44 protein-coding genes and 1 pseudogene (2 of these 45 running past the window's edge) are annotated in these 57,671 nt (G+C 69.7%); 22 read left to right on the top strand and 23 right to left on the bottom strand.

Going from position 1 to position 57,671, the window contains the following annotated elements; genetic code table 11:
* Window positions 1-816, bottom strand: the 5' portion of a protein-coding gene (locus ABIA35_RS32005; protein ID WP_370360373.1) for a branched-chain amino acid ABC transporter substrate-binding protein. Its footprint begins 405 nt before the window's first position; the window shows 816 of its 1,221 coding nt (coding positions 1-816); it begins with the start codon at window positions 814-816; the stop codon falls past the left edge of the window.
* Between the two features lie 290 nt (window positions 817-1,106).
* Between ABIA35_RS32005 and ABIA35_RS32000 the strand changes: the two genes are divergently transcribed.
* Entirely contained in the window at window positions 1,107-1,607 is a 501-nt protein-coding gene (locus ABIA35_RS32000; RefSeq protein ID WP_370347507.1) for a hypothetical protein, read from the top strand.
* A gap of 72 nt (window positions 1,608-1,679) precedes the next feature.
* Here ABIA35_RS32000 and ABIA35_RS31995 read toward each other — a convergent pair whose 3' ends face one another.
* Window positions 1,680-2,636, bottom strand: coding sequence for an alpha/beta hydrolase (locus tag ABIA35_RS31995; RefSeq protein WP_370360372.1), 957 nt, complete (start codon window positions 2,634-2,636; stop codon window positions 1,680-1,682).
* Window positions 2,637-2,707: 71 nt separating this feature from the next.
* Between ABIA35_RS31995 and ABIA35_RS31990 the strand changes: the two genes are divergently transcribed.
* The 6 genes and pseudogenes from ABIA35_RS31990 to ABIA35_RS31965 all read left to right on the top strand — a co-directional run bounded on the left by ABIA35_RS31990 (window position 2,708) and on the right by ABIA35_RS31965 (window position 9,250).
* Complete coding sequence (locus ABIA35_RS31990; RefSeq protein WP_370360371.1) at window positions 2,708-3,694, top strand: Lrp/AsnC family transcriptional regulator; 987 nt, start codon at window positions 2,708-2,710, stop codon at window positions 3,692-3,694.
* An 83-nt stretch (window positions 3,695-3,777) separates the two neighbouring features.
* The gene (locus tag ABIA35_RS31985; RefSeq protein ID WP_370360370.1) at window positions 3,778-4,473 is read left to right on the top strand and encodes an FhaA domain-containing protein; all 696 of its coding nucleotides are present in this window, start codon (window positions 3,778-3,780) and stop codon (window positions 4,471-4,473) included.
* A gap of 1,095 nt (window positions 4,474-5,568) precedes the next feature.
* Window positions 5,569-6,843, top strand: a complete 1,275-nt coding sequence (locus ABIA35_RS31980) for an ATP-binding protein (RefSeq protein ID WP_370360369.1) — start codon at window positions 5,569-5,571, stop codon at window positions 6,841-6,843.
* 113 nt (window positions 6,844-6,956) lie between these two features.
* On the top strand, window positions 6,957-7,409 hold the full coding sequence (locus ABIA35_RS31975) for a hypothetical protein (protein ID WP_370347496.1): 453 nt from the start codon (window positions 6,957-6,959) through the stop codon (window positions 7,407-7,409).
* A gap of 159 nt (window positions 7,410-7,568) precedes the next feature.
* Window positions 7,569-8,300, top strand: a pseudogene (locus ABIA35_RS31970) (glycoside hydrolase family 64 protein); the annotation flags it as partial.
* Between the two features lie 23 nt (window positions 8,301-8,323).
* Window positions 8,324-9,250 (top strand): glycoside hydrolase family 16 protein, encoded by a 927-nt coding sequence (locus tag ABIA35_RS31965; protein ID WP_370360368.1) that lies wholly within the window; start codon window positions 8,324-8,326, stop codon window positions 9,248-9,250.
* 88 nt (window positions 9,251-9,338) lie between these two features.
* Here ABIA35_RS31965 and ABIA35_RS31960 read toward each other — a convergent pair whose 3' ends face one another.
* The 4 genes from ABIA35_RS31960 to lhgO all read right to left on the bottom strand — a co-directional run bounded on the left by ABIA35_RS31960 (window position 9,339) and on the right by lhgO (window position 15,437).
* On the bottom strand, window positions 9,339-10,097 hold the full coding sequence (locus ABIA35_RS31960; protein WP_370360390.1) for a hypothetical protein: 759 nt from the start codon (window positions 10,095-10,097) through the stop codon (window positions 9,339-9,341).
* A 28-nt stretch (window positions 10,098-10,125) separates the two neighbouring features.
* A complete protein-coding gene (locus ABIA35_RS31955; protein ID WP_370360367.1) occupies window positions 10,126-11,304 on the bottom strand; it encodes a hypothetical protein in 1,179 nt (392 codons plus the stop codon).
* Between the two features lie 95 nt (window positions 11,305-11,399).
* Window positions 11,400-14,171 (bottom strand): SpoIIE family protein phosphatase, encoded by a 2,772-nt coding sequence (locus tag ABIA35_RS31950; protein WP_370360366.1) that lies wholly within the window; start codon window positions 14,169-14,171, stop codon window positions 11,400-11,402.
* Window positions 14,172-14,246: 75 nt separating this feature from the next.
* Complete coding sequence (gene lhgO, locus ABIA35_RS31945) at window positions 14,247-15,437, bottom strand: L-2-hydroxyglutarate oxidase (RefSeq protein ID WP_370360365.1); 1,191 nt, start codon at window positions 15,435-15,437, stop codon at window positions 14,247-14,249.
* 212 nt (window positions 15,438-15,649) lie between these two features.
* Between lhgO and ABIA35_RS31940 the strand changes: the two genes are divergently transcribed.
* The 7 genes from ABIA35_RS31940 (at window position 15,650) to ABIA35_RS31910 (ending at window position 26,414) form a co-directional block, all read left to right on the top strand.
* Window positions 15,650-17,641, top strand: a complete 1,992-nt coding sequence (locus ABIA35_RS31940) for a hypothetical protein (protein ID WP_370360364.1) — start codon at window positions 15,650-15,652, stop codon at window positions 17,639-17,641.
* A gap of 14 nt (window positions 17,642-17,655) precedes the next feature.
* Window positions 17,656-18,939: a S8 family serine peptidase gene (locus tag ABIA35_RS31935; protein ID WP_370360363.1), complete on the top strand. Its 1,284-nt coding sequence runs from the start codon at window positions 17,656-17,658 to the stop codon at window positions 18,937-18,939.
* Window positions 18,940-19,308: 369 nt separating this feature from the next.
* The gene (locus tag ABIA35_RS31930) at window positions 19,309-20,082 is read left to right on the top strand and encodes a BTAD domain-containing putative transcriptional regulator (RefSeq protein ID WP_370347481.1); all 774 of its coding nucleotides are present in this window, start codon (window positions 19,309-19,311) and stop codon (window positions 20,080-20,082) included.
* 368 nt (window positions 20,083-20,450) lie between these two features.
* The gene (locus ABIA35_RS31925; RefSeq protein WP_370347479.1) at window positions 20,451-21,638 is read left to right on the top strand and encodes a hypothetical protein; all 1,188 of its coding nucleotides are present in this window, start codon (window positions 20,451-20,453) and stop codon (window positions 21,636-21,638) included.
* Window positions 21,635-23,761, top strand: coding sequence for a tetratricopeptide repeat protein (locus ABIA35_RS31920; RefSeq protein ID WP_370347477.1), 2,127 nt, complete (start codon window positions 21,635-21,637; stop codon window positions 23,759-23,761). Before ABIA35_RS31925 ends, ABIA35_RS31920 begins: the two co-directional genes overlap by 4 nt.
* Before the next feature lie 53 nt (window positions 23,762-23,814).
* A complete protein-coding gene (locus tag ABIA35_RS31915) occupies window positions 23,815-25,740 on the top strand; it encodes a RiPP maturation radical SAM C-methyltransferase (protein ID WP_370360389.1) in 1,926 nt (641 codons plus the stop codon).
* Entirely contained in the window at window positions 25,737-26,414 is a 678-nt protein-coding gene (locus ABIA35_RS31910; protein ID WP_370360362.1) for a DUF5825 family protein, read from the top strand. The genes ABIA35_RS31915 and ABIA35_RS31910 overlap by 4 nt, the downstream gene beginning before the upstream one ends.
* Here ABIA35_RS31910 and ABIA35_RS31905 read toward each other — a convergent pair.
* A complete protein-coding gene (locus ABIA35_RS31905; RefSeq protein WP_370347474.1) occupies window positions 26,411-26,656 on the bottom strand; it encodes a DUF6289 family protein in 246 nt (81 codons plus the stop codon). The genes ABIA35_RS31910 and ABIA35_RS31905 overlap by 4 nt on opposite strands.
* Before the next feature lie 149 nt (window positions 26,657-26,805).
* Between ABIA35_RS31905 and ABIA35_RS31900 the strand changes: the two genes are divergently transcribed.
* Window positions 26,806-27,168 carry a YncE family protein gene (locus ABIA35_RS31900; RefSeq protein ID WP_370360361.1) on the top strand — a complete coding sequence of 121 codons (363 nt, stop codon included), beginning with the start codon at window positions 26,806-26,808 and terminating at the stop codon, window positions 27,166-27,168.
* 30 nt (window positions 27,169-27,198) lie between these two features.
* Here ABIA35_RS31900 and ABIA35_RS31895 read toward each other — a convergent pair whose 3' ends face one another.
* Window positions 27,199-28,659, bottom strand: a complete 1,461-nt coding sequence (locus ABIA35_RS31895) for a PLP-dependent aminotransferase family protein (protein WP_370360360.1) — start codon at window positions 28,657-28,659, stop codon at window positions 27,199-27,201.
* A gap of 46 nt (window positions 28,660-28,705) precedes the next feature.
* Between ABIA35_RS31895 and ABIA35_RS31890 the strand changes: the two genes are divergently transcribed.
* The 3 genes from ABIA35_RS31890 to ABIA35_RS31880 all read left to right on the top strand — a co-directional run bounded on the left by ABIA35_RS31890 (window position 28,706) and on the right by ABIA35_RS31880 (window position 31,231).
* Entirely contained in the window at window positions 28,706-29,527 is an 822-nt protein-coding gene (locus ABIA35_RS31890; protein WP_370360388.1) for a metallophosphoesterase, read from the top strand.
* Between the two features lie 90 nt (window positions 29,528-29,617).
* Window positions 29,618-30,037, top strand: a complete 420-nt coding sequence (locus tag ABIA35_RS31885; protein ID WP_370347468.1) for a carboxymuconolactone decarboxylase family protein — start codon at window positions 29,618-29,620, stop codon at window positions 30,035-30,037.
* A 102-nt stretch (window positions 30,038-30,139) separates the two neighbouring features.
* Window positions 30,140-31,231 carry a hypothetical protein gene (locus tag ABIA35_RS31880; RefSeq protein ID WP_370360359.1) on the top strand — a complete coding sequence of 364 codons (1,092 nt, stop codon included), beginning with the start codon at window positions 30,140-30,142 and terminating at the stop codon, window positions 31,229-31,231.
* 12 nt (window positions 31,232-31,243) lie between these two features.
* On the opposite strand, the gene ABIA35_RS31875 is transcribed toward ABIA35_RS31880, so the two are convergent.
* The 4 genes from ABIA35_RS31875 to ABIA35_RS31860 all read right to left on the bottom strand — a co-directional run bounded on the left by ABIA35_RS31875 (window position 31,244) and on the right by ABIA35_RS31860 (window position 34,080).
* A complete protein-coding gene (locus tag ABIA35_RS31875; RefSeq protein ID WP_370347464.1) occupies window positions 31,244-31,447 on the bottom strand; it encodes a hypothetical protein in 204 nt (67 codons plus the stop codon).
* A gap of 93 nt (window positions 31,448-31,540) precedes the next feature.
* Window positions 31,541-31,804: a hypothetical protein gene (locus ABIA35_RS31870; protein ID WP_370360358.1), complete on the bottom strand. Its 264-nt coding sequence runs from the start codon at window positions 31,802-31,804 to the stop codon at window positions 31,541-31,543.
* Window positions 31,805-32,071: 267 nt separating this feature from the next.
* Entirely contained in the window at window positions 32,072-33,325 is a 1,254-nt protein-coding gene (locus ABIA35_RS31865; protein ID WP_370360357.1) for a serpin family protein, read from the bottom strand.
* A gap of 86 nt (window positions 33,326-33,411) precedes the next feature.
* Window positions 33,412-34,080, bottom strand: a complete 669-nt coding sequence (locus ABIA35_RS31860; RefSeq protein WP_370360356.1) for an alpha/beta hydrolase — start codon at window positions 34,078-34,080, stop codon at window positions 33,412-33,414.
* Between the two features lie 115 nt (window positions 34,081-34,195).
* On the opposite strand from ABIA35_RS31860, the gene ABIA35_RS31855 reads away from it, so the two are divergent.
* Window positions 34,196-34,879: a TetR/AcrR family transcriptional regulator gene (locus ABIA35_RS31855; protein WP_370360355.1), complete on the top strand. Its 684-nt coding sequence runs from the start codon at window positions 34,196-34,198 to the stop codon at window positions 34,877-34,879.
* Here the strand turns inward: ABIA35_RS31855 and ABIA35_RS31850 are convergent.
* From ABIA35_RS31850 to ABIA35_RS31835, 4 genes are all read right to left on the bottom strand, one after another.
* Window positions 34,857-35,945 (bottom strand): GNAT family N-acetyltransferase, encoded by a 1,089-nt coding sequence (locus ABIA35_RS31850; protein ID WP_370360354.1) that lies wholly within the window; start codon window positions 35,943-35,945, stop codon window positions 34,857-34,859. The two genes, ABIA35_RS31855 and ABIA35_RS31850, sit on opposite strands and share 23 nt — an antisense overlap.
* 194 nt (window positions 35,946-36,139) lie before the next feature.
* Window positions 36,140-38,278 carry a glycoside hydrolase family 2 TIM barrel-domain containing protein gene (locus tag ABIA35_RS31845; RefSeq protein ID WP_370360353.1) on the bottom strand — a complete coding sequence of 713 codons (2,139 nt, stop codon included), beginning with the start codon at window positions 38,276-38,278 and terminating at the stop codon, window positions 36,140-36,142.
* A gap of 667 nt (window positions 38,279-38,945) precedes the next feature.
* Complete coding sequence (gene pntB / locus ABIA35_RS31840) at window positions 38,946-40,337, bottom strand: Re/Si-specific NAD(P)(+) transhydrogenase subunit beta (RefSeq protein WP_370360352.1); 1,392 nt, start codon at window positions 40,335-40,337, stop codon at window positions 38,946-38,948.
* Between the two features lies 1 nt (window position 40,338).
* Window positions 40,339-41,874 carry a Re/Si-specific NAD(P)(+) transhydrogenase subunit alpha gene (locus ABIA35_RS31835; protein WP_370360351.1) on the bottom strand — a complete coding sequence of 512 codons (1,536 nt, stop codon included), beginning with the start codon at window positions 41,872-41,874 and terminating at the stop codon, window positions 40,339-40,341.
* A gap of 707 nt (window positions 41,875-42,581) precedes the next feature.
* Between ABIA35_RS31835 and ABIA35_RS31830 the strand changes: the two genes are divergently transcribed.
* From ABIA35_RS31830 to ABIA35_RS31820, 3 genes are all read left to right on the top strand, one after another.
* Window positions 42,582-43,523 carry a caspase domain-containing protein gene (locus ABIA35_RS31830; protein ID WP_370360350.1) on the top strand — a complete coding sequence of 314 codons (942 nt, stop codon included), beginning with the start codon at window positions 42,582-42,584 and terminating at the stop codon, window positions 43,521-43,523.
* Window positions 43,520-44,077, top strand: a complete 558-nt coding sequence (locus tag ABIA35_RS31825) for a hypothetical protein (protein WP_370360349.1) — start codon at window positions 43,520-43,522, stop codon at window positions 44,075-44,077. The genes ABIA35_RS31830 and ABIA35_RS31825 overlap by 4 nt, the downstream gene beginning before the upstream one ends.
* A 291-nt stretch (window positions 44,078-44,368) precedes the next feature.
* Window positions 44,369-46,348 carry a hypothetical protein gene (locus ABIA35_RS31820; RefSeq protein WP_370360348.1) on the top strand — a complete coding sequence of 660 codons (1,980 nt, stop codon included), beginning with the start codon at window positions 44,369-44,371 and terminating at the stop codon, window positions 46,346-46,348.
* Window positions 46,349-46,376: 28 nt separating this feature from the next.
* Here the strand turns inward: ABIA35_RS31820 and ABIA35_RS31815 are convergent, their stop codons facing one another.
* From ABIA35_RS31815 to ABIA35_RS31785, 7 genes are all read right to left on the bottom strand, one after another.
* Complete coding sequence (locus ABIA35_RS31815) at window positions 46,377-46,589, bottom strand: hypothetical protein (protein ID WP_370360347.1); 213 nt, start codon at window positions 46,587-46,589, stop codon at window positions 46,377-46,379.
* Window positions 46,590-46,772: 183 nt separating this feature from the next.
* Window positions 46,773-47,021, bottom strand: a complete 249-nt coding sequence (locus ABIA35_RS31810) for a hypothetical protein (protein ID WP_370344345.1) — start codon at window positions 47,019-47,021, stop codon at window positions 46,773-46,775.
* Between the two features lie 66 nt (window positions 47,022-47,087).
* Window positions 47,088-49,688, bottom strand: a complete 2,601-nt coding sequence (locus ABIA35_RS31805; protein WP_370360346.1) for a caspase domain-containing protein — start codon at window positions 49,686-49,688, stop codon at window positions 47,088-47,090.
* Window positions 49,689-49,723: 35 nt separating this feature from the next.
* A complete protein-coding gene (locus ABIA35_RS31800; RefSeq protein WP_370360345.1) occupies window positions 49,724-52,735 on the bottom strand; it encodes an AAA family ATPase in 3,012 nt (1,003 codons plus the stop codon).
* Window positions 52,736-52,916: 181 nt separating this feature from the next.
* Window positions 52,917-53,960 carry a hypothetical protein gene (locus ABIA35_RS31795; protein WP_370360344.1) on the bottom strand — a complete coding sequence of 348 codons (1,044 nt, stop codon included), beginning with the start codon at window positions 53,958-53,960 and terminating at the stop codon, window positions 52,917-52,919.
* 406 nt (window positions 53,961-54,366) lie between these two features.
* Window positions 54,367-57,336: an AAA family ATPase gene (locus ABIA35_RS31790; protein WP_370360343.1), complete on the bottom strand. Its 2,970-nt coding sequence runs from the start codon at window positions 57,334-57,336 to the stop codon at window positions 54,367-54,369.
* Window positions 57,321-57,671, bottom strand: partial view of a 4Fe-4S single cluster domain-containing protein gene (locus ABIA35_RS31785; RefSeq protein ID WP_370360342.1) — the 3' portion only. The gene runs 384 nt beyond the window's last position; 351 of the gene's 735 nt are visible here — the last part of the coding sequence; its start codon lies beyond the right edge, outside the window; its stop codon occupies window positions 57,321-57,323. The genes ABIA35_RS31790 and ABIA35_RS31785 overlap by 16 nt, the downstream gene beginning before the upstream one ends.

Below are 57,671 nucleotides of genomic sequence, written 5' to 3'. Positions count from 1 at the left end.
GAGCATCTTGCCGTTGTAGCTCACAGCCTTCAGCGCTTTGGCGAACACTCCGGCGTCGGCGTAATAGCCCGCGTAGTACATCGCCTGGGCTCCGGAGCCGGCGATCTTGGAGGCCAACGGCGAGTAGTCCTGGGTGCCGGCCGCCGCGCTGTCGGTCTCGACCGTGACATCGTCCTTCTTCAGCTCGGCGACGGTCGCCTGCGACAGGCCCTGGCCGTACTGGGACTTGTCGTCGACCACGTAGACGTTGGTCACTTTGAGCACCTTGGCCATGTAGTCGGCGGCCGCCGGGCCCTGCACATTGTCGTTGGCCACGACGCGGTAGAAGGTCTTGAAGCCGGAACTGGTCAGCGACGGACGCGTCGCCACGCTCACGGCCGCCAGGTCCGCACTGGAGTACAGCGCGCCGGCGGCGGCGGTCGGGCCGGAGAAGGCCGGGCCCACCACGCCGACCACCTTCGGGTCCTGAATCAGCAGCTGCGCCGCCGAGGCGCCCTTGGACTGGTCGCCCTGGTCGTCGGCTTCCTTGATGGCCAGGTTGAACGGCAGGTCGCCCTTGGTGTTCTCCTGCTGGACGGCCAGCTTGGCGCCCCAGTCGATGTTCAGGCCCAGAGCCTGGTTGGCCCCGGACAGCGGGCCCTGCACGCCGATCTCCACCGTGGGCTTGGTGTGATTGGAACCGGTCGAGCCGGCGTTCCCGGTGGAAGCCGAGGAACCGCCGCCCCCGGACTTCGACGAGCTGCCGGCACAAGCCGAAAGCGCGAGCATGACGGCGACGACGACTGCGCCGGCCCGCACTCGGTTGATGGTCCGCACGTCCCAGATCCTCCCTGTCGTCGGACGAGCCCCGGCGCCGATAACACACGGTGCTCATCCGCGTTCACGCGATCACCTCTTGGGTGAGGGGAAGGCTAATGCTCAGGACCGGACATGGGGAGCCCCCCGGACCCAGCGGGGAGACTCAGCGCCAACAATCCGGCGATGCTACGCCAATGACGTGCCCCCACACCCCCTGAAACCCTGACCAGCAGGAACAGCGACAACGTCCTCGGCAGCCGCACACCGGCCCGGGGACGTCCTCGCATCAGAACGTGAAGGGGAAAACCATGCGCACTCGACGAATGCTCGCCACCGCCACGGCCGGGCTCGCCGCGGCCACGCTCCTCGCCGTCGGCATTCCGACGACCGCATCCGCAGCAGCGCCGGCCGTCACGCCGGCGAGCGGATATGGCGCACTCATCACGTGGCAGAGCGGTCTCGGCGGCTACCTCTGGGCGCAGTCCGGCGGCGGCTCGCTCAACGTGAACGGCCAGCCCTTCCAGTGGTACGACAACGAGAACAGCGACGGCACCTGGAACGAGGTGGACGTCTACGGACACTGCCTGGCGGCCTACGGCCGCAGTGTCGTCACCGAGAACTGCAACCCGACGCCGAACCACACCAGCACGGCCGAGCGCTGGCACGAGGAGTCCCAGGGATCGGGCAACGGCTGGAAGCTCGTGAGCGTCGCGAACGGCTACTACCTGGACTGGACCGGCAACGGCACCTGGGGATCCGTGTACGCGCACGCCGGGGACGCGAACAACGCGAACGAGCGCTGGTACTAAGCGAGAACCCGCATAGCGTCGCAACTGTCTGAGTCGGTTCGGACTGGACCGGTGTCCGTATTCTCGGCGCGGTCATCGCGACCCTGTAACGGCTTCCGGAACCAGGTGTTTCTGTAGGAAGGAGATCTGCGCCTCGGCAGCTCTGTCGTGCCCGTCCAGGAAGGGCTGGTAGTGGCCGCCGGGGAGGCGGATCAGCTCACCACGTGGTGCCCGGACAGCGGCGGCGATGGCCGGGCCGGGCAGGGCCGACTGATCCTGGTCGCAGGCCACGACCAGCAGCGGCACCTGGATCCGGGACGCGTCCCGGCCGGGCCGGTAGAAGCCGAGACGCAGCGCGAAGTCAGCGGCGGCGTCCTGGCGCCAGTCCGGGTATCGGTTGCCGTGGTTCAGCGCGCGCTCGGTCTGCTGAGCATCCGGCGTGGTGAGGAACGCGACCGTGCCAGGTCTGCCGTTGAGCGGCGCGAGGCGGGGCGGAAGGCCCACCCGCCTGCCCACGACGTCCAGGAGCGCACGGCCGGTGAGGCGCAGCATCGCGAGCGGCTTCTGGTGGCGTGAGGCGTTGCGGACGATCGCCAGGCAGTCGGCGTTGGGGGTCTGCGCGATCGCCGCGCCCAGCTGCGGGTTGCGGGCCGCGATGCGGAGTACGTGGCCGCCGGACAGCGAGAATCCCCAGACCGCCAGGCGGGCGGGGTCGACGCGGGGCAGGGTCGCGGCGTAGGCGATCGCGGCCTGGTAGTCGTCGAGTTCCTGCCGGATGCGCACGACCTGCCGCGGCCGGCCCCCGCTTTCGCCGAGGCGCCGGAAGTCGAAGGCCAGGACGTGGAATCCGGCGGCCTGGAACCTCGCGGCGAACAGGTCGGTGCCGGGTTCCTTGGTCACCCCGAAGCCGCCGGCCATGATGACGCAGGCGCTGTTGGTGCCCGGGTAGTACCAGGCGGCCAGGTCGATGCCGTCGCTGTCGAACGTGGCCTTCTCTCGGTTCGCTGTGAAGTCGGTGCTGCTGTTCGTGCTCGTTGTAAGGCCAGGCATGGGATACATCCTCACCGCGGAGGTCCGGGCCACCGGGCCTTGCGCAGCCGCGATGGGCGAAACTCATCTCCATGGCACGCGCGACGGCGAATTCTGTTCTGTCCCCGCAGGATCAGCGGCTGATCGCCGTCCTGCAGTACGACGCCCGCCTCAGCGCCGAGAAAGCCGCCGCGGTCCTGAGCCTGAGCCCGAACACCGTGCGCCGCCGCTGGCAGGCGATGACGGCGGACGGCACGTTGCGTGTGGTGATCTCACCGATCGCACGCCCGCGCGAGGGCGGCCTCACCGGTGCGCAGCTGCTGCACATCCGGGTGCGCCGGGACAAGCTCGACGCCGTGGCCCGCTCGCTGATGGCCCGCGAGGACGTCCCCTTCGTCGACATCACGACGTCCGGTGACGAGATCGAGGCCATCGCCGCGACCGAGCCCGGCTCGCGCGACCCCCTGGTCTTCCAGCTTCTCCCGGCCACGCCGGCGGTCATATCGGTGGAGGCGGCCACCGTCCTGCGCGTCCTGCGCGTCACGTCGGAATGGCGCCACAAGGTCCTCGACGCCGAGGAAATCAGCACGCTGACCCAGGGCATCGGAAGCGGAACGGGCACCGCCGCCACGAATGGTTCCTACGGAGTCGAGACCGACGCCCACGAACGAGCGATCATCGATGCGCTCATCTCCGACGCCCGGCTCCCCGCGGCGACGGTCGCCGCACGCACCGGACTCCCGGAGTCGACAGTCCGCCGCCGCATCAGCCGATTGGTCCAGGAGGGCCGCCTCATCACCCAGGTGCTGGTGAACCCGCGACGCCTCGGCCTGAACCTCGACGCCCGGCTCAGACTCCGGGTCCGCCCCGACCACCTGGACCGGGCCGGCCGCGCCCTGGCCGCACACCCCGTCGTCCACGGCGCGTTCGCCACGTCCGGGCCGAGCAACCTCAGCCTCCACGTGTGGCTCAGCGACCCCGCCGCCCTCTACGACTTCCTCGCCCGCGACCTCACCGGTTTGGGGATTGAAGCAGCGGACACCACCATCATCAGCCACTGGGCCAAACGCCCTTGGTAGTCGGCCGTCGTTTCGTTGGTCCGCAAGGCGCCGCTCCACGCGTATGGTGTGTACGCGGGAGGACGCGGGAGGATGGTGCCGGAATGGGAATGCTCGACCGTGTCGAACGGCGACTGGACAACTTGATCAGCGGGGGCTTCGCACGTGCCTTCAAGGCCGAGCTGGTGCCCGCCGAGATCGCCGCTGAGCTGCGACGGGAGTGCGACGACACGGTCGTGGCCCGCGGGCAGGGACGCTCGGTGGCGGCCAACGACTACGTCGTGCAGATGGCCCCCGAGGACTTCACCCGGCTCGCGCCCTACGCGGCGGAGCTGGCGGCGCAACTGAACGACGCCGTCCGCGCACACGTGCACGAGCAGCGCTACCTCCTGGTCGGCCCGCTCGCGGTGCGCCTGGAGTCCGCCGAGGACCTGGCCGTCGGAGTATGCCGCGTCCGAAGCGTCGCGCTGCCGGCCAGCCAGCCCCCCGCCCCGGCTCCGGCTCCGAGTCCGAGCCCGCGGCAGGTGTCGGCGCCTTGGCTGGAGATGAACGGGGCCCGGATCGCGCTGTCCACGCGCATGACCATCATCGGGCGCAGTCCGGAGGCGGATGTCCGGATGCATGACCCGGGCGTCTCCTCACGGCATGCCGCCATCCGTCTTGGCAGCACGGCGACCATTGAAGACCTCGGCTCCACGAATGGAACCTTTGTGGACGGCCGGCGTGTCCGCACGGCCGATCTGCGTGACGGTTCGGTGATCATTCTCGGGGGCGTTCGGGTGACGTTCCACAACGTCTGAGTGTCGGTCCACTCCACCGGGCACGGAGAAATGGGCGCGCCTGGCATATGTGTGGGTGGGTGTGGCTGGTTGCGGTTTGTTCGTGGGTTGACAGGCTCAGGCGTTTCTTGACGGCTTCGCGCATGGTTTGCGGGATCCGTTCCGTTGGTGGCGCGGGTCGGGGGTGGCGCTGGTTTCGCGGGGCGGTGGTGGTGTGGGTAGGTGGGCGGGTCTACTGCGACAGTCAAGGGCGAGGGCAACTGCGAAGAGCCAGGTCAAGAACTAAAGGGCGCCTCCGGCGGCGCCTGCGCGGCGAGCGGCCTCGGCTCTGAGGGATCAACAGACCCCGCGTGGGTGGCGGTCTGAGCGTTGGTCGCCTCCGTCCCGGCCTGCGGGAAGGATCCCCGCGCCTCACGCACACACCGCCCGGCCGCCGCTGTGCCTCGCCGAGTGGACCTCGTCCACACCACACGTGGGGTTTGTCCCGGATGCCCCGTCGCGTCGGCGGGCGTAGCCAAGCAGGCCGGGCCGGTGGTGTCAAGTCGCTGATACTGGAGCACAGCAGCGTGTGATCCGACTTGATACCACCGGACCGGTCTGCTTCCTTTTGGCGACGATGCGACGGGGAATCCGGGACAGAGGCGACCACAAGCAGCGGCCGCCGCCGGGCAGCGCGGCCCCCACTCCCCGGAGCGAGGCCGCACGCCGCGAAGGCGCCGCCGGAGGCGCCTGTAGCCTTTGACCTTGCCCTTGACTGTCGCTCTTGCTCTTGACTGTGGCCTTAGACCCGACCACCTACCCACACCACCGCCGCCCCACGAAACCAGCGCCACCCCCGACCCGCGCCACCAACGAATCCCGTAAACCATGCGCGAAGCCGTCAAGAAACGCCTGCAAGCCCCACCCCAGCCGCACCCGCACCCGCACCCGCACCCGCACCCGCATAAGAAGCTGCCCCACACAGAGGCCAAGCGCGCCGGTACGAAAAATGCAGCCATACATTTTGTTGTCGTTGCGGTACGCCGCCTGCCACTCCGTCTAGTTCCGCCGCTCTCGTGACGTCCTCTACGTTCTGCGCACAGAGACCATGAGTGCGTGGGCGGGAGTCCGATATCCGTGAACTGGCTGATCCGTGAATACCGCGAGGAAGACCTCGCGGCGGTCGTGCATCTGATGGACACCACTGCGCCGTTGGGTCAGGAGTCTGTGTTCTCGCTCGGCGAGTGTATCAATGCCCTGACCACTCGGCAGCCTGCCGCGGTCGTCACGCAGGGCGGGGTGATGATCGGCGCCGCTCTTGCGACAGTCACCGGGGACCGGGCTTGGATCATGCGGATCGCCATTGAGCCGGCGTGGCGGGGGCGGGGGTTGGCCAGCGGGTTGTTGTTCGAGCTGGAGCGGCGGTTGGTGGAGAGTCGTGTCCGGCGGATCGCGTACATCCTGCCTGAGGAGGAGTTGCTCGGTGACGGGCTCCGTAATGCCGGGTACGAGCGGCGCTCCGCGGTGGCCTACTTCGAGCGGGTCGAGCCGGTCGCTGTGGCCGGCGCCGATGCGCTGGAGCGGTTGGGTGGGCGCACGTTGGCCGGTGATCTGTGGACCAGGCTGGCGGGGATGGCTGCGGAGCGGAGTCTGATCGAGCGCTGTGTGGTGCTGCCGCTGGCCGAGCCTGAGCTCGCGGCCAGGCACGGGGTGGCGGCGCCGCGGGCGATCGCGTTGTTCGGGCCGCCCGGGACCGGGAAGACGACGTTCGCGCGGGCCATCGCCTCGCGTTTGGGGTGGCCGTTCGTCGAACTGCTGCCCTCTCGGCTGGCCGACGGGGGGAACCTGGCGGCGGCGCTGCGTGAGGCGTTCGCGTTGCTCGCGGAGTTGGAGCAGGTCGTGGTCTTCATCGACGAGGTCGAGGAGATCGCCGCGGTGCGGGACGGGGTGCCGTCCTCCGGGGTGCACGGGGTCACCAACGAGCTGCTCAAACTGATTCCGGCCTTCCGGGAGCACTCCGGTCGGCTGCTGGTGTGCGCGACCAATTCGGTGCGGGCTCTGGACCCGGCGTTCCTGCGTCCGGGGCGGTTCGACTACGTCATCCCGATCGGCCCGCCGGACGCGGCGGCCCGCGAGGCGATGTGGGCGCACCACGCCGACTCCTCGCAGCACGCCGTCGACCTGCACGCGCTGGTCGCGGCCAGCGACGGCTTCAGTCCCGCCGACATCGGCCACGCCGCGCGGATCGCCGCGCAGTCCGCGTTCGAACGGGCGGTGTTCGTGCACGACGACGGCCTGCCCGGTGCCTCCACAAAGGACTACCTCACAGCTCTCGGCCAGTGCCGTCCGACGGCGACGCCGGAACTGCTGAAGGCGTTCAGCGAGGACATCACCAGCCACGCGCGGTTGTGACTTTGATTCGCGGCAAGCGTTGAATGAACGGCATTGATTCCTGACCTTTCCTGGAGGACCGGTCCTCCATTTCGCTTCGTCGCCTATCGCTGACGGCTGATATACACACCGTCATGACAACGAGACGCGTGCTTTCCTTCACCATCGTCGCGGCTGCGGCGCTGGTCACCGCGGGGTGTGGCAGCCACGGAGACGACGCCGGATACAAGACGTACGTCGACACGCTCAACTCGATCCAGGCCAACGACTGCATCATCGACAACGCGCCGTTCGGGCAGTTCCTGAAGGCCGGCGAGGCTCCCAAGCCGCCGCAGGTCGTGTCGTGCGGCGATTCCACCAGCGTGAAAGTCTTCGCGGTGGGCGACCTGGCGGGCCCGTACGACCAAGCGCAGGACCAGGCGGACAGCTTCTGCAAGTCGGCCGTGGCCCAGGTCCCGGACAGTGAGGCCCAGCAGTACATGCTGCCCGGGGCGACCGACCTGAACTACAAGATCATCTACCCCAGCCTGCAGGACGACTGGGACCACGGCTTCCACAAGGCGATCTGCTATCTCAGCGCGATCTAGAGCAAGGCCCTGAAAGTTTCTCCTCACGTCGCAGTCTCCGACCATGTCGGAGACTCGAACCCCGGCAACCGCTTGACGCATCGGGAAACCGGTCACAGGCTGACGAAACATGACGGAAGCGTTTACGGAAACGTCGTACGCGGTCTGACAGCGAGGTCTGACAGCGAGGTCTACTGGAGCTTCAACGGCCAGGTGAAGTCCATCGCCCAGCGGCCCTACATCGACATGCCCGCGAACTCCGCCGGGCGCATGTACTTCTACCTCGGCTCGCCCAGCGGGAAGTACTACGACTTCATCGAGTTCACCGTGGGCACGTCGTCCATCAACGTCGACACCACGCGGGTCGACCGCTTCGGACTCAAGCTCGCCCTGCTCCTGCACGGACACAACGGGTCGAACCAGGAGGTCGGCGAGGACTACGCCACGTTCCAGGAGAGCCGCTCGGCGACCTTCTCCCGGTTCAAGAACTTCGTGCCGACCGCGTTCAAGGGACTGGCGACGGACAACGCGCCGTACGGAATCCCGTCGCCCGGCGACTACGCGGCGTTCCAACCCGGCGGGGCGAACGCGAACTACTACAAGAGCTACGCCGCGTCCGTTGGCGACACCTCGGACACGACCGCCCAGATCTTCGGCTGCGCCGGGACGCTGGCCACCAACGCGCAGCTCTGCGCCGGGATCAACCGCCACGTCGCGCAATTGCCGATCGCGCAACAGTCCGTGGCGTCGAACTTCTACAAGAGCGCCCCGGCGAACTACTACGCGGAGTTCTGGCACCAGAACGCCATCAACGGCCTGGCTTACGGCTTCCCCTACGACGACTACGCGGGCCAGTCCTCTGATATCTCGGTCAGCGATCCGCAGTACATGGTCGTCGCCGTCGGTTGGTAGAGCAGGAACAGGAGCCCCCATCCATGTTCGGACACCCGCGTAAGAACAGCCTGCCGAGCTCGCGCCGCCGGCGGCCGACCTCCGTCCTGGCCATGCTCGCCGCGTGCACGTTGTCGGCCGCCGGCCTGGCGGTCGCGAACACCACCGCCGCTTCGGCGGCGGTGCCCGGTCCGCCGTCCGGCTGGAGCACGGTCTTCAGCGACGACTTCGGCGGCGCGGCCGGCACCGGCGTCGACACCGGCAAGTGGAAGTACGACACCGGGCCGGGCTCGAGCTTCGGTACCGGCGAGATCGAGACCATGACGAAATCCACCGCGAACGTGCACCTGGACGGCAGCGGCGACCTGAAGATCACGGCACTGCGCAGCGGCAGCGCCTGGACCTCCGGGCGCATCCAGACGACCACCGCGAACGTCGGCGCGCCGGCGGGCGGGAAGCTGGAGGTCACCGCCTCGATCCAGCAGCCGACCGGCGGCCTGGGCTACTGGCCGGCGTTCTGGATGCTCGGGCCGGGCCAGTGGCCGGAGAACGGCGAGCTCGACATCCTGGAGGACGTCAACGCCCTGTCGAAGCACTCGGGCACGATGCACTGCGGCACCGATCCCGGCGGCCCGTGCAACGAGACGAACGGCATCGGCAGCGGCCTGAAGGCCTGTTCGGGCTGCCAGTCCGGCTTCCACACGTACACGGTGATCGTCGATCGCACCAAGGCGTCGGCGGAATCGGTGACCTGGTATCTGGACGGCACGCAGTTCTTCAAGATCAACGAGAGCCAGGTGCCGACCGCGACCTGGACGGCCGCGATCGACCACAAGTTCTCGATCATCTTCGACCTGGCGATGGGCGGCGGCTACCCGAACGGGGTGTGCGGATGCACCACGCCGACCTCCGCCACCAGGTCGGGCGGCACGATGACGGTGCGGTACGTGGCGGCGTATCAGGTCGGCTGAGCAGATTGGCTGAGCAGGTCGGCTGAGCAGACAGGGCCGCGATCAGAATCGTGTGGCCGGGGCGCTCTGCCCGGCCACACGATCGCGGTCAGACCGGCGGCGTCAGATCGCTCTCGCTGACCGTGCACGTCAGCGGCGGATAGGTGAAGTCCGTCTCGTTGTTCTCGCGGCGGCGTAGTCGGTAGAACTCGCCGCTCTGCTCGTCGTCGGCCAGGGTGAGGCGGTCGCCGTGCGGGAGGTGTGCCTGTCCGTCGCGGTACTGGACGAGGGTCTTCGACGTCCGGAAGGTGACGCCGAGCCATTGGTTGTCCGCCGAGTGGGCCGGGGTGTCCAGGACGATTTTGTGCTTGAGACGGCGGTTCGCGGCGACGGAGAACAGGACGACGCTGTTGTGAGTGAGGGGGATCTCGAACTTCTCGCCACCGGGCGCCTTCGGTTCGACGACCAGCTTCCTCGGTGAGTCCGCTTCGGGATGCCGGTAGCAGGAGAAGACGGCGATGAACGATTCATCGGCCAGGTCGAGGGCTTGATCGGAATGGGCGCCCATGGTGGTGTAAGCGTTCGTATACGCCTCGATGAGGGCGTTGTTGAAGCCGATCGGAAGTCCCGCGCATTCCTGGATCTGTCGCGCCAGCCGTTCGTGCACCGGTCGGAAACGCTGCGCCGGGCTGCCGTACCGGGTGGTCGTGCGTACGAGCGGGACGCCCGCGTCCTCGATCCTGGTGAGCACGGCGCCTTGCCGGCCCTTCCCCACGCCTTCCCAACTGACCGAGACAAAGAGCTCCGCAAAGGGATTCCCCTCGACCGGCGACGGCAGCGGCAGCGGCAGCGGCAGCGGCAACGGCAACGCGTACGAGCGAACCTCGTCCGAGATCCTAGATTCGGGGAGCAACGTAGTCCCCCGTGTTCATGCTGAAGAAGATCTCGTCGCCGTAGTCGACGAACGACGTCGTCCTGTTCTCCTCGGCGTACAGCCTGCGCAGCTCGTCCATGCCGGCCTGGGTGGGCGGCTCCAGCCGCACCAGGTCTCCGGCCGTTTTGAGGAACGTGTGGCCGTCCTTGTGAACGGCTTCGGCGTTCGAACAGCGCACTACGTAACCCAGGCGGGTCGGGAGCAGTTCGGCGTCCAACATCGAGGACCGGATCTCGTGCGTGTACAAGCGATTCGTGGACAGCGGCATGAAGAACACGGAGCCGGGATAGAGGGTCAGGGTGAACTGCTGCGGGAGCGCCTCCCCGTCGCGTTCCCCGGCCGACTCCTTCAGACGGAAGTGGAGTTTGGTCAGCCCGCTGACACGCTTCACGCCGTAGTCGAAGGCGTCGTCGGCCAGCGGCTGAAGCTTGTCGAGCCCGTCGTAGAAGGTGCAGAAGGCCATGATGCCGTTGGCCGGCATGTCCTTGGTCTTGTCGGCGTGCGACGAGATCTTGGCCTTGGACTGCTTGCGCTCGGCCGTGGCGAGGGTGTTGTGGTAGATCTGCGCGAGGACGTGGTTCAGCGGCGCCGGGTCTCGGAAAACAGACGCGGCCTCGCGGTTCAGCGCCTCGACGATGGACGTGTCGGTGGCCTGGAAGCCCTCGGTCGGCCCCGAGAAGTTCGTCGAGCACCGGAGCAGGCGGAAATGGAGTTCGTCGCCGTCCGGGGTGACCGGCGTCAGATAGATTCCGCTGCGGTGGGCCGTTCCGGGCTTGGTGGACTCCGTCAGGGACTGGAATTCGTGCTCGGCGCTGATCCGTGCGAAGTGACCGGCATCGAGGTCGAAGAAGCGGCGGTAGTACACGCCGACGCCGTGGACCCGGAGGGGAACCCGGGACAGCTCCCGGATGACGAACACCCTCGCGGCAGCCGCCAATCGCGGATTGCCGGTCCCGGACCCGTCGCCGTACAAGTAGACGGTCTTCCCCGCGAGGTCGAGCGAACCGGAAGCGAGCTCCTCCGGCGTGATCACCGAACCGAAGAAGTCCTTGACCGCGTCGTCAGCGTGCCGCGCCGAAGGCGCGACCAGGATCGTGCTCCCATCGTCGATACAGGCTTCTGCTGTCTCCGGTATGAGCATGGACAGCACCCTCTCACGGGGTGGATGCTCGGCACGCTGTCCGGCTCACACCGGCTCACACCGGCTGACACCGGCTCACACCGGCTCACACCGGCTCACACCGAGGGCAGCGTCAGAGCACGCGGAGACTCGACTTGCGCCGGCGTCTGCGTGGGGATCGGCGCCGGGATGGCCTGCTCGGCCCAGATGATCTTGCCCTGCGGCGTGTAGCGCGTCCCCCAGCGCTGGGTGAGCTGGGCGACCATGAACAGGCCGCGGCCGCCCTCGTCGGTGCTCGCGGCGTACGTCAGGTGCGGTGAGGTGTTGCTGCCGTCGGAGACCTCCAGGATCAGGCTCCGGTCGCGCAGCAGCCGGACCCGCACCGGCTCCGAGCCGTACCTGATGGCGTTGGTGACCAGCTCGCTCAGGGCCAGCTCGGTCGCGAAGGCCAGCTCGTCGAGGCCCCATTCGTCCAGCGCCGCCAGGCACCAGGCCCGGATGTCGGCGACGGCGGCCGGATCGGAGGGCACGTCGCGCTCCACGACCCGGTCGGGGCCGAGCACCCTGGTCTTGGCGATCAGCAATGCCACGTCGTCCTGCGGGTGCTCCGGCAGCAACGCCTCCAGCACCGCCCGGCAGTTCTCCTCCGGGTCCCGGTCCCGCTGCGACAGTGCCGCGCGCAGCAGGTCCATACCGACGTCGAAGTCGCGGGTGCGCTCCTCGATCAGCCCGTCGGTGTAGAGCACGATCTGGGTGCCCTCGGCCAGCTCCACCTCGGTCGACTCGTAGGGCAGCCCGCTCGCGCCGAGCGGGGGGCCGGTCGGCAGGTCCGGGAAGACGACCTGGCCGTCTGGCGAGACCAGCGCGGGCGGCGGGTGGCCGGCGGTCGCGACGGTGCACAGCCGGGTGGTCGGGTCGTAGATCGCGTACAGGCAGGTGGCGCCGGTGACGCCGATGTCGGTGCCGAGGCCGGCACCGGTTCCGGGACCGCTGTCGGCGCCGCTGTCGGACTCCTCCTGGTCAATCCGGTTGACCAGCTCGTCGAGGTGGCCGAGCAGTTCGTTCGGCGGCAGGTCGAGGGCGGAGAAGTTGTGGACCGCGGTGCGCAGCCGGCCCATCGTGGCGGCGGCGTGCAGCCCGTGGCCGACCACGTCGCCGACCACCAGGGCGACCCGGCTGCCGGGCAGCGGGATGACGTCGAACCAGTCACCGCTCACCCCGGACTGCGCCGGCAGGTAGCGGTGGGCGACCTCCAAGGCGCTCTGGCCGGGCAGGGCACGCGGCAGCAGGCTGCGCTGCAGGGTCACGGCCATGGCGTGCTCGCGGGTGTACCGGCGGGCGTTGTCGATGCTGACGGCGGCCCGCGCGACCAGCTCCTCGGCCAGCGTGCGGTCGTCGTCGTCGAACGGCCCGGGCTTCTTCGACCGCCAGAAGTTGACGACGCCCAGGATGATGCCGCGGGCCTTCACCGGGGCGGTGATCAGGCTGTGGACGCCGTAGTCCATGATGCGCCTGGTCAGCGCCGGGTCCTGGGCGTGCCAGCCGGGCGCGGCCGCCAGGTCGGGCACGACCTGCGAGCGGCCGCTGTCGAAGCCGCGGGCCATCGGGGAGGACGGGATGAAGGCGGTCAGTTTGCCGACCGGGTAGAACGGGTGGTCCTCGCCGACGCCGTGGACAGCGGTGCGGCGCAGGTTGACGGCGCCGGCGGCGGGCTCGTCACCGGCCAGCACCGGATCGGCCAGATCGACGGTGACGAAGTCCGCGAAGCCGGGCACCGCGACCCGGGCCAGCTCCTCGGTGGTGCGCGCGACGTCGAGCGTGGTCCCCACGCCGGCGCCGGCCTCGTACAGCAGGGCCAGGCGCCGGCTGGCCACCTCGGCCTTGCCGGACAGCGCGAGCAGCTCCGTGGAGTCCCGGATGGTCGCCACGGTGCCCATGGCCTGGCTGTGCGGATCGGTCGGCCGCTGGTTGACCACGACGAGCCGGCCGCCGACGTGGAGCAGTTCGTCGGTGACCGTCCGGCCCGACACCAGCAGCTCGACGGTCTCCGGGGTCAGGCCCGCGATGTCGCCCAGATACCGGCCCTCGGCCCGGGCGGGCAGGCCCAGCAGGTCGCACGCCTCGTCGTTGGCCAGCAACAACCGCCCGTCCTGGCCGACGATGACCACGCCCTCGCGGACCGCGTGCAGGACGGCGTCGTGGTGCTCGTACATCCGGGCCAGCTCGGCCGGGTCCATACCGTGGGTCTGGCGCTTCACCCGGCGGGCGATCAGCGCGGTCCCGATGGTGGCCACCGCGACGCCCGCGGCGCCGGTGCCCAGGATCACCGGCAGCTGCCGGCTGCTGACGGCGGTGACGTGCTTGACCACGAGCCCGGCCGAGACCAGGGCGGGTATCGACCCGTCCGGGGCGGTCACCGGGACGGTCGCCTGGACCTCGTGGCCCAGCGGACCGTGCACGCTCTCGGTGTAGACCTGCCCGTGCAGCGACGGGCCGATGGTGCCGACGAACCGCTGGCCGATCCTGCTCGGCATCGGATGCGTGTAGCGGATCCCCTGGTCGTTCATGACGACGATGAAGTCGACGCCGGCCACCTTGCGGGTGGCCTCGGTGATCGGCTGCAGGATCGCCGAGGGATTGGGCGTCTTGAGGGCGGCGAGCAGCCCGGGGGAATGCGCGAAGGTCTCCGCCACGGCGATCGATTTGTTCTTCGCCTCGGCGTCGCTGTTCCGCCGCGACTCCAGGACCTGCGCCAGGATCGCCCCGGCCACCAGCAGCACGACGACCACGAGTTCCAGCGCGAATACCTGAGTAGCCACGCTGCGCCGGTTTCTCGCGATCAGCGGTTTTCTGCGTACAGGCCACCGCCGGTCGACTCGCTCGACCATGAGCTTGTTTCTACCACTATGCCGGGATTATTCCATCAATTTCTCCTCAAGGTCTCGCCCCTCGGGATTCGGCTTTCACCTCCCCTCGGTCACCCGGTCCGCGATATGCCGCGCGATCTCCAGCGCGCTGGTGGCCGCCGGCGAGGGCGCGTTCAGGACGTGCACCTGGTCGCGGGCGGTCTCGATGAGGAAGTCGTCGACCAGTGAACCGTCGCGGCGCATGGCCTGCGCGCGCACGCCGGAGCCGTGGCGGACGATGTCCTGCTCGGTGACGGCCGGGACGAGGCGGGCCAGGCTGGCGGCGAAGCGCTTCCTCGAGAACGAGCGGCGGACCTCGTCCAGGCCGGTCGGGACCGCGTAGCGGCGGGCGAGGCGCCAGGTTCCGGGGAAGGCGGCCACCTCGGCGACGTCCTTCGCGGAGAAGTCGGTCCAGCGGTAACCCTCGCGGCGCAGGGCGAGCACGGCGTTCGGGCCGGCGTGCACGCTGCCGTCGAGCATCCTCGTGAGGTGGACGCCCAGAAACGGCAGCGTCGGGTCCGGTACCGGGTAGATCAGGCCCTTGACCAGGTGGCGGCGTTCGGGTCGGAGCTCGTAGTACTCGCCGCGGAAGGGCACGATCCGGGCCGACGGCGTCAGCCCGGCCAGGCGCGCCACCCGATCGGAGTGCAGGCCGGCGCAGTTGACCAGGGCGTCGGCGCGGACGATGCCAGCCTCGGTGGCGACCTCGACGCCTCCGGTGCGCCCGGCCCGGATCCCGAGCGCGGCGCTGTTCAGCCGCAGGTCGGCGCCGGCCTCGCCGAGCAGCCGGACCAGCGCGGCGCAGACGCCCGGGTAGTCGATGATCCCGGTGGACTCCACGCGCAGCGCGGCGACGCACGAGACCTCCGGCTCGTACTCCCGCGCCTCGGCCGGCGTGATCCGCTTCGCCGGCACGCCGTTGGCCACGGCCCGCTCGGCCAGCACGTCCAGCGCCGGGATCTCGTCCTGCCCGGTCGCGACGACGAGCTTCCCGCACACCTCGACGGGCACGTCGTACCGCCGGGCGAAGTCCACGATGGACCGGTTGCCGGCGACGGACATGCGGGCTTTGAACGAGCCGGGCTTGTAGTAGAGCCCGGCGTGGACGACGTTCGAGTTGTGGCCGGTCTGGTGCGCGGCCCAGTCGGCCTCCTTCTCCAGCACGGTGACGCCCAGCCCCCGCCCGGTCAGCTCCCAGGCCACGGCCAGACCGATGATCCCGCCTCCGATGACTACGACATTGCGCACGATCCGTCAGGTTACGCGACTGGGCATCGGCCGCCTAGGCACTGGCGATTTCGCTGCGCCACCGTGTCGTCACCGGCGTGGCGGCCGTCCCAGCATGCGAGAAACAGGGTCCGAATGTAAGAACACGTATAACGCACCGCATCCCTCAGGTCGTCAGTACTTCGAAAGGCACACCACGCCGGAGTTGATCCGACGATCTGGAGGAACCACTTGTGCTAGCCCGTACCCACCGTGTCCCGCTCCTGGCGGCGGCCATGGCCGTGGCGCTGACCACGGCAGCCGCCGGCTCCGCCGCGGCGACCGCTTCGCGACCCGTCGCGCAGACGGCTGTCCCGCAAGCCCATGCGGCGACGGCGCCTCAGATCAGCACCCTGCCGAACGGTGACCGGGTCCTCGTCACCGGTTCCGGCCCCGCCGCGATGGTCACGGTGCTGGGCCCGGACGGCGGGACCGTACCGGCCGTGCGCTACGCGCCGAATCCACAGCACGCTTATGTCATCCCCGACTCGGTCATGACCGCGCCGGCGCAGTTCGTGGCGTCGCAATACGAGATTCCGGCCCTGGAAACGGCCGCCGCACCCGCGGCGGTCCCGTACTACCCGCTGCACATCTTGCAGATCAACGGCGTGGACACGGACGGGGCCGGGGCCAGCGGCCAGACCTTCTTGTTCAACATGGACGACTCCAGCAAGGTCTCCCTGCCCCCGATCCTGCTGACCAACGGCGTGGCACGGCTCGCGGTGCCGGCCGGCCACTACTCGGCCACCACCTTCTTCCCCGTCTTCGACGCGTCGGGGGACACCATCACATCGCTGCGCATAGTGACGAACACCGACTTCACGGTCGCCGACACCGGCGTGACCACCGTGACCGCCGACGAGCGCCTGGCGACCGTGCCGGTGCTGGCGGCCACGCCGCGTCCCACCGTCAACGACGACGACCTCATCCAGTTCACCCGCACCGATCTCACGGGGCGGGCCACCGGCGTGTTGTCGAACTCCAACGGACCGACCTACGTCAATCCCACGGCGCCGGCGCAGGTCGGCGGCTTCGCGTACCAGCTGGTCGACTGGGGCGGTTCGAGCCCGGCCGGAAGCGCGGACCCCTACCGCTACGACCTGATGTACCCGGCCGCCGACCACATCGACGCCGACGAGACCTTCCCGGTCGACGCCTCGAAACTGGCCACGGTCCACAACACCATCGACAGCGACCCCGGCAACACCGGCCATCAGGGCCTGTACATGAACGCGTTCTCCGGGCCGACGCTCGGCGGCTTCGGCATCGGCTACGTCATCCCCACGCCGGAGCACCTGACCACGTACTACAGCGCACCGCTCGACGGCGTGAGCATCTCCCCCGCGGTCGCCATGGAACCGCCGTCCCGCGATTCGCAGTACGCGATCTTCGGCACCGACGCGCCGGCCTACAACGGTCCGGGCGTGACGTGGCGCACCTGGGGCCACGGCCCGCTCACCCCGCAGGTCGGCCAGTACCAGGCTGCCACCTATTGTCGGGCCTGCGCCGACGGCGACACGGTGGAGCTGGGGCTGAACCCGCTTCAGGACAGCTCGCCGGACACCTGGGGCGGGTTCTCCTACCAGAACGTCAGCCACATGACCGTCTACCGCGACGGCGCCCAGGTCCTCTCGCAGGACTATTCCACGGACGCCTTCCTCACCGGCCAGTCGCAGACGCCCGGCACCTACCGCCTGGTGTACGACGAGGACCTCACCGGGGCCCCGCTCACCCAGTCCACGGTGTCGCACACCGACATCACCGTGCCCTACGACCCGGCGGCGGACGCGAAGTGGACGCTGCCGGCTGCCGACACCTGCTACGCGCAGGGCAGCAGCACGACGGCCTGCTCGATCCTGCCGGTGCTGGATCTGAACTACCAGCTCGCCAGCGACGACGTGAACACCACGCACGGCCCGGTCGCGGGGATGCTGCTGACGGTCGGGCATCAGAGCTACGGCAAGGCCGGTTCGCAGGCGGCGATCACCGGCGCGACCGTGTCCGTGTCCTACGACAAGGGCGCCACCTGGACCCCGGCCTCGGTGGTCCCGGCCGGGCAGGGCCACTACGCCGTGCTGTGGACGAACGGCGCCAAGGGCGCCACGCCGTGGCTGAAGGTCACCGCCACCGACGCGCTCGGCGGCTCGATCACCCAGACCGTCGCCAACGCCTACACCATCGGCTGAGAGAGAACACAACCATGAGTCGAATAGGAAACCACCGGCTGCTGGGGATGCTCGGGGCCACCGTGCTGGCCATCGGCACGATCGCGGCGGTGGTCGCGCCAGCGAATGCCAGTACCGGTGCGGCTGCTGCGGCGACTGCCAAGAGCGGCGCTGCGCACGCGAGCAACGTGAAGGATGTGTGCGGTACAGCGAAGCCCGGGTTCGCTCGGTGTTTCGCGCAGATCCGCACCGACGTGCATGAGCCGGCGCACATCGGTCGCGTTGCGGGTACGGCGAAGGCGGCTGCGGCGACGCTTCCGGCCGGGTTCGGCCCGGCGGACCTGCAATCGGCGTACAAGCTGCCGACCACCGGCGGCGCGAACCAGACCGTGGCCATCGTCGACGCCGGGGACGACCCCACGGCCGAGGCGGACCTGGCGGTCTACCGCTCCACCTACGGCCTGTCGGCCTGCACCACCGCCAACGGCTGCTTCACCAAGGTCAACGAGCAGGGCAAGACCACCCCGGTCCCGGCCGACCAGGGCTGGGGCGTGGAAATCGCCCTGGACCTGGACATGGTCTCCGCGGCCTGCCCGCAGTGCAAGATCCTGCTGGTCGAAGCCGACCAGCCCACCGGCGACGACCTCGGCAAATCCGTCAACACCGCTGTCAGCCTCGGCGCCACCGAGGTGTCCAACAGCTACGGCGCCACCGAATCCAGCGTGACGCCCGCCGACGCCGCCTACTACACGCACCCGGGCGTGGCCATCGTCGCCTCCTCCGGGGACAGCGGCTACGGCATCCCGGCCGAACCGGCCGTGTTCTCCTCGGTGATCTCCGTCGGCGGCACCTCCCTGACCAAGGCCACCAACGCCCGCGGCTGGTCTGAGACCGCCTGGCAGGGCGCCGGCTCCGGCTGCTCCGCCTGGGTCGACAAGCCCGCCTGGCAGACCGACGCCAACTGCCCCGGCCGCATGGTCGCCGACGTCTCCGCAGACGCCGACCCGCAGACCGGCCCGGCCATCTACGTGACTGATACTCCGGACCTGGAAGGCCTGCCCTCCGGCTGGAACGTCGTCGGCGGCACCAGCGCCTCCTCACCGTTCATCGCCGGCGTCATCGCCCTGGCCGGAAACCCCGCCAAGTACAACAACGCCTCAGCCTTCTACACCCCCGGCGCCAAGACCGGGCTCAACGATGTCGTCGGCGGCAACAACGTCACGTTCCAGGACTGCGGCGGCGACTACCAGTGCAACGCCGTCACCGGCTACGACGGACCCACCGGGCTGGGCACGCCGAACGGGCTGTCAGCCTTCTGATTCCCAGCAACTCCTCCGACGGGCCCACTCGCTTGAGTGGGCCCGTCTCGCGTCGCTGCCCGGAGGCAGTGGAAGCGACTAGGGAGAAGCACCACGCGCCTGCGCTATAACAGCCCTCTGACATCGCCATTCGTCGCTTCGGCCAGCGATGGGGGCCGTCCGCGCAGCGTGAACCGATCTACCGGCCTGGTCGTGGTCCCTAAAAGGTGTCGGAGCGGGCGCAGCCCCGCCGGGTGCGGGGAGCACCCGATGTCGAAGACTCCGGGCTGGAACAGCCATCCCGTCGACTGCCGCATGCCGGAACGGGGGTGTGACCATGCCGGCGGGCACCCGCGGAAACCACACGGGCCGGCCGGGAGGGGATCAATCATGGAGTTCCGTCTGCTGGGTCCGGTTCAGGCGTGGGCCGACGGCCACGAGACCGCGCTGCGGTCGACGAAGGCGCGCTGCGTCCTGGCCGTCCTGCTGCGCACACCTGGAGCGCTGGTGCCGACCGACACCCTGGTCGACCGGGTGTGGGGGGACAAGCTTCCCGGTACCTCGGTGCGCTACAAGTACATCGGCTGGCTACGATCAGCGCTGGCTCCACATGGAGTGGATCTCGTAGTAGGCAACGGGGGCTACGTCCTGGACGTGGACCCCCTGCACGTGGACCTGCACCGGTTCCGCAGGGCTTTGCGATCCGCCTCCGCGGCGCTGCGGGACAGCACCTTCGAGAAGGCCGTCCAGCTGACCGAGGAAGGTTTGGCGGAGTGGCACGGCCCGGCGGTGGCGGGCCTGCCGGGGAGCTGGTTCGAACTCTTCCGCGGCCAGCTGGAACGCGAGCGGCGGGACGCCCGCGTCTTCCTGGCGCGCTGTCTGCTGGACCTCGATCGCCCCGCCGCGGCGGTGGCGCGGCTGACCGAGTGGGAGGGTGACTACCCCCACGACGAGGAAGTCATCGGGCTGCGGGTGCTGGCGCTCTATCGACGCGGACAGCACGGCGAGGCAGCGGCCTGTTACAAGCGCGCCGAGGCGAGGATGCGCGATTCCCTGGGAACGGTGCCCAGCCTGGGCCTTCAGGCGCTGCGCCGGCGGGTCCAGGACCGCGACATCGCCCTGGTCACCGCACGACTCCTTGATGGAGCCGTCTTTCCCGCGTGAGGGTACCTCTTCCGGAATATCCCTCGTGAATTCCATCCGGACTTCCAGTCCGGCTTCGCGTCGATCTTCCGCAGCGCTGCCGCAGCCTGAAGTGGTCGGCAGATGCTCTCCGCCGGCCCGATCACTCATCCGAGAGGAGGAGCAACCATGAAGAAGGTGACCGTCCGCAAGGTCGGCCCCGTGCGACTGACCAGCGTCGCCGCGGCGATGTACGGCGACCCGCAGTCGTGCCCCATCTGGATCGCCTGAACCGACGGCTGATCCGACGCCTGATCCACCAGGGCGGGCACCCGTGAGCCGCACCAACACGCTCGCGGGTGCCTTCCCCCCCTCCGGCACAGCTCCGCACCAGAAAGGTCATCCCGAGCATGAGCAGCCCGACCCGCATCCGCCTGCACCACCTCACCTTCGTCGACGAGGGCGACGAGGTCCTGGTCGGGCGGCCGGACACCGAGTCGTACGCGGTGCTGCCGGCGGACGGCGCTGAACTGTTGAAGCAGCTGCAGGTCTCCAGTGTCCCGGAGGCCGTCGCCTGGTACGAGGCGGAATACAGCGAGACCCCGGATGTCGAGGGCTTCCTCGGCGATCTGCGCATGCTCGGGTTCCTGCACGCCGACGACGAGGCCGAGCCCGCCGATCAGTCCCAGGCGCCGGTACGGTTGCGGCGTCTGGCGAAAGTACTCTTCTCCGCGCCGGCATGGCTGCTCTACGCGGCGCTGCTGGCCGCCGCCGTCACCTATCTGGTGACCGACCCGCAGCTGCGGCCGACGCCGACCCGGATCTTCTTCACCGGTTCGCTGATCGTCGTTCCGCTGGTGCTGGCCGCCGTCGAGATCCCGTTGATCTGGCTGCACGAGATGGCGCACGTCCTGGCGGGACGCCGGCTCGGGATCGCCAGCCGGATCGGTATCGGCCACCGCCTCTATTTCGTCGTGTTCCAGACCACCCTGACCGGGATCTACAGTGTCCCGCGCCGCAAACGCCTGCTCGCCTTCGTCGCGGGGATGGCCTGCGATCTCGTGGTCTTCTCCGTCCTCATCCTGCTGGCCGAGGCCGACGCCGCGGCGCACGGCACGCTCACTCTGCCCGGCCGGATCGCCGTCGCGAGCGCCTACTTCGCGATCATCCGGTTCCTGTGGCAGTTCCTGTTCTTCCTGGAGACCGACGTCCAGCACGTGCTGGCGACCGCGCTGAGGTGCACCGATCTGCGGGGACTGACCCGGACTTATCTCCGTTCCCTGGTACGCCGGGGCGCGCCGAAGCCCGTGGGGACAGCGCGGGAGCTGGCGGTGCTGCGCTGGTTCGGACCGCTGACCGCAGTGTTCGTCACCGTCCTGATAGCCGGCGGAGCCTTCTCGTTCTCCCGGATCGCCACCGAATACGTTTCCCGCCTCTCGCGCGGTGTGGGGCACGGCCCGGACTCCGCGCGCTTCTGGGACTCGACCGCCTCGTTCCTCTTCGTCACCGGCCAACTCGCACTTGTCCTCACCCTGACGCTCCGGGACCGCAGACGCGCGGCACGGCAGCCGAACGAACAGAAGGGCCTGACCCCATGACCACGAGCATCCATCCGCCATCGGCCGCCGAACAGCTCCGCCACGTCTGGATCGTCGGCGAACGCCGCGCGGCCCGCGCCGGGGCGGCGTCCACGCTCGGCCCCCGGGATATCGCAGTGAACTGCCATCGCCGTCTGCGCGGGCCCTTCACGGGCCTGGGCGAAGTGCTCCGCAGGCTCGTCCCCGACGCGTACGCGGTCGCGCCGGAGCTCGTCGAGAGCCACCGGGTCGCCATACTCTGCGCGGCCCCGGAGCTGGAACCGCTGATCGGATCCGCACCGCCGACGCTGACGGAGAACGCCGGGCCCGAGGAGCGCACCCGGTGGTACTCGCCGCTCCGGACCCGCAGGTTCAGCCACCACCTGGTCGAGTTCCTCGCCGCGTACGCGGTTTTGCGGTACGACAGCACGCTCTTCCTGGAGTTCGACACCGTGCAGGAGGCGGACCACACCGACGCCGAATTCCTGGCGATCGCGCTGCGCAGGCTCGACCCGGACCGGGTCCGGCTGGTGGTGGGCACCGACACCGCGACCGCGCTGATCCCGGAGCTCGTCACAGCGCTCGGGGCGTACGCCGTCCGCGTCGAGGCACCGGAACTCCACCGGGGACAGGCCTCCGGCACCGGCGAGCCGGCCGCCCTGGCCCGCGCCTTCGTCGACTCCGACTGTGTCAGCGACGTCCCCGGCGAGTACGAGGCCTATCAGGACCTTGAGCCAGCGGTCCGCGCCCGGCTCCACGACCTGCGGGCCGACAGGCTCGAGCGGCGGGAGGAGTTCTCCCTGCACCTGGGCGCGATCCCGTACCACCGCCTGCACGGTGCCGACCCGGTGCGGACGGCCTGGCCCGCGCTGGTCCGGGCCGAGATGCACTGCATGGACATCGGCTACTACCACGCGGTGCTGGAATACATCGAGGAGATGGCCGGGCTTCTCGACGTCGCGCCGCCCGACCACGACCTCGGCGGCGACCACCACGTCGCGACCCGCCGCGGCCAGATCCTGAGCCTGCTCGGCCGGCCGGAGGACGCCCTCGCCGCCTATGTCCGAGCTCTGAGTCAGACGACGGGTGCCCGCCAGACGATGGCGCTGCACTACAACATCGGCATGCTCCACACCCGTTTCGACCGCCCCGAGCGCAAGGACCACACGCTGGCCAAGGCCCATCTGAACACCTCGATCGCGATGGCCTCGCAGATCGCCGAACCGGGCCTGCGCGCGTTCTACACGGTGTTCATGAGCAACGGCCTGGCCCTGGCCGAACTGCACCTGGCGCAGCTGAGCTCGGCCCTGGAACTCGTCGACGGCGGCCTGGCCCGGCTGGACCGGGAACTCCAGGGCCACCTGCACGCCCTGCACCGCTCCGTACTCCGGCACAACAGAGCACAGCTGCTCATGGCGCTCGGCCGCCAGGACGAGGCGCTCAACGACTACGACGAGCTGGTCGTGCTCGACCCCCACTACCCGGAGTACTACTTCGACCGGGGGAACGCGCGGTACCAAGTCGGAGATGTGGCGGGAGCCCTCGCCGACTACGAGCACACGATGACTCTCTCCCCGCCGTTCCCGGAACTGTTCCACAACCGCGGCGACCTGAGAGCGGCCGGCGGTGACGCCGACGGGGCCATCGCAGACTTCTCCTATGTGCTGGAGCTCGAGCCGGACTGGCTGGAGTCCCGGATCGCCCTGGGCGCCCTCCTGCTCGAGATCGGGGCGGTCGACGCCGGAGCCGAGCTCATCGAGGCCGGACTCGCCCTGCATCCGGAGAACCCGCGCCTGTTGTGCCTGCTCGGCGAAGCCTCCATCGCCATCGGCGATACCGCCGCCGCGCACAGCGCGCTCGAACGGGCCCTGGCCGCCGACCCGGCCATGCACCAGGCACTCGCCGTCAGGGCCACGCTGTACTTCGGCGACCACCGCTTCGACGACGCGCTCGCCGACCTCGACCGCGCTCTGGATCTGGCCGGTGAGGACCCGGATCTCCTCTACAACCGCGGTTACGTCAACGAGGCCGCCGGGCAGCAGGCCGAGGCCGTGCGGGACTACACCCGGGCCCTCGAACTGCCGGGCGCCGACCGCGACGAGATCCTGGCCCGCCGCGAGCTCTGCCTGAGCGAGGCATCGTGAACACCGCGACGAACGCTGAGCGATCCGCCGATTCCACCACGGTGGCGGGCAGCGTGCCGGGCCCGAAGGTCGTCCTGCTCAACATGCCCTGGATGCCCATCGACGTGCCGTCACTGGCCCTGGGCATCCTCAAGCGCGCGGTGACGGAGAACGTCCCCGGCAGCGAGGTCGAGGTGGTGCACGCGAACCTCGACTTCGTGGACTGGATCACCGACCGCTACGACTTCACCCACCACGACTACCACTACTTCGCGGCGCTGACGTACTTCCAGGGACTCGGGGACTGGGTCTTCTCCTCAGCCCTCTACGACGACCCCGACTGGCGCACGGCCGAATTCGACGAGCAGTTCGCCGAGGCGATGACCGCCGAGGAGTACGCGCTGAACCGCGACCTGCACGCGCTGGTCCCGGAGTTCATCCGCGGTCTGGCCGAACAGGTCGCCGCGATGGGCCCCGACGTCGTGGGCCTGACCTCCACCTACCAGCAGACCGTCGCCGGCCTCGCACTCGCCAAAGAGGTCAAGCGGCTCCTGCCCGGCGTCGTCACCGTCTTCGGGGGCGCCAACTGCGACGGACCCCAGGGCGAGGCGCTGCACCGCAACTTCGCCTGGGTCGACTACGTGATCCGCGGCGAGGGCGAGGTCACGTTCCCGCAGCTGCTGCGGCTGCTCCAGAGCGGCGGCACCGGCTTCGAGAGCGTGCCGGGGCTGTGCCACCGCAGGCCCGAGGACGGGTCGACCGCGGCCAACCCGATGTCCAGCCGGCCGCTGCCGCCCGCCGCGATCGTCGCACCGGACTACGACGGGTACTTCGAGCGGCTTGAGGAGTCCCGGGCCGCCGACTGGGTCGAGCCGCGGCTCGTGGTCGAGGGCGCGCGCGGCTGTTGGTGGGGCGAGAAGCACCACTGCACGTTCTGCGGCCTCAACGGCTCGTCGATGGAGTTCCGGAGCAAGAGCCCGATGCGGTTCCGCGAGGAGATCGACGGCCTGGTCCGCCGGCATCAGATCCTCGACATGTTCGTCGTCGACAACATCCTGGACATGGGCTACATCTCCGCCCTGCTCCCCCGGATCATCGAGGACGGCCACGACCTCCGGATGCAGTACGAGATCAAGTCGAACCTGCGGCGGCCCCAGCTGGAGGTCCTCGCCCGGGCCGGCCTGGTCCACGTCCAGCCGGGCATCGAGAGCCTGGACAGCAGGGTCCTGCAGATCATGGACAAGGGCGTGACGGGCTGCCAGAACGTCCGCATGCTGCGCGACGGGGCGAGCTGCGGGCTGTCGGTGTCGTGGAACTATCTCTACGGCTTCCCCGGGGAGACCGACGCCGACTACGAACCGATCCTGGACCAGTTCCCGGCCCTGCACCATCTGGAGCCGGCCGGCGGGGCCGCGCGTATCGTGATCGAGCGCTTCAGCCCCTACTTCAACCGTCCGGAGCTCGGCTTCGACGGACTGTTGCCGGGACGGCAATACTCGCTCATCCACGACCTGCCCGAATCAGAGCTCTTCGACCTGGCCTACCTCTTCGAGTCCAAGCCCCAGGGCATCGGCCGGCCGATGGCCGACCGTCTGGACGAGGCGCTGGCCACCTGGCAAGCCGAGTTCCGCGACAGCCGGCTGACCCGGTGCGACCTCGGCGAGGAGATCCTGTTGACCAACCAGCGCAGCGCGTTCCCGTGGGAGCACCTGCGGCTGGTCCGGCCGCTCGACGTGGCCGCGTTCCGGTTGCTCGATCAGCCGCACACCCCGACGGCGCTGACCCGGAAGCTGGCCGAGGCCGGCCTTCCCGGGGCGGATCAGGAAGCGGTGTCGCTGCTGCTGCGCGAGTGGTTCGCGCTCGGCTTGCTGTTCCGCGATGACGGCCACTACGTCCAGGTGGCCCCGGACGCGACGAACGACGAGCTGCTCCGGATCGACGCCCGCCGGTTGCTGGGCAGCGAAGCGCTGGTCGAGGAGCTCGTGGGGGCTGCGTCATGAACGGCAACGGCACGAGCACCAGCACCAGCACCAGCACCAGCCAGACTCTGACGCTGTGGCGCCATCCCGATCCGGGGACGGCGGCGATGCCGGGCGTCCGGATGGGGACGAGGACCCCCGGCCATCCGGCATCGCTGTTCGCCGACGACCTCTACCGCCAGGGCGTGCGCCGAGTCGCCCTCGGGCACGTCGTCGACACGGTCGGGGATCCTTCCCGGGCCGCAGCGGTCATCAGGGATCTCGCGCTGGTCCGCGATCTGACAGCGCGCGGCATCGTCGTCGAGTGGCGGGTCCGCCTCGACGCCGCCGGCTCCGGATGGCGGCTTCTCAGCCATCTGTTTCCCCCGGCCGAAGTCCTCGGCGCCGAGGACGCCGCGGACATCGGTCTGAAGTGGAGCGATTCCTTCTACCTCTGCAAGTGCATCCACCGCCGCGGCCCGGGATTCGTCCAGATCCGCGACCGCCGCACCGGGGAGCTGCACCGGCTGACGCTCGACGAGCCGGAGTACCTGGAGGCCCTTGCGCGGCTGCTCGACGGGGTCGCCGAGACCGCGCTCCCGGCGACGGTCCTGGAGGACTTCTCCGGCGAGAACCTGGTGTGGCGAGCGGGCGGCTACGCCGTCTGGTTGCCGTACCACGTCCAGCGGTGGCCCTGGCCTTCGATGCTCGTCTAATCGGGGGCGTTGCACGCGGAGTTCGTGACCACGACGAAGCCGCTCATCGTGCCCCACGACGACCGCCCGCCCGCGCAGTCGACGAAGATCTGGCCGACCACGGTGGTGTGGCTGATGGTGGAGTAGTAGGTGGTGGTGCAGGCGTAGTCCGCCTTGCACGCGGCGTAGGCGTGAGCCGGCGCCGTCGAGAAGGCGAAGGCTGAGGTTCCCAGGAGCGCGGCGACGGTGAGACGACGGATCAAGGCTGCCTCCGGACGAGAGCGGCGGGTGCGCCGACGGGTGTCAGTGTTCTGAGTTGGTGGAACACTGCTGTATTTGCTACTGCTATCGGCGGCCCGCCGCAAGAGGCGGCCCCGCCGGGCTCACGAGTCCGACCCTCGCCTCCGGAACCGTGACCGAGATCGATGTGCCCACCGGAAACATCTTGAGAAACCTCGCCGTCGACGCGGGCGTCACGACCATGATGATCCCGCCGGATGGGAGCCATGTTTACCTGTTCGGCGATTCCACGTCGGAGACGGTGGCGTACCTCGACACCGCCACCGGTGAATTCGGTACGCCCATCGAGGTCGGCGAGACACCGACCGACATCGACTTCACCCCGGACGGCAAAGAGGCCCTGGTTCTCGTCACCAGCCAGAACGGGGGAACTCCGGGGACCACTGTCGTCGGGCTTCACGTCCCGGCAGATACCCCGGCCTTCTCGGCCCGGATATTGCCCGGGTTCGCCTTCTTCACCGGACATCAGCTCTGAAGCTCTGAAGCTCTGACCGAAGGCAACGGCCTATCGCAGGCGACCGTGGTGGGCACGGAAGTCCGACCACACGTCGCGAAGGTTGCGCAGCGCGGCCATGATCTCCTCGTCGCTGGAGGTCAGGGTGAGCCTGAGGTGCGCGGAAGACCGGCCGTCGCCGCGGTACATGCCGCCGTATCCGACCGTCGTGCCGTGCGCGGACGCGAAGCCGACGAACTCGGCGGTGTCGCGTACCGGTAGCCGGATCCATAGAGACGGGCCGATGCCCGCGGACTCGTTGCGCCACTCGGGGAGCTCGTCGTGCAAGAACGCGGAGGCTGTGTGCGCGCGGCGTTCCATCTGGGACCGGCGGTGCGCGACGATCTGGCCGTGGTGCGCCAGGAGCTTGGTGAGCACGATCTGGCTGGGTACCGAGGTTCCGGCGTCTGTTCGTGCCTTGATACGCACCAGGGTTTCGACGAGGTTCGGGTGCAGGCGGATCCAGCCCGTCTTCAGGCCGCCCCAGTAGATCTTGTTGAACGAGCCGACCGTGATGATGTTCCGGTGCTCGGCCGGCGCGGCGACGGGGGTCGGGGCCGGGTCCGGGTGGTAGTCCGCGAGGGTGCGGTCGTCGACCACGACGGTGCCGCCCTGGGCCAGGCGGACCAGCATCGACCGGTCGGGGGCGGCGAGGCTGTGGCCGGTCGCCACATTGCAGGTGGCCATGACCACGACCATCGCTGCCCGGGTCGTGCGTGCCATACGCACGAGCGCGTCGGCGCCGACGGTGCCATCCCCGGTGCGGACCGGCACGATCCGCACGCCGAGGCGGCGCAACAGATCCAGGGCCGTGGGATAGGCGGGCGATTCGACGATGACGACGTCGCCCGGGGACAGCAGCATCTCGAACGCCAACGACAGCGACTGGGTCGCTCCGGTGGTCACGACGAGCGCTTCCGGCGTGGTCGGCAGGCCGTTCGCGCTCAGCGACGCGGCGACGGCCACGCGGGTGACATCGAGCCCTGCGATGGCGTAGCCGCTGGCGGGTTCGGCGCCGTCCGGATGCCCGCCGAGCAGTTCGTCCGCGCTGAGGGTCAGCGCCTCGCTCGGCAGGTCCGCGGCGTCGGGGAAGGTGGCGGCGGCGATGCCCGGATCCGTGCCGCTGCCGAGCCGGTATCGTCCGCGCAGCCCGCGCGGGAGCACCGCCTGGATTGCCTCGGCAGCCACTCGGCCAGACCCTGCCGCGACGAAGGTGCCGGCGCCGTGCAGCGGTTGCACGATGCCGCGTTGGGCGAGCAGTTCCATGGCGCGCGCCGTCGTGCTTCGGCTGATGTCCAACGCAGTAGCCAGATTCCGTTCTGAGGGCAGCGCCCATCCTTCGAGCAGCTCTCCGCGCTCGATGGCGCTTCCGATGGCGTCGGCCAGGCGGTGCGCGAGCGGGCCGGCGCCGTTGCGCCATTCGCCCAGGAGCGCCGACAGTTCGTCCTGCCGAATAGCGCGCGAAGAATCCAATTCTGGCTCCAGTGGACACCGGCCTGCTGCTTAACCTGCACCCGTGATGAACCTGCCCAATCAGACGACGGTTCTGCATGTATCCGATACGCATCTGTCCCCTGATTTCCCCGCGGCTACGGAGATGTGGACGGCGGCGGTGCGCTACATCGAGAGGTCCCGCCCCGATCTGGTCATCCACACCGGCGATGTCGTGCACGACGATCCGGACGACGACCGGGACCACGAGTTCGCCGCGTTCCAGCTGCGCCGGCTCACCACGCCGTGGCGGATCGTCCCGGGCAACCACGACATCGGCGACAGCGAGCCCGATCCCTACCGGGGCCTGATCAGCCAGGAGCGGCTGGCCCGGTTCCGGCGGCACTTCGGCGCGGACCGGTGGTCGGTCGCCATCGGCGGATGGCAGCTGATCGGGCTGAACGCGCTGCTGTTCGACAACTGTCTGGCCGCCGAGGAGGCCGAGCAGTGGGAGTGGCTGGAGGAACGCCTGCGCGAGGCGGACGGCCGCCCGGTCGGGCTGTTCATGCACAAGCCTCCGGCCATCACCTCCCTCGACGAGGGCCTGTACGTGAACAAGTCGATCGGGGTGACGTCGCGCGCCCGGCTGCTCGCTTTGGCCGCGTCAGGCACCGTGAAGCTCATCGGCTCCGGGCACTTGCACGAGCATGTGGTCCTGTTCAGCGGCGGCGCCTTGCTCGTCGGCGCGCCGGCGCTCGGACCGGTCCCGGGCGCAACTGCGGACTGGAACCTCGGGCTGCGCTGCAACGGCCTTGTGGAGTACCGCTTGTCCGGGGCGGCGGTGCGCGTCCGGTTGCTGCGGGAGGCGGATCTCGGCATCCCGAGCGCGGCCCGGCGCGGGGACCATTGACGATACCCGCACGGTATCGCTGGTGCTCAAAGAGTCTTGGACGGGCACGGAAGGTGGCTGTTGCACTGGTCTCGATCAAAGGAGCCAGTCATGAGCGAATACACAAAGCCGGAGCCCGTCGTCGAGATCGACGCCGGCCGAACTGCCGAAGCCCGGCGCGCACGCGGGATCGAGGCGTACGCGCGGATATTCGGGGTGCCCGCGGCGGAGGTGCCCGCGGCCATGGCGTCCCGCGTCGGACCGGTTTTCGCTGAGGAGGCCTTTGCCTCCGCCGGCGGACCGGCCTGGTCGCATGAGGGATTGACCGCCAGGGACCGGAGCATCGCCATCATCACGGCGCTGGTCGCCCAGGGCGTGTCCGGCGACCGGCTCGATACCCATCTGCGGTTGGCGAACGAGCACGGGATCGACCACGACGGGCTGACAGCGCTGATGACGCTGCTGGCCAACTATGTCGGCTATCCGTATGCGTCCGCCGCGATGGAATCGGTATTCACAACGCGCGGATGACACGCTGCCCGCTAATCTCTACGAGCTACTAGCTGAGCTACGAGCTACGAGCACCGTCCAAGGACTCAGTCAGAGAACGCGATCAGCGAGGTGGGGAAGCCGATGCCGGGGCGCAGTGACGGTGCACAGCGAGGCCGGCGGCGTGCCGTGCGCGGCGTCGCGGCGGTCGCCGGTGCGGCGCTCGCGGTGGCTGTGGTCGCGGGGTGCGCCAGCCGGGGCGGGCTCGCGGCGCGGTCGGGTAAGTCGGCCGGCGGGGCGATCCAGTTCGCGGCTGCGCAGGTCGCCGCGGCAAAGAGTGTGCATGTTCATGGGGCGATCTCGGACGGTTCCTCCGGAGATGTCTCCGGGACTGACGCCGGAACCGTCTTTGGAACTGACTCCGGAACCGTCGACGGTTCGATCGTCTTCGCGCCGACCCTTCAGGGCGATCTGACCCTGAAGGCCGACCATGACCCGGACGTGCTTCCCGCCCGCATCCTCTACGACGGCACGACCCTCTACACCGCGATCCCGAAGAGCGTCCACGCCACGACCAAGGCCAAGCCGAACGCCTCGTGGTTCGCAGTGAACGTGGCCGACGTCGTACCGAAGAACTCGCCGGCCCTCGCGCTGCTGAAGTCCGACCCGGCGGCGCTCGTCAAGGAGATCCTGGCCAAGGGCAAGTTCACCCAGACCGGGACCGGCACGGCCGACGGCGTCGCCGCGACCCGCTTCACCGGCGACCTCACCGGCGACGCCGGCGGGCACGTCGAGGTCTGGCTCGACGCCTCCGGCCTGCCGGTCGAGATCGTCTTCCAATCCACCGACGCCAAGCAGGCCAAGCAGGCCAAGCAGCCGACCAGCCGCACCGAGCTGCACTTCAGCCAGTGGGGCCAGCCGGTCACGATCAAGGCGCCGCCGGCCGATCAGGTCCTCACCGAACAGGACCAGATCTCGTTCGACGTCCCCGGCCAGCAGTTCAAAATCGGCGGCGACCAACTGGACGGCTCGACGTTCGCCCAGAACGGCGGCGGCGTCATCATCGGCGACGCCCCGTCGAACGCCCCCACCCAGCCGATCTGCATCCCGATCACCCTGCCGTCGCAGGCCCTGTCGGGTCTGTCGGGTCTGTCGGGTCTGTCGGGCCAACCGGCTCAGCCGACCCCGACGACCATATGCCTCACCTCGAACAACACGCCGCCGACGCATCCCTGAGCCGCGGGGCGATCAAACCCTGGCGCCGCCGTCACTCCCCGCGCGCTTGCCACCGCGCGTCTTTTGCCCACGCAGCCGACGGGTCATATCCGCGGGGTTCTCACGAGTGTGCGGCGCCCGCACTTCGCGCGGCTCTGAGATGACCACCGCCAGCATGGTCACGAGCAGGATCAGGCCGAGGATCAGCACCGTGGCGAGAAGGCCACCTGCATACATGACGACATCTCCCTTCGTCGTGTTCAGGGCTTCCTCTTAGCCTTGATCGGCGGGTTCAAACGGTGGTGTGAGGAACGTCCGCGATCCCCCTACCTAGGAGCCGGAGCCCTGCTGCTCCCGCTCTTGATCCGCAGAGCTCAGCTCCGCCCGCGCCTTCCGCCGGATGACAACGGCGAACAGGGGGATCCATGGCTGTAGCGCTTCCAGGACCTTCCGGGCTCGCTCCGAGCGTTCCGGGCTGCCGAACACGGCTGGCGCGATGACCAGGCCGAACAGGAGCAGCAGGAAGACGGCGGCGAGACAGGCCGGGACAAGGGTCAGCACGACGGTGAGCGTTTCGGCGTAGTGCAGATCCATCGAGGGCACTCCTCTGGCTCGGCCCGCGCTGGACGCGGGTCATCGCCAGAAGTCTCGTCCACCTGGTTGTGAGAACGCCTCACGTGCCAGGCCGATGGAGCCGGGTAGGTCCCGTGGCCGATTCAGCCAATGGCCTGCACCGTGATGTCGACTCCACCGCAGTCGGGACTACTCCCCTCTGCTATCGCTCTCAGCGTACTTACGAACCTCCGCCCCGCACCAGTAGCAGCCCGGAACTAACTGGTGGTCCAGCTGCTTGATCAGCCCCTACTCTCGCTCGGTCTCGCTCCATGACTTCAGCATGGCCTCAATCTCGAGCTCCTCCGCCGGCGGCTGGTACGTCTCGGGCTCCGCGACCCAGCCCGCCGCCATGATGAGGCCGGACATGCGGTGTACCGCTAGGAAGCCGAAGGGGCGGTCGAACTCGACGCGGACCTGCTTCACCCTTCTCGGGGGCACCGGTGGGGCGCCTGCGGCGGACGGGGCGACGGCGGTCACTGCCGCCGCTTCGAATCCGTCGGCGGTGAAGAGTGCCGCAGCACTCTGCTTTGCCTGGGTGACCGCCAGCGGCTGTGGGCTCATCGCGGGGAAGTGGCCGCGGGTCCTGTCCGTCACGGTCGCCAGGCCGAACACGTCGGGCTGTTCGAGGAGGTTGTGGTCGGCGGTCACTCGGAATCGCGGGGTCAGGACCAGGAGGCGGTCGTCCGGCTCGTAGTCGGGGACGCGCTCCACGATCAGGCCGGGGGCTGTGTCGCCGATGCGGAGTTCGCCGCCCTTGCGGCCGGTCCGGGTCTGGGCGACGAGGCCGCTTTGGAGGACCTCGCGCGCGGGGCGTCCCTCTTCGCCGATGACCAGGTACACGGTCACGCCGTCCGTGCCGACGACCTCCAGGCACGTGACCTCGCCATGCGGCGTCGCCACGACGCTCACGCGGTCCAGGATCCGGGTGACGCGGCGCAGCAGGTAATAGCGGCGGTCCTCCCACGGGCCGGCGTCGCCCCTGATGGGCCAGCCGACGTCTTCGAACGGCCGGGCCCAGCGCGTGCGCACCGACATCGCGGACGCCAGGATCACCCGTGTCTCCGGGGTCACCGCGACGGGCATCGCGTCGATGAGATTGTCGGTGTGCTGGCGGGCCCAGTCGTCGAGGAGGGGGCCGTCCACCGCCGAGTCCCCGGTCAGCAGGCCGACCGTGCCGAGCGGGAGTCCGGCCGTCCACCGCGGATCGAGCGGGAACTGCTCTCGGGCCCAAAGACCGAGCGCCGATCGCACGGCGGTCATCCCTCGAAGCTGGTCCAGAACCTGGAGCGCCGCGGCCCGGCTGTCGGTGGCCGGCAGTCCGACCGCGTGCTCCAGTTCCGTTCGGCCCTGACCTTCCGCCGTCGCGTCGGCCAGCAGCGCGAGCAGCGGCCACGTCGACGGAGCGCAGAACACCGACGACTCGTCCGAGCAGCTCCGGATCCAGCGTTCTGTCATCCGGTTGACCGCGCGGGTCGGCTGGACGAGCCGTGAGCTGCCCATGTCAGGCTCCAGTCGTGGTAGCAGGCGTAGTTCGCCATGCTCCCATCCAGCCGCACGGATGATCGAAGCGTTTTCCGCGTAAGCGGTCAGTGCCCGACGATCTCGTCCAGCAGCGCCGCGAGCTCGGCCGGCTGGGAGAGGAACGGCGAGTGGCTGGTCGCCATGCGCCGCACCTGCTTCGTGTGGGCCGACATCTCTTCCTGAAGGTCCACCGGCAGGCTCGCGTCCTGCTCGGTGACGATGTACGCCGACGGGATGGTGTGCCACGCCGCCGCGCTGACGCGGTCGACCCACGGCTGGACGCGCTGCTCGACGAGGTCGGCGATCGCCTGCTCGGCGAGGGGGCCGGGGACGTCGGCGTAGAGCTGGGCGCGCGGGTCGTCGCCGATCGGGAACAGGCCGTCGGTGTCCTCGGGGTCGGGGATTCCGTGGATGGTGAACATGGACTCGCCGGTGTCCGGGACGTAGGCCGCCAGGTATATCAGGTGCTGGACGTTCGCCAGCCCGGCGGCGCCCTGAGTGACGGGGATGCCGCCGTAGGAGTGCGCCAGTACGGCGACCGGGCCGTCGACCGCCTCGATCGCCGCGCGCACCGCCGCGGCGTCCTCGGCCAGGCCGCCGCGCGGGTCGGGGCCGGCGGTGGGCAGGTTCACCGTGGTGCTGGGGTGGCCGAGGGCGTCGAGCTCGGCGCACAGCAGGTCGAAGGTCGAGGGGCGGTGCCAGGCACCGTGGACCAGGACGAAGGTGGTGGTCATGAGCGGGTCTCTCCCGAGGTACGTCGGCTTGATCAGTGGCCCGGCCGAACTGACTCGGACAGTCAGTCGGACAGTGTGTCCGACTCAGCGTACCGGCCCGGCGTAGAATTCCCGCATGCCCTCCGTCACCCGACGTCTCGCGGCCGGCGCGAAGCGCCGCTCCGCCATCGACACCCAGATCCTGGAGACGACGGAGCGGCTGCTGGCCGACGGCGCGAGCTTCACCGAGCTGAGCATGCAGCGCCTGGCCGCCGAGGCCGGAGTGGCCCGCTCGACCTTCTACCTGCACTTCCGCGACAAGACCGAGCTGTTGCTGCGGCTCATCGAGAACCTCGCGGACGGCGCCTTCGACCTGATCGCGAGCGCGCCGCCGGTGGACGGCCGGGACGGCTTCGTCGAGGCGATGGTGCGCGACGTCGCCTACTACCGGGAGCGACGCCACCTGCTGGCCGCGGTGCTCGAGGTGACCGCCTACGACGCGACCGCGCGCGAGGTCTGGAACGGCAAGCTGCAGCGCTTCGTCGACCAGGGCGAACAGTGGCTGCGCGTCGAGCAGCAGGCCGGACGCACCGCGCCGGACATGGACGTGGCGACCGCCGCGCGGGTGTTCGTCTGGGGCGGGTTCCAGGCTTTGGCGAACCAGGTGCTGACCGGGGATCCGGAGCAGGACGAGATCGTGGCCAGGGAGATCGCGCTGCTCGAGTGGTACGGGGCGTTTCGGCGCCCGGCCGGTACTACTGCTGCTACTGCTGCTACCGCGGCTACCGCGGCTACTGCTACCGGTACAACCAGCGCTTGACGGTTTTCGCCGCGACGCAGCGGCTGCGGATCGCCCAGAGTCCGACGGCGCCCCACACCCCGTCCGCCAGCACGATGCGGACGCTTTGCGCCTCGTTCGGGTGCAGCCGGTACTTGTGCGCCTCGCCACCGCGGAGCAGCGACATCTCCGGAAGTCCTCGCTCGGTGGTCCATGCCATCGCGGTGCGCGTGATGGCGAGGAACACGTCTATTCGGGACCTCGTGCTCGGCAGGTAGCCGTAGAGGTACCGGCCGACCATGGACCGGCCGACGATGAGGAAGTCGGAGGCGACATGCTCCACTTCGAGCGTTTCCTTGTTCTTCAACGAGAACTCTGCGAGCACGGCTTGGAAGCCGCAGCTCTCCCCCGCCTCGTTCGAGGCTTGCAGAACGGTGGTGAGATGGCACCTGAACCGCTCGGTCAGGTGCTCGGAGTTGACCGGACGATCGGCCCACTGCCGGCGGTGCAGGTCGAGGAACCTGGCCATCGCGTCCTCGACCTCGGTCACCGGCACCAGGCGCGCCTCCACCCCGACCCGGTCGAGGTCGCGCAGGCTCTTGCGCAGCCGCTGCCGGGTCTTGGCGGCGTCGATCGCCTCGACGTGCTGCTCCATCGGCACGCCGGGAAAGGACAGGCACGTCTCGCAGTGGATCTCGGTCGACCTGCTCCCCCAGGTGTCGCGGACCCGGGCCAGGACGCTGTCCGGGCGCACCTCGGGGAAGTCCAGCAGGTCGAAGCACACCTCGTCGCGGATCGCCGACGCGAGCCGGTCGACGATCGTGCACGCGTCCGGCACGCCGTCACCGGAGTCGTCGAGGAGAACGTCGCAGAAGTCCGATTGGTCCACGCCGACGGGGCGGAGCACCCGCCACAGCCGCAGCCGAGTGAGCACGAACGCTGCGGCGGCGACCAGAACGCCCTGGTGCCGCACCCCGACCACGCACAGCCGACCGCTCGTGGCCCCGTACCACCGGCACCACGACGAGAGCCAGATGCGGGACTGGAACGGGGTCGCCGCCGAGCAGCGCAGGAAGAGGCGGTCCCAATCCTGCCCGAGGACGTCCAAAGCATCGGCTCCCCAGGTGACCTCCGCGGTCCAGTCTGGATCCCGTTTGGCCGATGCCGACGCCACTCCTACCCCCAGTTCAGATGCCGCCCCCTCCGGGCAGGCGGTTCATCCTAGGGGTGTGGTCAGTGATGTCGCGATAAAGAGGCGTAGTGATTTCGGTCTAGTCAAACGGTATGAGGCGCCGTCCACTGCTACGTCGTGAGCGTCCAGACCACAGAGTCGGTATACGTCGCCCCGCCTATGGAGGCGGTGACGGAAACCGTGTTGGCTCCCGGCCTCAGGGTCACACCGGTCCACCTGAAGATGTGGTCGGAGCCGGCCACCGTCCCCAACGAGGCGCCATTGAGGGTGGCCGTGACTTGCGCGGCGTTGGAGTAGACCTTGATCTCGGTCGCGGCGTCGGTGCGCGTCGTCCAGCGGCGGCTGGTGATGTACAGGGTCGGCGTCGCGGCCCAGTTGGCCTTGTACCAGTAGAACGCGTCCTTGCGGGTCGCGCGGTCGCGGGTGACCAGGCCCTTGTCGTTGATCCCCGGCTGGTCGCCTTCGTTGCGGGAGTCGGAGGCGAAGTCGAACATGGTCCAGACGAACGTGCCCCAGACGAACGGCCGGGCGGCGAGTTCCTTCCAGGACGCCTCGTGCAGCAGCGACTGGTACTCCTCCGGGTGGTACTGGCCTCCGGGGGTCGGCGGGGCGGGATTGAGTGCGTGCTGGGTCGTGTTCGCGCCGGCGCCGTACTCGGAGACGGCGAAGGTGCGGGCCGGTTCGGCCTGGTGCAGGCTGTCGGCCCAGGGGCCCAGGTCGTTGTAGGAGCCTCCGTACCAGCCGTAGTACTTGTTGAAGCCGGTGGTCTGCGCGTGGCCCGCCACCCCGGCGTCGTTGCCGAGGTCGTTGGCGTAGGTGCTGATGCGGTCCGGGTCCTCGGCGGCGACCAGGGCGGCCAGGTTCGCCAGCAGCGTGTTGGTGGGGGTGTCGTCGCTGCCCTGCTCGTTGCCGATGCTCCAGAAGGCGATCGAGGGGTGGTTGTAGTTCTGCCGGATCAGCTCGCGCAGCTGGTTCTCCGTGCTCGCGGTGAACGCGGCGGAGTTGGTGACCGCGTTGACCAGGGGGACTTCGGCCCACACCACCACGCCCGCGGCGTCGGCGAGGTTGTAGTCCTTCTGATCGTGCTGGTAGTGCGCCATCCGGATGGCGGTGGCGCCGAGTTCGGTGATGAGCGACCAGTCCTGCGTGTGGTCGGCGTCGTCGACCGCCCAGCCCACGACGGCGCGGTCCTGGTGCAGGTTGATGCCGTGCAGGCCGAGGTGCGCGCCGTTGAGGGTGAACCCGGTGGCCGGGTCGAGGCTGAAGGTGCGCAGGCCCAGCGGCTCGGTGACGACGTCCGTGACCGTGCCGGCGGCGGCATCGTGCACCTCGACCGTCGCGCTGTACTGATAAGGATCGGCCAGGCCGTTCCACCGCCGCGGGTTGGCGATGGTCACCGTCTGCACGATGTCCGCTTCGGAGGCGGCGCCGATCGTCTGCGGCGCGCTGCTCCGGTCGGCCACGATCGTTCCGGCGGCGTCGGTGACGACGGCGCGTACCACCAGGGACCGGCTGGTGGTGTTGTTGTTGAACACTTTCGCGGTCACATCGACGGTCGCCGAAGCGGCGGTGATACTCCGCTGCCGCAGGTAGATGCCGGGTCCGGCGTAGTCGAGCATCCGCATCCCGAGCTTGTCGACCGCGTAGAGACTGACGTTGCGGTAGATGCCGCCCTGGAACGTGTAGTCCGCGCTCAGCGGCGCGATATCAGGGTTCGAAGCATTGTTGACCTTGACGGCTATCACAGCATCCTGACCCGGAGTGAGCACGCCGGTTACGCCGAAGCGGAAGCGCGAGTAGCCGCCCTGATGCTGACCGAGGTGGGTGCCGTTGACCCAGACGTCGGCGACTTGGTTCACCCCGGCGAACTGCAGGAACAGCATCTGCCCCGCCAGGTTCGACGGCACCGTGACGTGCCTGCGGTACCAGCCGATGCCCCGGTAGTAGTTCCCGCCGCCGTCCGCGCCGTCGACGGCGTTCCAGGTGTGCGGGGTGTTGATGCTGCTCCACGCGCTGTCGTTGAACCCGGGCGCTTCGGCCCCGGTGACATCGCCCTTATTGAACTTCCATCCGGAGTTCAGGTCGATCCGGGTCCGCAGAGAGGGCGGGGTGTAGGTCGCGGCGGTGGCCGCCGCGCCGGAAGCGGAAGCCGAAGCGGAAGCCGAAGCCGTGCCGCCGGCGGCAAAGGTGGCCAGGACGCCGCCCGCCACACCACCGAGCACCACTCGTCGGCTGGGGTGTTCGCTCATGGTGCGCCCTCCCTGGAGCTAGGGAAGCGTTCATATATATGAACGCCGATTGGCATGGTGAAACAGGCAAGCGTTGACGTTAGGACCGAAAACGGCCGCGGTCAACCCCGCGGACTGTTCGAACCTGTTGCCTTGTGTTGACTATTGACCGTATATAGCCGCGACAGTACTCTGCGTTACACCGCTGCCTCGCAGGATCGGACGACACCTCTCCGAGGAGCTTCCCCATGCCTGGATTCAGCCGTCGCACCTTCGTCAAAACCGTCGGAGCGGGAGCCGCCGCCGCCCTGCCGGCGGGGAAGGCGCCCACGAAGGCCACCGCCTCGGCCGTGCCGGCCGTCCTGGGCGAAACCGTCAACGCCTCGGGCACCTGGCAGGTGACGGCCTCCGCCCTCGGCTGGACGTTCAGCGGCTCGGTCGGTTCACCGGCGACCGGCATCACCACCGCTTCGGGGACCGACGTCCAGTCGGCCGTCATCTTCACCGACACCTACGTGAACGCCGCGGCCTCAGGAACGTGTCGGGGTCGAGGATCGGTGAGATTCTCGGCCCGGCTGTCAGCGGTCGGCTGGTGGTTTTTGGGAGCTTTAAAAAGCCTTCAAAACCCACCGGCCGACCGCACCAGCGCCCCCAACCCGACCCACACACACGTCAGGGGCGCCTGTTTTCACAGTGCCCTGAGGATGTCCTCGACACGGTCCTTCGCGTCGCCGAACAGCATGGCGGAGTTCTCGCGGAAGAACAGCGGGTTCTGCACGCCGGCGTAGCCGGAGGCCATCGACCGCTTGAACACGATCACGTTCTCGGCCTCCCACACCGTGAGGACCGGCATTCCGGCGATCGGACTGGTCGGGTCCTCGGACGCGGCGGGGTTCACCGTGTCGTTGGCTCCGATGACGAGCACGACGTCGGTCTCGGCGAAGTCCTCGTTGATCTCGTCCATCTCCAGGACGATGTCGTAGGGGACCTTGGCCTCGGCCAGCAGCACGTTCATGTGCCCGGGCAGGCGGCCGGCCACCGGGTGGATGCCGAAGCGGACTTGGACGCCCTTGTCGCGCAGTCGGCGGGTCAGGTCGGCCACGCCGTACTGGGCCTGGGCCACGGCCATGCCGTAGCCGGGGGTGATGACCACGGTGCGGGCGCCGCGAAGCAGATCGGCGGTGTTGTCGGCGGTGATCTCGCGGTGCTCGCCGTAGTCGCGGTCCTGCGCGGGGCCCGCCTCGATGCCGAAGCCGCCGGCGATGACGGAGATGAACGAGCGGTTCATCGCCTGGCACATGATGTAGGACAGGTACGCGCCGGAGGAGCCGACCAGGGCGCCCGTCACGATCAGCAGGTCGTTGTCGAGCAGGAAGCCGGAGGCGGCCGCGGCCCAGCCGGAGTAGCTGTTCAGCATCGACACCACCACGGGCATGTCGCCGCCGCCGATCGAGGCGACCAGGTGCCAGCCGAGGGCGAGCGCCAGCACGGTCAGCACGGTCAGCGCGAGCGCCGAGGGGTGGACGACGTAGACCACGGTGAGCACCGCGAACGCCGCCAGCGCGCCGAGGTTGATCAGGTTCTTGCCCGGCAGCATCAGCGGGCTGGAGCCGATGCGGGCCGACAGCTTCAGGTTGGCCACGATCGACCCGGTGAACGTCACGGCGCCGATGAACACGCCGACGGCGACCTCGGCGGAGTGGATGCGGGACAGCGATTCCAGGGCGTACGAGGGATGCTCGAGGTGGCCCGACCAGCCGACCGCGACCGCGGCCAGGCCCACGAACGAGTGCAGCAGCGCGATGAGCTCCGGCATGCCGGTCATCTCGACGATCTTCGCGCGCCACAGTCCGATCGTCGCCCCGACGGTGATCGCGGCGAAGAGCAGGACGACCGGCAGGGCCTGGTCGGCGTTCTTCACCGCGAGCCACACGGTGGCGGTCAGGGCCAGCGCCATGCCGATCATGCCGAAGCGCAGTCCGCCCCGGGACGTCTCGTGCTTGGACAGTCCGGCCAAGGACAGGATGAACAACAGGGCGGCGACGATGTCCGTCGCGCCGACGACCGAAACCACGGACATCTCAGTCGTCCCCCTTGCTGAACATGGCGAGCATGCGCCGGGTCACCGCGAAGCCGCCGAAGATGTTGATGCTGGCCACCAGGACGGCCAGCGCCGAGAGCACGGTCACGGCCCGGTCGTGCGAACCGATCTGCACCAGCGCGCCGACCACGACGATCCCGGAGATCGCGTTGGTCACCGACATCAACGGGGTGTGCAGCGCGTGCGCCACGTGGCCGATCACGTAGTAGCCGATGACGATCGCCAGCATCAGCGTCGAGAAGTGCGCCGGGATCGGCGCCGGCGCGGTGGCCAGCACCAGGAGGAAGACCGCGAGGCCGCCGCCGAGCAGGCCCCACTTCACCGCGGGGCTGGTCGGCTTCCGCGCTTTCGCCGCGGCCGGTGGTGGTGTGGTGGCTGGCGTCGGAGCCGGGCTCGCGGACACCTGCACCGGGGGCGGCGGCCAGGTCGACTCGCCCTGCCGGACCACGGTGATCGAGCGTTGCACGACGTCGTCGAAGTCCAGGACGAGCTCGCCGTCCTTGGCCGGCGTCATCAGCTTGAGCAGGTTGACCAGGTTGGTGCCGTACAGCTGGGAGGCCTGCGCGGGCAGCCGTCCGGCGAGGTCGGTGTAGCCGATGAGGGTCACCCCGTTCGCGGTGACGACGGCCTGGTCCTTGACGGTCCCCTCGACATTGCCGCCGTTGGCCGCCGCCATGTCGACGATCACCGACCCGGCCTTCATCGAGGCCACCATCTCCGCGGTGATGATGCGCGGCGCCGGACGGCCCGGGATCAGGGCCGTGGTGATGATGATGTCGACGTCGCGGCACTGGTCGGCGTAGAGCTGCGCCTCCAGGGCCTTGTAGTCGGCGCCCATCTCCTTGGCGTAGCCGGTGGCCGACACCTCGACCTCGGACGAGGTGATCGACAGGTACTCCCCGCCGAGCGACCTCACCTGGTCGGCCACCTCCGGACGCGGGTCGGTGGCGCGCACGATCGCTCCCAGCGAGCCCGCCGCGCCGATCGCCGCGAGGCCCGCGACGCCGGCGCCCACGACGAGCACCTTCGCCGGCGGGACCTTGCCCGCGGCGGTGACCTGGCCGGTGAAGAACCGGCCGAAGCTGTGCGCCGCCTCCACGACCGCCCGGTAGCCGGCGATGTTCGCCATCGACGACAACACGTCCAGGGACTGGGCCCGGGATATCCGCGGGACGGCGTCCATCGACAGCGCCGTGATCGGGCGCCGGCCCAGGTCCTGGACCACCTCCGGACTCAACGCCGGTGCCAGCAGCGCGATCACCGTCGCGCCCTCCTTGACCGCGTCGAGCTGGGCCGCGGCCGGCGCGTTGACACCGAGCACGACATCGGCGCGCTCCACCCCGCTGACGATCGCCCCCGCCTCGACATACGCGCCGTCGAAGAAACCGGACGCCTCCCCCGCACCGGGCTCGACGGCCACGCGGTATCCGAGCTTCAGCAACTGCTCCACGGTCGCCGGGGTCGCGGAGACCCGGGTCTCCCCGACGCGCGCTTCTTTGAGGACCCCGATCAGCACGGCGGCTCCCCGAACGCACTGCCGGCCAGGCCGATCGAGGATGGTGCGGTGGCGACTGTGACGGCTTCGATCATCGTTGATCCTCCACGGGAACGGGATGGACGTACGCGAGCTGACGATCAGGGCGACCCGCCGACTACTTTCCCCGACGCCGTCCGCCTTCGCCCAGGTGGGGGACGTGTGAGTTCGGTCATGCCCACCAGCGCGCCGCCGGGTTCGCGCGGGTCCGGAATGCGGATCGCGGCCGCGTGGTGGAGGAACATCTGAAATGCCATGCCCGGTGTGGAGACGGCGTAAAAGTCATCCCGGCGTTGTCTAGCCCGTTCTTCGATAGGATGCGGCGTCGTCAAGCATGTAAGAAGCCTGTTAAACCTCGCCGCGGGCCTCACAGGCGGCAGCACGGCCGAGCCGGCCGGCTAGCACAAGCCGTATATCCCGAAAGAGGACCGGTCCTGTCGGGACGGTTCTACGCTGATACCACCTGAACGGAAGTATGTGTCGGATCGATCCGATACCTACTCGCACAGACGCCGTCCGTCAGTCCTGTCCATGAGGACTCGGGGCTTCTGCGATTCTCATCCGGGCTTGCGCGACCGGCAAGGAGTGTGCGGCGGATGGGCGATGACGATGGCGCCGATCGTCGGCCGCGGGATCTGGGACCCGCGTGCGGCCTCGGTGCGGGCCAGCTCGCAATGGGAGGGCACGGCATGAGCCGAGCGCTGCTCGTCGGTGTCGACCAGTACGGCGACGCCAGGGATCTGTCCGGCTGCGCCGCCGACGCGGGCGCGCTGGAGCCGCTGCTGGCCCGGCATGAGGACGGCACGCCGAACTTCGAGTGCCGGACGGTGCGCGGGACCGTGCTGCGCGAGGCGCTGCTCACCGATCTGGACGCGCTGCTCGGCCCGGGTGCCGACTTCGCGCTGTTCTACTTCGCCGGGCACGGCCGGGAGGCACACGGAGACGTCGCGCTCGGGACCACCGACGGGACCGGGGCGACGTCGGGGGTGGCGTTCCGCGAGGTGCTCGAGCGCATCGGGGCCTCGGCCGTGAAAGAGGTGGTGGTCATCCTGGACTGCTGCTTCGCCGGGGGCGCCGGCACCATGGCGCTGCTCGACAGCGGCGCCGCGGTGCTGCGCTCGGGCGTCTCGATCCTCGCCGCGAGCCGCGGCGACCAGGTCTCGTGGGAGAGCCGCGGTCGCGGGCGGTTCTCCGTGTTCCTGGAGGCCGCGCTCGACGGGGGTGCGGCCGATGTGCTGGGGCACGTGACCGTGGCCAGCGTCTACGCGTTCTTGTCCGAGTCCTTCGGCGCCTGGGATCAGCGGCCCACCTTCAAGGCCAACATCGAACGCCTGCACCCGCTGCGCCACTGCCGGTCCGCCGTGGACGTCAAGACCCTGCGATTGCTGGTCCAGTGGTTCCCGACACCCGACCACGTCCTCCCGCTCGATCCCAGCTACGAACCGGACGCCCTGCCGCGCGACCCGGTCCACGAGGCGGTCTTCGCCCAGTTGCAGGCGTGCCGCGCGAGCAAGCTGGTCGAGCCGGTCGGACACCAGCACCTGTACTTCGCGGCCATGGAGAGCCTGGGGTGCCGGTTGACCGCGCTCGGACAGCACTACTGGCACCTGTCCGATCGGGGATACCTGTGACCACGATAGGCCTGACCGGCCATCAGGTGATGCCGGCGGTGGCCTTCGCGTACGCCGAGAACGAGCTGCGGCGCCTGATCGCCGAACAGCGGGACCTCCAACGGGACCTCCAGCAGGACCACCGGCAGGACCACCGGCAGGACCACCGGCAGGACCCGCGGCAGGACCCGCGGCAGGATCTCCTGGGAGTGAGCTGCCTGGCCGCCGGGTCCGATCAGCTCTTCGCCCGGCTCCTGCTCGAGGCGGGAGGCGTCCTGCACACGGTGATCCCGTCTCACGGGTACGAGCAGACCTTCGGCCCCGCGGACCTGGCCTCATACCGCCGACTGAGCTCGGCCGCCGCGCAGACCGTCGTGCTCGACTTCGACGAGCCCGGCGAGACCGCGTTCCACGCGGCCGGCCGCCACATCGTCGACCGCTGCGATCTGCTGCTGGCGGTCTGGGACGGCGAGCCCGCCAGGGGCCTGGGCGGCAGCGGGGACATCGTCTCCTACGCCCACGACGTGGGCCGTCCCGTCACGGTCATCTGGCCTCGGGGTGTACGCCGGGGCTGAGCAGCCGGCCGCACCACCGCGCCTCGTCCGTCAGTACTCGGCGCGGGAGAACGCCGAAGAACGCCGAAGAACGCTGAAGAACACAGAGCAAAACCACGAGCTCGATCGATGAGTGCTGCGCCGTTTCGCGCCGCCCCGGGACGGGTTGGGAGCTGTCTGGGCATGGGAACCACACTGAGCAGTCGGGCATCGCGGAATCGCGGACTCCGCAGGCGCCTGTTCACGATCGCCGCTCTGTCCTGCTATCTCGCGAGTGCCGGCCTGGCTCTCCTCGGTGCGATCTTCGGCCCCATGTTCATCGGCAAACGCCCGTCGACACTGGACGGACCGTTCACGGGTCCGCCGTTCTATGAGGTCGTGCTGCTGGACCTCGCGCTGGCCGGGATCTGCTACGGGATCCTCAGGCTCGGCACGCTCGCCGACGGCGCCTACTTCCGGTCGATGTCGGGGAGGCCGAAGTCGGAGAGGCCGAAGATCCTCGGAAGGCCTTCCACGGCGAGCAAGCCCCCGGTACGCAGCAAGCCGCTGCGGATCGGAGGTATCAGCCTGCTTCTTCTCGCCGTGGCGGCGTTCGTCCTCGGGTTCCAAGAGTCGTTGCTCACCACCGATGACGGTGGCTCCATGTGGCTCGTCAATGTCGGCATCGGGATGTGCAGTGTTCCCATCGGCTGGTACGGCGGCCTCATGCTCAAGGCCGCCAGGCGCCCGAGCAGGTTCGGCGGCCAGGCCGGGCCGGGCGGCGGCGCCGTGTCCGGAACGGCGGCGATCGGCGGCGCGGCGCTGTACGCACTGTGCTGGTTGCTCCGTGTACTGGGCTGCCTGGTGGTGTTGCTCGGCGCGCTCTTGCTCGGCATCACCGTCTGTCTTCCTGGTCCCGGTCGGCTCGCGTTCTTCGAAGGCCTTCTCATCGAGGCGTTGATCGCGCTGCTGGGCGCCTCGGTGTTCCGGTCGGGGACCGCCGCGAGGAACGCGGCCAGGCGACGCTTCGGACTCGCCATCCCGGTGACCGCGCCGGATGGCGTCCGGCTGCCCCGGTCCCAGCGGTTGCGAGGCAGGATCCGGTGGGTTGCCCGCGTCATCGGGCTGACGCTGGGGGCGACGTGGGTGCTGGGCGGAGTCCGGCTGTTGCCCGGCGACCTGTTGCGAGCGGTATCAGCGCTCGGAGACGTCGCGATCATCGGCTGCGGCTGTGCGATCGTCTGGCTCATCGGACTGCCGAGCCGACCGTCACGGGCCACGGATGTGCCGGATGGGGACGGCGTCTCCCGGCCGCACCAGTACCGGGTCCGAGGCCTGATTCTTCGGATCCTGGGGTTGGCGATGCGCATCGGCGGGGCCGTGGTGCTCCTCGTCTCGGTCATGGCGATGCGGATGGGCGGCAGTATCGGACGGATGATCGACCACAACGCGCTTCCCGGTTACGTGATCGACGCCGTTTTTCTCGTGACCGGCTGCATGAGCGCCGTGGTCATGCGGCTCGCGTCCCGTCCCACGATGCTGGCGAACCGCTATCTGGCCAACATCGTGACCTCGGCGCAGGGTCTTTCCGCGGGCTCGTATGTGCTGTATCTGAGGCCGTTCTACCAGGACGTCAAGTCATCGGGACACATCCCCGGGAAGCGCGACCAGAACTTCTTCAACAACCCCGTGTCCTGGATCCTGCAATCGGACCGCAGCCACGAGGAACGACTGGCCGCGCTCTTCTCGGAGTTCGGCCCGCTGCTCGCGGTGGGCAGCCCCGGCGAGAAGGTGGCCGGCGGCGCGGGCGCGCTGCGGATGTACCTCCCGCTCGACAACTGGCAGGGCACCGTCGGCAACCTCATCGACGGCGCCAGGCTGGTCGTCCTCGGTACCGGCCCGGGGCCCGGGACCATGTGGGAGTACGTGGAGGTGCTCCGGCGCAGCCACCCGACGAAGCTCGTACTGCTGATCACCGACCCGATCGAGTACAAGCGCTTCAAGGCCTCGAGCATCGCCGAGGCCGAAGGGGTGCTGCACGAACTCAAGAGCCGTTACGGCCCGTCCTGGGAGGCGCCGCTGCTGCCGGAACTGCCGGTCTACTCGGCGACGAAGGACGACAAGGCCCTGTGGTTCCGGGCGATGATCTACTTCACCGACGACTTCGAGCCGCATCTGGTGCTCCTGAACCTGCCGAAGGCGACGGGGAACTTCCGGATCGACAACGAAGCGGTCAAGACGCGCCTCGCGCCGGTGATCGACCATCTGCGCGGCGGACACCTCTTGTACGTACCGGAGGAGTGGATCTCCTAGGCTCCCATCCGGATCCGAAGCGGCGGTGTCACCGTCCGCGGTAGATCAGGGCACTCCCATCCTCGTCGGCCGAGGCGGTCGCTGCCGGCAACCGGGCGGCCAGCAGCGGCGGCAACACAGCGGGATCGGGCTCGCGAAGCCATCTGCGCACCGCTCTGACCGCTTCGGCCGGTGTGCGGCCGCAGTCGGCGAGTTCCGCGTGCAGCAGGAAGGAGGCCACGGCCGCGAGGCCCTCGGGCACCGGCCGCCGCCAGCCGATGACACCGGTGAATCCGGCGGTGAGCAGAAGTCCCCCGCGCCGGCGATGGCCGCGTAGACCTCGTACTTGTCCGCGTCGATCGACATGACACATCTCCTGTCGGCTGGGGAGCACACGCAGCGGTCCGGTCACCCGCCCGGGGCGACCGGACCGGCGCTGGAGTGCTCAGCCGGAGGTCTCGCTCGGCCGCGGGTCGAGGCAGGCGTCCAGGACCACGCTGGTGAGGGTGCGTCCGTTGACGATGATCTCGACCCGGCGGCGCTTCTGGTCCAGGACCGCGATCCGCGCGATGGTCCCCTTCTCGAGCGCGGTCTCGATCTGGTCGAAGATCTTGGCCGCGTCCGCGTCCGGGGGCAGGATCCACTCCGCACCGTCCACGATGATCTGCTTGTCGGTGCTGTGCAGGCCGGTCATCTTCTGCTTCCTTCCGTTGGGCGAATCACGATTCCCCGTCTGCCCGCCAACTGACGGACAGCCGGTTCAGGACACGTCGTCGATGCTGTAGGCGAAGGAGAAGTCCTGGACCCGGCGCACTCCCTGACCGGGATGGCGCCCGACGCCGAACCCCTCGGCGGCGAGCATCGAGCCCCGGTACAGGCCGATGACGTCGCTCACCGTGCCGCGCAGCAGCCGATAGGCGACGTTGACGACCACGGCGCCGACGCCCACCATGGCCGCCGCGGCGGCGGCGTAGGGCAGGCCGGTCATCGCCCCGCCCATCTTCGCCAGGGCCTCCTGCATCTCGAACGCGGCGACCTCGTCGCTGAGCAGTTCGCCGAGGTCCACGGCGTCGGGCCGGTCCCGGGACACCCACAACGCGATGTCCAGGTACTCCGCCGCCGAGCCGTGGTAGACCAGCATCCGGTCCAACGGAAGCGGCTCTCCGTCGCGGATGCGGGAGAACCGCTCGGTCCGCGCCTGGAACGCCGGCCGGGGCGAGTGCGGCTCACCGGTCAGCACGATCGCGTCGATCCGGACGTCCGCGCCGCCGAACCTGGCCCGGTTGCGGTGGATCACCAGCTCGTCCAGCCGGACCGCCACGGCGCTCGGGACCGCGGTGGTGCTCGGGCCGCTCGCGCCGCTCGGGTTCTCCGCGCCGTCCGGAGTCTCCGCGCCGTCCCAGGTATGCACGCGGGCCGTCGGTCCGGCCGGCTGCGAACCCGGCATCTCCTCGATCAGGAACCCGCCGGTCCCGGCCGCGGGCTCCAGCTCGAACTCCACCTTCCGCACGTCGTAGCGGACGGCCGAGCTCGCCACCCCGCGCAGGTCCCGGGTGCGGCCCGTGGCGATCTGGTCCAGCACGACCGACAGCGGCGAGGCCTGGGCGGCGGCGGATTGGGCGGCGGAACGGGCGATCCCCGGCTGGGACAACGTGCTGAAATCCTGAGGTTCGGACGTCAGGAAGATCAGCACGGTCTCCACGCGGGTGTGCACCGGGTCCAGGCCGTCCGGCCAGTCCAGGGGTACGCCTGCCAGGACACCGGTGATGTCGTCGAAGCCGTACTCATGTTGTTCGCCACGGGCCAGACGGACGCCGGACGGCGCGAACTCGGTCATGACAAAGATTTTTCCGGCGATGCCGATGTCCACGAGCGTGACGTACACGGGGGTCTCGCCATCATTACGGACACTGATATAGACCGGTTGGCCTGCCTCGACCAGCGCGCCGGAAGCCCGCAGGGGTCGGCGCTCGCCACCCTGCACCAGCCCCCATTCACACGTCACCGAGGCATTGAGCGACCAGCGGGTGTCGGCGTCCAGGCCGCGCAGCGCCTCGGCCCGGGCCAGCCTCTCCAGGTCGCGGACCGCCTTGGCCAGGCCGGCCTCGCCGCTGGGCCGTGGCTCATGCAGCGCGCCGACGCGGTCGGCGACCGTCACGGCACCGTCATCATCGATCCGCAACCGCGCGGCCCATGGTTCGTCGCCGGCGGCCGTTCGGAGCAGTGGCGAAGCGGCCAGCGCCCGGACCAGCTCCGCGTCATGCGAAATGTCCGGAGGTACCGAGACCACGAGCTTCGGCGCCGCCGCGGTGATCCGGCGCGCCCGCGCGCCGATCGGCACCTCGGTGGTTCCGGCGGCGAAGGCCACCTCGCCCTGTGCGGAGAACGGTCCGACCCGGTCCACCGTCAGGTCGCCGATCGTGTCCTGGGCCGGCGACAGGACGGTGAAGGTGTCACCCTGGCGGACCCCGAGCAGCGGCGCGCAATCGAGCCGAACGCGTCCGTCGCCGACGACGGTGACCGGAAGCGAGTCGAGACGGTCGTCCTCCTCGGTCTCGAACAGCAGCCGGCGGGAAGGGCCCTCAGCCTCGGGGCGCTGGCCCGACACCAGCGAGGAGACCCGGAGCCGCACGGCGTCCAGCAGCGTCGCCCAGCTGACGCGCTCGGTCCCCGCCGCCTTCAGCGCCAGGGTGAGGGCTTCGGTCATGATGCCGATCTGCTTGCCGCCCATGCCGGGGTACTCGTAGGACAGTTGTTCGGGCGCGCAGGCCACGATCCGCACGGCGTCGGGATTGCCGGTGGCCCGCACCAAGTCGGTGCGCAGCCCTTGTTCCCGCATCTTCTCGATGTGGGTGCTCAGGTCCCCGTAGGTGGTCGTGCGGGAGGTGGCCTTCACCCTGAGCCGGTCGTCCCGGGAGATCCGCCCGGAATGACAGCAGTCGAATATCGCCACCGCGTTGTCCGTCCGCGCCGTCAGGCGGGCCAGCAACACGGAGAGCTCCACCGATGTGATGCCGCGGAAGTCGTCCGGCCCGGACTCGTCGAAGTCGTAGGGGACGATGAACTGAAGGTCCATCGGTTCGGGCCCGGACCCAGATCTGGACCCGGACCCGGCAGCCGGCGGCAGGGCTCGGCCGCCGTGGCCGCTGTAGTAGACCACCGCCGCTTCCCCCGGTGCGACTGAGGCGATCAGCCGCTCGTAAGCTTCGAGGATCGCGGCCCGGGTCGCGTCCTTCCCGGTGAGCGGGGGTTCGACGGTCAGACCCCGCGCGGACAGCGCCTCCGCCATCGCCGCGACGTCGTTCTCGACCCCGGTGAGGCTCTCGACGGCGCCGCCTATCAACAGCGCTCTTCCAGACATGGTGTCTCCATTCACTGCGCGGGAAACAAGCGGCGTCAGTCGCCGGTCGGCGCCGAGCCCGTGAGGTCCGGGAACAGGCCCAGGGCGAAGGCCTTGGAGACGGCCGCGGCTCGGCTCTGAACTCCGAGATTCAAGAAGATCCGGTGGACGTGCGTGGCGACCGTCGCCTCCTGGATGCCCAGCTTCCTGGCGATCTTGCGGTTGGTGTCGCCGCCCGATACCAGCATCCTGAGGATCTCCAGCTGCCGTTTTGTCAGGCCCGGATCCTGTGGCACCGCCACCGCCACCGGCACCGGCGTCGCGGACGGCGGATCAGGCTCGCGGACCGGGCCGAGCGCCAAGTCCTCCACAGCGGACAACAACGGCTTCGCGCCCAACCTCGCGGCCGTCTCGGCAGCCGCCGTCGCCGCCTCGGTCGCGGCCACCCGGTCCCCGGCGGCCAACCTGGCGGCGGCTTCCCTCCAGTACGCGTAAGCAGCCTGATACGGGCGGCCCATCTGTGCCCAGGCCTTCGCGACATCGGCCCACCGCGGGCCCGAGTCCTTGCCCAGTGCCCGGCAATACTCGGCCTGGCACAGCTGGAGCAGGATCGGGATCTCGTCGATCTCGGCCCCGGCGGCGGCCTGTCTTCGCGCGGCCTTGATCAGATCCACACCCATGGCCCCGCCGTCGGATGTCAGCGCGGCACGGTCCGCCGCGGCTCGCAGGCCGATGGAGTACAGGCGCAGGCGCACCAGGACGTTCTCGGTGTCCGCGACCGCGGCCAGGCCCCGGTGGACCGCGTCCAGGGCCCGGGCCGGCACCTGCCGCCAGCAGTGCAGGTCGGCTTCGCACGCGTACAAGGCGGCGACAAATCGCGGATCGGCGATCCGCTGGTCGCCCACCTCACCCATCAGCCGCTCGGCGTCGGCGTCCAGACCGCGGGCCACGCTGAACTCGGCCAGGGTGAGCCGCAGATAGGCGCTCTGCTCGACCCGCGGCCGGCTTGCCATCACCCGCCCCAGGAGCTCGGCGACTTCGTCCCACCGGCCCAGCGCCATCAGCGAGACACCGGCGTTGTTGGCCAGCACCAGGGCCAGCCGGTCGTCCGTCAGCCCGAACGCCTGAGCGCGCTGCAAGCCGGTGAGCGCCTCCTCGACCGAGCCGGCCAGGTCTCCGGCCAGCTCCAGCGCCACGGCGAGATTGCCGTACGCACGCAGGAGATCCTCCACATGGTCGGCCTGGTCGGCGAGCGTCACCGCCCGACGCAGCCGCGGCTCGCCCTCCTCGGCCCGGCCGAGCAACGCCAGCGCGAGGCCCGCGGCGTTCAGCGCCCGGCCTTCGGCACCCACGTCGCCGATGCTCTCGGCCAGCTCGACCGCTCGTCCGGCCCGTCCCAGCGCGGCATGGTACGAGCCGGCGCGGATCTCGGCCATGGCGAGTCCGACCAACGCTCGGGCGTGCGCCGCACCGCGAGGCGCGGCCTCCTCCAGAAGCCGCACGGCCTCGGTATAAGCCGCCTGGCTCTCGACCGTCGCGCCGGTCTCCCAGTGGTAGCTGCCGAGCCGCTCGTACAGCTCTCCGAGCCGGCGCGAATCGCCCTGGAGCACGACGGCGTCGATGGCCTCCTGGACCCGGGTGACAGCCCGGGACAGGTGCCCCGCCCACCGGGAAGCCTCCGCCGAGGCGGACAGAAGGCCTTCGCGGGAGTGGCCGGCCGACTGCTCCGCATCCGTCACCTGGCCCCACAAGACGTCCAGGACCCGGCCGAACTGGCTCTCGGCTTCGTGGAACGCCCGCCCCCGCATGGTCGCCTCGCCCGCGCGAACCGCCGTGGCCAGGGCCTCGGCGCGGCGGTCGGCGCGGAACCAGTGATGGGCCAGCTCGACCGCGGCTCCCCCGTCGTGCGCCAGGCCCAGCCGGCCGTCCGCGGTCATCGCCTCGGCCATCCTGGTGTGCAGACGCCTGCGCTCGCCGATGCCCATCTGCTGGTAGACCGCCTCGCTGAGCAGCGCGTGCTGGACGGTGTAAGCCTCCTGGTCGATCGGGTCCAGCACGAGCATGCCCTGGTCGCGGCAGTCCCGCAGGGCGTTGTCGAGAATATCGTCGGGGAGCCCGCACACGGCCTCCAGGAGGCGGTCGTCCAGCCGGCGGGCGGCGGCCGCCGCGACCTGCATGACCCGACGGGCCGGCTCGCTCAGCGTCGCGATGCGTGTCAGCATCAGTTCGTTGATGGACTCCGGGACCCTGCTGGCCTGCGGGCCGGTCAGGGTGCCGGAGAGCACCAGTTGTTCGGCGAAGTAGGCGTTGCCTCCGGACAGCTCGTGGCAGCGCCGCGCCAGGTCCCGGTCGGGCGGCGCGGAGGTGTCGGGCAGGAGCTCGCCGATGAAGTCCGCGAGTTCGTCCTCGCTGAAGGTGCGCAGCGCCACCGGATGGACGTGCCGATGGAATTCGGGCTCTGCCAACAGCACCCGGAGGGCGTGCCCCGGAAGGAGTTCCGCACGATGGCTGCACACCAGCAGCGCCCGCTCGCTGGACAGCCTCCGGGCCAGGAACGAGACGAGATCCAGCGTGGACTGGTCGGCCCAGTGCATGTCCTCGAAGACGAGCACCACCGGCGCGCTGCGGCCGAGGTGTTCGAGCATCCGGAGCACGGCGCCGAAGACCCGCAGCTGCCCGGAGCCGGACGGCACGGCGCCGGGCACGGCGGCGGCCGCCGTACCGGTGAAATCGGAGACCAGGTGGGCCAGATCGTCCCACGCGGAGTCCGTGACCTCCGCCCTGATCTGCTTCTCGCCGCGGTCGCGCACCAGCAGACGTAACGACTCGACCAACGGCGCGTAGGGGATGAGTCCCCCGCCGAGCTCGATGCACGCACCACGCAGGACATGGGCCTGGTGGTCCTTCTCCGCCCGTGCCATGAACTGGGCCACCAGCCGGCTCTTCCCCACACCGGCCTCGCCGCCCAGCACCACTGTGGCTGCCCGGCCGCCTGCCGCCTGGTCGAGCAGGACCTTCAGTCGCTGCAGTTCATGGTCGCGTCCGACGAATCGTTCGGCCGTGGTCATGGCGCCATTGTGGCGCGCTCCCGCACCGCGCCGGTACTCAATGGCTGATTCTGGTGTATGTACATGGAGATGCTGAACAATCGGCCTCACGGCGCTCCGGCGGCGATAGGCTGGCCGGTCGAGCTGGGTGGTGGTCGTCATGAAGTTCCTCCCAGCCAGTCGCTGACGGACAGCCGCGGGGCTACCCTTCGGGGGCGTCGCGACCGCCCCCATCCTGCGCCATCGCTTCCAGGACCGGTCCTATGAGCACCTCGACCACCCGGTCCAGGGCTTCGGGATCGGCCAAGAGGCGGGCCACCCGCTCGTCGGTGTCCGGGGCGCAGCCCGGAGCACAGCCAAGGTCCTCAGATCCGGTGCCCACACCGAAGACGAGGCCGAGGACCTCGACCACGGCCGTGCGCGGGTCGTCGCCGGCCAGCATCCGGGCCTCGACCGCGTCGATCACTTCCGAGGCCAGTGCGCGCAGATTCGCCTCGACCGACTCGTCCGGTCCGGCACAGGACACATAGCCGGGCTCGTATACGCCCTCTCGATCGGCACGCGGCGCGCAGGCCGGCGGCGCCTGCTTGCGGCCGAGCGGACGCTCGACGTACTGCTCGTACCAGTCCGGGTTCGTCCTCATCGCCGACAGCACCAGCTCGACGTCGGTCGCGACCTGTCGTTCGGTGACGCCGGAGTCGCCGGTGGCCGCCGCGCGCCGGTCGGCCCACGTGCCCAGGGGCCAGAGCCCGCCCGCCACCGCGGTGGGCACGCCGACCCACATCAGGATGTCCAGTGCCAGGGCGCGCAGCCACGGGTCGGGGCCGAGGGCGGTGCCCAACCAGGCGGGCAGCCGGGGCCGTTGCAGCGCGCCCCGTTCACCGCGGCGCCGACGGTTGGCGTCGACGGTGACGGCGTTGAGCCGGGCGGCCATCCAGCCGCCGAGGTTGCCGATCCGCCGGTCGGCGTGCTTGACCAGGTCGGCCAGGACGGCTTCGACGTCGTCCTGGAAGCCGTCATGGCACTCGGGCAGGAGCAGCTCCGGGGCCACGGCACACCGGTGGTGTCCGCGGCCGCGCTCCAGGCGGCGGGTCAGGCGCTCGTAGACGACATCCGCGACGATCCGGTACAGGACCGGGCTGGCGGTGGCCGGGTGTTCCGCCAGATAGGCCGACAGCGCGCCTTCCCGGGCTGCCTCGTGGATTTCCAGTTCGACCTTTTCCGGTTCCGGGCTCTCGTCGGCCATGCGGCTTCTCCATTCTCCTTCTGCCGCTTCCGGAGGCCGTTTCAGGGGATGCCGAAATCGCGCGCCGTACCTGCGGCGGTGCGCGTGAGACCAACAAGGGGGGTCCGGAAGCCGGGACTCGGATTCGTGATTCCGAAGTCATTTCACGATATTGAGCCGCGAACTATCCGGGCTAGCGGTAAGAGCAAAGTCACTAAAGACTGTGTACGTGCTTTGCGGCCGGCGACGGGCCGAGTACACAGGTCCACGGGCCGAGTACACAGATCCATTACCCGCCGTCGAAGAACGGCTTCGGCACCCGCATGATCTCTGACGGACGAACAGGGTCCCGAGTCCCGAGCCGGTGGCCCGGCTCGGGACCCTCCCCGTTCTTCTCAGTCGCCCGCCGACGCGAGGGGATCGTGCATCAGGCGACGCCCAGTCCCAGTCGCTCGATCAGCCGCGCCACCTCGGCCCGCAGCGGTTCGGCGCCGAGCCGGGACGCGGTCTGGACGGCCTGGAGCGCGGGGGCCGCAGCCCCAGGGTCCTGCGATCCCGCACGGTCGGCGGCGCGCGATCCGGCGGCGGCCTGTCGCCAGCGCGCGTAAGCCGCCGGGTACGGCCGCTCCATGGCGTCCCAGCCGGTGGCGACGGTCGCCCACCGCTCCGCCGTGTCGGTGCCGGCGGCCCTGTGATGTTCGGCGACACACTGGCGGCGCAGAACCTGGACCACCGCCATGTCGGGCCGGTGGGCGGCTTCTTCGACCGCGACGGCGATCAGCTCCCCGCCGGACGGCGCCGCGGCTTCCGCCGGCCGCGCGCGGTGGTCGGCTGCGGCCCGCAATCCGACGGCACACAGCCGCATGCGCATCAGGATGTCGTCCGTGGCGCCGAGGCCGCGGTGAGCCGCGCCGTACGCCAGGACGGGTCGACCGCGCCAACACCAGAGCTCTGATTCGCAGAAGTGCACCGCGGCGGTGAACCACGAGTCGGCGATCCGCCGTCCGCGCAACTCCTCGATCAAGCGCTCGGCGTCCGAGAACCGGCCGCGTTCCACTGCGATACCGGCCAGGATCAGCCGCAAGTGAGCACCGTGCTCCGCGCGGGTGTGCCCCGCGAGCTCCTCGCGCAGCAGTTCCGCGGCCTCGTCCCACTGGCCGAGCAGCATCAGCGAGGCACCGGCCCGGCCGGCCAACGCCGCTCCCTGCCGGGTGTCAGCCAGGCCCAGCGCCCGGGCGCGGCGCAGGCCCGCGCGGGCCTGGTCGGCCGATCCGGCTGTGTCACCGGCGAATTCCAGCGTCAGGGCCAGGTTGCGGTACGTGCGCAGCACGTCTTCCAGACGGTCGGCACGGTCGGCGACGTCCAGGGCATGGCGCAGCACCGGTCCGCTCTCCGTGGGCCTGCCGCACACGGCCAGCGCCACGCCGGCAGCGTTGAGCGCGTGGTTCTCGGCACCGGCGTCGCCGCAGTCGTAGGCGAGCGCCACCGCTTCCCGGGCCCGGTTGAGCGCGGTGAGGTGCGAGCCGGCCCGCACTTCGGACAGCGCCAGCCCGGACAGGGCTCGGGCGTACACCGCCTCGCGCGGCGCGGCCTGGGCCAGCAGTCGTACTGCCTCGGCGTAGGCGTGGCCGTCCGCGGGCATGGCCTGCGCCTCCCGCTGGTAGCTGCCGAGCCGTTCATACAGCTCCCCCAATTGGCGGGGATCCGCATGCGGGCCCGCGGCATTGACGGCCTCTCGGACGTGTTCCGCGGCCTGTCCGGGATGCCCGGCCCACCGAGCCGCGTCCGCGCGGGCGAGGAGGATCCGCTCACGGGAACAGCGCGCTGCGGCTTCGGGATCGGCCACCCGGTCCCACAAAGTCAGTACTCGTTGATAGTGACTCTCGGCCTCGTGGAATCCACGGATCCGCATGGCCGACTCACCGGCCCGCACCGCCGCTGCGAGCGCTTCGGGATGGCGGCGCGCGCGGTGCCAGTGGTGGGCGAGCTCGACTGCGGCGTCGCAGTCCTGGGTTGGACCGAGCGTGTTGGCCGCCAGCGCCTGAGCGATTTCGTCGTGGAGCTGCGACCGTTCCTGCGGCTCCATCCCGGTGTAGACGGCCGAGCTGAGCGTTGTATAGGGAATGGTGTAGCGGCCGTCGATGGAGTCGAGGACGATCATGCCTTGGCTATGGCACTCCCCCAGCGCTTCGTCCAGGACGCCGTCATCGAGCCCGCTCACCGCTTTCAGCACACGATCGTCGACTCGGTGGGCCACTGCTACGACGCGCAGGACGCGCCGCGCCGCTTCACTGAGCTGTGCGGTTCGAGCCGCCATCAGCTCATCGAGGGTCCGTGGCAAGACTCGGACGCGCGGATCGGCGAGCATCGTGGAAGCCACGAGTTGCTCGGCGAATAAGGCATTGCCCTGCGACGCCTCGCGACAGCGCCGTACGGCATCCAGGTCCATCAGCGCGGGTCCTCCAAGGAACGCGGACAACTCGCTCTCGGTGAACGGAGACAGCTCCACGTCGGTCACCTGGCGCCGGAATCCGGGCTCTGACAAAAGCGTCCGCAGTCCGTGACCCGGCGGCGCCGCCGAGCGGTGGCTGTACGTGAGGAGCGTCCGTTCGCCAACCATGGTGCGCGTCAGATAGGACACCAAGTCCAGCGTCGACTGGTCTGCCCATTGCAGATCCTCGATGATCAGCAGCACCGGAGCGGTGGCGCCGAGCTGTTCCAGCATCCGCCGCACCGCGCCGAATACCCGCGCCTGTCCCGGCACGCCGACGTCCGGTCCTGCGGCCGGTGTATCGGAGGTGTCCCAGAACAGCGCGGCCAGATCGTCCCAAGCCTGGCCGGCCGCCTGCCGCGCCGACCGCGGACCCCTCTCCCCCAGCAGCGTGCGCAGCGACTCGCTCAGCGGCGCGAAGGGCATGGCTCCCTCGCCGAACTCGGCGCACGATCCCCGGAGTACGTGGACGCCGAAGCCGCGGCGGGCTCGTTCGGCGAACTCGGTGAGCAGCCGGCTCTTGCCGACGCCGGCCTCCCCGGTGATCACGGCGCTGGCCGTCCGGCCCGAACCGACGTGCTCCAGCAGCTCCAGGAGCCGTCCGAGTTCGGCGGTCCGGCCGACGAAGGACGCGGCCGCCGCGGCGGCCTTGGCGAGTGCGGCACGCCGAGCTCGAACCGGGGCAGCGGGCCCGGGTTTTCGAGGTCCGCTGTGCGCCTCTGGCACCGCACGAGCCGAATTCAGCCGGGCCCGCCACGTGTCCACCACCGCGGCCAGCCGCTCCGGCTCGAGCCCCGCGGCGGCCGCACCGGACCACAGCAGGGTCAGTTCACGGGTGAGCGCATCGGTCATCCGGGCCCGGGCGGCGTCGCCGAAGCCTTCGAAGCGGGTCAGTCGATCGGACATGGCGGCGTGCCGTCCTCACTCCGGGCACCGTCCGGATTGTGGGAAGGCCGCCAGGTGACGTCGTCGACCACCACGCCGGCCCGGCGCAGGGCGCGATCGATGCGGCTCAGCGTGCCGGGCCGGGGCACACCGATGATCCAGACCCCTGATGTGTCCACGCGCAGTTGCAGCGCCGGCGACGCCACGCGCTTGTCCACGCAGGACTCGTAACGCCGGCGGCCCAGCTCGGTCAGCGGCTGCAGCCGCTGGTTCGCCGAGCCGCGCCAGATCAGATCGGTCGGCCGGCCGGCCTGGTAGCGGCCGGTGATCAGGGCGTCCGCGTACTGTGTCGCGGC

Origin of the sequence: Catenulispora sp. MAP12-49, assembly GCF_041262705.1 — a bacterium.
In the GTDB taxonomy this organism is placed as follows: domain Bacteria; phylum Actinomycetota; class Actinomycetes; order Streptomycetales; family Catenulisporaceae; genus Catenulispora.
This window is presented reverse-complemented; position numbering and strand designations above follow the sequence as displayed.

Coding starts and splice junctions, on each gene's coding strand:
- ABIA35_RS31990 (WP_370360371.1), top strand. CDS start 2,708: ATGGCACGCGCGACGGCGAATTCTGTTCTGTCCCCGCAGGATCAGCGG.
- pntB (WP_370360352.1), bottom strand. CDS start 40,337: ATGTCCGTGGTTTCGGTCGTCGGCGCGACGGACATCGTCGCCGCCCTG.
- ABIA35_RS31830 (WP_370360350.1), top strand. CDS start 42,582: ATGAGCCGAGCGCTGCTCGTCGGTGTCGACCAGTACGGCGACGCCAGG.
- ABIA35_RS31975 (WP_370347496.1), top strand. CDS start 6,957: ATGACAACGAGACGCGTGCTTTCCTTCACCATCGTCGCGGCTGCGGCG.
- ABIA35_RS31950 (WP_370360366.1), bottom strand. CDS start 14,171: ATGGTCGAGCGAGTCGACCGGCGGTGGCCTGTACGCAGAAAACCGCTG.
- ABIA35_RS31885 (WP_370347468.1), top strand. CDS start 29,618: ATGAGCGAATACACAAAGCCGGAGCCCGTCGTCGAGATCGACGCCGGC.
- ABIA35_RS31790 (WP_370360343.1), bottom strand. CDS start 57,336: ATGTCCGATCGACTGACCCGCTTCGAAGGCTTCGGCGACGCCGCCCGG.
- ABIA35_RS31890 (WP_370360388.1), top strand. CDS start 28,706: ATGAACCTGCCCAATCAGACGACGGTTCTGCATGTATCCGATACGCAT.
- ABIA35_RS31805 (WP_370360346.1), bottom strand. CDS start 49,688: ATGTCTGGAAGAGCGCTGTTGATAGGCGGCGCCGTCGAGAGCCTCACC.
- ABIA35_RS31870 (WP_370360358.1), bottom strand. CDS start 31,804: ATGGATCTGCACTACGCCGAAACGCTCACCGTCGTGCTGACCCTTGTC.
- ABIA35_RS31865 (WP_370360357.1), bottom strand. CDS start 33,325: ATGGGCAGCTCACGGCTCGTCCAGCCGACCCGCGCGGTCAACCGGATG.
- ABIA35_RS31910 (WP_370360362.1), top strand. CDS start 25,737: ATGAACGGCAACGGCACGAGCACCAGCACCAGCACCAGCACCAGCCAG.
- ABIA35_RS31875 (WP_370347464.1), bottom strand. CDS start 31,447: ATGTATGCAGGTGGCCTTCTCGCCACGGTGCTGATCCTCGGCCTGATC.
- ABIA35_RS31930 (WP_370347481.1), top strand. CDS start 19,309: ATGGAGTTCCGTCTGCTGGGTCCGGTTCAGGCGTGGGCCGACGGCCAC.
- ABIA35_RS31860 (WP_370360356.1), bottom strand. CDS start 34,080: ATGACCACCACCTTCGTCCTGGTCCACGGTGCCTGGCACCGCCCCTCG.
- ABIA35_RS31800 (WP_370360345.1), bottom strand. CDS start 52,735: ATGACCACGGCCGAACGATTCGTCGGACGCGACCATGAACTGCAGCGA.
- ABIA35_RS31965 (WP_370360368.1), top strand. CDS start 8,324: ATGTTCGGACACCCGCGTAAGAACAGCCTGCCGAGCTCGCGCCGCCGG.
- ABIA35_RS31920 (WP_370347477.1), top strand. CDS start 21,635: ATGACCACGAGCATCCATCCGCCATCGGCCGCCGAACAGCTCCGCCAC.
- ABIA35_RS31880 (WP_370360359.1), top strand. CDS start 30,140: ATGCCGGGGCGCAGTGACGGTGCACAGCGAGGCCGGCGGCGTGCCGTG.
- ABIA35_RS31820 (WP_370360348.1), top strand. CDS start 44,369: ATGTTCATCGGCAAACGCCCGTCGACACTGGACGGACCGTTCACGGGT.
- ABIA35_RS31795 (WP_370360344.1), bottom strand. CDS start 53,960: ATGGCCGACGAGAGCCCGGAACCGGAAAAGGTCGAACTGGAAATCCAC.
- ABIA35_RS31845 (WP_370360353.1), bottom strand. CDS start 38,278: ATGAGCGAACACCCCAGCCGACGAGTGGTGCTCGGTGGTGTGGCGGGC.
- ABIA35_RS32000 (WP_370347507.1), top strand. CDS start 1,107: ATGCGCACTCGACGAATGCTCGCCACCGCCACGGCCGGGCTCGCCGCG.
- ABIA35_RS31935 (WP_370360363.1), top strand. CDS start 17,656: ATGAGTCGAATAGGAAACCACCGGCTGCTGGGGATGCTCGGGGCCACC.
- ABIA35_RS31925 (WP_370347479.1), top strand. CDS start 20,451: ATGAGCAGCCCGACCCGCATCCGCCTGCACCACCTCACCTTCGTCGAC.
- ABIA35_RS31955 (WP_370360367.1), bottom strand. CDS start 11,304: ATGCTCATACCGGAGACAGCAGAAGCCTGTATCGACGATGGGAGCACG.
- ABIA35_RS31995 (WP_370360372.1), bottom strand. CDS start 2,636: ATGCCTGGCCTTACAACGAGCACGAACAGCAGCACCGACTTCACAGCG.
- ABIA35_RS31810 (WP_370344345.1), bottom strand. CDS start 47,021: ATGACCGGCCTGCACAGCACCGACAAGCAGATCATCGTGGACGGTGCG.
- ABIA35_RS31985 (WP_370360370.1), top strand. CDS start 3,778: ATGGGAATGCTCGACCGTGTCGAACGGCGACTGGACAACTTGATCAGC.
- ABIA35_RS31855 (WP_370360355.1), top strand. CDS start 34,196: ATGCCCTCCGTCACCCGACGTCTCGCGGCCGGCGCGAAGCGCCGCTCC.